The sequence below is a fragment of the Pseudomonas jinjuensis genome (genome assembly GCF_900103845.1).
Lineage (GTDB): Bacteria > Pseudomonadota > Gammaproteobacteria > Pseudomonadales > Pseudomonadaceae > Pseudomonas > Pseudomonas jinjuensis.
This window is the reverse complement of record NZ_FNIJ01000009.1, coordinates 51,927-109,597: the sequence shown is the minus strand read 5'-3', so window position 1 is coordinate 109,597 and position 57,671 is coordinate 51,927. Positions and strand designations below refer to the sequence as shown.

Below are 57,671 nucleotides of genomic sequence, written 5' to 3'. Positions count from 1 at the left end.
AGCCATCCTCCGCAGTTCGCTCCTCCGCCGGGCGGCAAGGGCCGCTGGGACGCCAGCCTGGGCGTCTACGTGATCCAGGGCGCCAACGAGCTGTACTACCGCCAGCGCACCTACTACCACTGGAACCACGGCTGGTTCTGGAGCGTCAGCCCGCAGGGGCCGTGGACGGCGACCGACAGCAGCGGTATCCCGCCGGGGCTCACCCGCCGGCATGCGGCGGACTGATCCCGGGGCGTAGGGGCGTAGGGGCGTAGGGGTGGATGAGGTTTTTTTCATCCACCATTGCGGGACCGCGTGCGCGGCCATGGTGGATCGATGAAGCGTGATCCACCCTACGTCAGCCCCACATCCATCATGCACACCACACGTTAACGCCCCCCATCACCGATCAGTCGCATTGCCCGCAAGCCATGCGGCGGGCATAGTCCGTCTCCTGCAACCTTGAAGGAGCCGAGGAAATGAGCGAAAGGGTTCTGCGACTGGCGGCCGACGCCGGTCTGGATGCCGAGCGCGCCGCGCTGGATGAGGTGTTCGGCGGGCGCAGCGATGGCCGCCTGCTGTTCTGGCGCCCGGAATGCCGGGCCCTGGTGATGCCGCGCCGCCTCAGCCGGCTGGAAGGCTTCGCCGAGGCCGAGCGGCTGTGCCGTGACAAGGGCTGGCCGATCGCCCTGCGCGATACCGGCGGCGAGCCGGTGCCGCAGTCCCCGGCGGTGCTCAACGTGGCGCTGGCCTACGCCATTCCTGTCAGCGACAACGAACAGACGCGCATCGAGACCGCCTACCTGCGCCTCTGCCAGCCGATCTGCGACTGGCTGGCGGCGCTCGGCCTGGAGTCCGGCCTCGGCGAAGTGGACGGGGCCTTTTGCGATGGCCGCTACAACGTCAACATCGGCGGCCGCAAGCTGGTCGGCACCGCCCAGCGCTGGCGCCGGCGACAGGGCGACGGGCGCTATGTGGTGCTGGCCCACGGCGCGATCCTGATGGAGAACCAGCGCGACGAAATGGTCGAGGTGGTCAATGCTTTCTACCAGGCCTGCGCGCTGGACGACCGCTGCCGCCCGGGTAGCCACGTGGCGCTGGAAGAGCATCACGCGCGGCCCTGGGAACAGGTCGACGCGCTGGCCGGACATTTCCAGCGGCATCTGCTGAACCAGGGGATTTCCCTTGCGGTCTGAGCCCGCTTCCTCCACCAGCCAAGGAAGACCGATGAGTCGAATCCTCCCCGACATCCGCATCGCCACGCCGACCCAGGGGGGACGCTGAGCATGGAACATGGAGCCAGCTACCTGACTTCGGCGGTGGTGTTCCTGCTCGCCGCGGTGTTCATGGTGCCCCTCGCCAAGCGCCTGCAACTGGGCGCGGTGCTCGGCTACCTGCTGGCCGGCGTGCTGATCGGCCCGTCGGTGCTGCGCCTGGTCGAGGACCCGGAAAGCGTCTCCCGGCTTTCCGAACTGGGCGTGGTGCTGCTGCTGTTCATCATCGGCCTGGAGCTGTCGCCGAAACGCCTGTGGGTGATGCGCAAGTCGGTGTTCGGCGTCGGCATGCTGCAGGTGCTGCTGACCGCCCTGGTGATCGGCGCGGTGTCGCTGCTCTTCGGCCAGTCCGGGAAGATCGCCATCGTCCTTGGCGGCGGCCTGGCGCTGTCGTCCACGGCCTTCGGCCTGCAGATCCTCGCCGAGCGCAAGCAGCTGACCGCCCCTCACGGCCGCCTGGCCTTCGCCATCCTGCTGTTCCAGGACATCGCGGCGATTCCGCTGATCGCCATGATTCCGCTGCTTGGCGCCCACGCCAACGAGGAGGCTCCCGGCGGCGATCTGGCCCATCTCTTCGAGATCGTCGGCAGCATCGCCGTGGTGGTGGTCGGCGGACGCTTCCTGTTGCGCCCGGTGTTTCGCACCGTGGCGAAGACCGGCCAGACCGACCTCTCCACCGCCACCGCGCTGCTGGTGGTGGTAGGGACCGCCTGGCTGATGGAGCAGGCCGGCGTGTCCCCGGGGCTTGGCGCCTTCCTCGCCGGCCTGCTGCTGGCCGATTCGGAGTACCGCCACGAGCTGGAATCGCAGATCGAGCCGTTCAAGGGGCTGCTGCTCGGGCTGTTCTTCATCGGCGTGGGCATGAGCGCCGACCTCGGCCTGCTGCTCAGTTCACCGTTCAGCGTGATCGGCCTGACCCTGCTGCTGTTGCTGATCAAGCTGCCGCTGCTGTACTGGATCGGCCGTATTGCCGGCGGGCTGGACAAGGGCGGCGCGGTGCGCCTCGGGCTGGTGCTGGCGGCGGGCGGCGAATTCGCCTTCGTGGTGTTCAAGCTGGCGCTGGCCGAGGCCATCCTGGATGCCGACCTGCACGGCAAGCTGGTGCTGTGCATCACCTTGTCTATGGCGCTGACACCGCTGATGGTGGTGGCCTTCGCGCGGATGGCGAAGAACGCGCCGGCGCCGGCCCAGCCGGAACCGACCACCGACTTCCAGTACGTCGAGGTCGACGAGCCGCGCGTGGTGATCGCCGGCATGGGCCGCATGGGGCAGGTCATCGCGCGGATACTGCGCGCCCAGGGCGTGCCCTTCGTCGCCCTCGACACCTCGGTGGACGCCATCGAGCTGACCCGCAGCTACGGCAACCTGCCGATCTTCTACGGCAATCCGCTGCGTCCGGAAATCCTGCGCGCGGTGAAGGCGGAGAAGGCCGAGTTCTTCGTGGTCGCCACCAACGACCCGGAAACCAACATGGAAACCACGCGACTGGTGCGCAAGCTCTACCCGCACCTGAAGATCATCGCCCGCGCGCGCAACCGCCAGCACGTCTACCACCTGCTGGACATGGACGCCCGGCCGGTGCGCGAGACCTTCCACTCCAGCCTGGAGATGAGCCGGATGATCCTGCAGGGCATCGGCCTCAGCGAGGGCCAGGTGCAGGCGCGCATCCGCCGCTTCATCCAGCACGACGACGAAGTGCTGATGGCCCAGTACGCGGTCTATGACGACGACCAGGCGGTGGTGCAGACCACCCGCGAGGCGCGGGCGGACCTGGAAACCCTGTTCGCCGGGGATCAGTTCAAGGAAAAGGAAAGCTAGAAGCGTTCGTTCGGCAACAGATAGCGCCATTCGCCGACCGGGAGTTTCGCCATGGAAACCCCGCCCAGGCGAATGCGCCGGATCGCCAATACCTGCAGGCCGACTGCCTGGCACATATAGGCGATCTGCCCGGGGCGGAACTGCTTGCCGGCGAAGCGCAGGCGGTTTTCGCTCTGCCAGCTGACCTTCAGCGGCGGTAACGGCCGGCCCTGCCAGACCAGACCATGACAGAGCCGGCGCAGTCCGTTCTCGGCGAGGTTGCCGGAGACTTCCACCACGTACTCGTGTTCGATCTGCGCCGCGTCCTCTATCAGCTTGCGCAGCACGCCATGGCTCTGGGTAAAGACCAGCAGGCCGCTGGCCCCGGTCTCCAGCGGGATGGTCGCCTGCAGGCGGGCGAAGTGCTTGCGCAGCGGCCGCAGCCCGGAGCGGTCCTCTGCCCAGAGATGCGCCGGGTCGAGCAGCCGCAGCGTCCCTGCTTCAGCGATATCCACCGGCTTGTGCAGGAGCAGAGTGACCGGCTCGATGGTCGTTGGCGTCGCGCCGGGCAGCAGTTCGATGCGCTGGTCGGTGACACGGTACTGCGGTTCTTCCACGCGCTTGCCGTCGACCGTGATCCAGCCGCCCTCAATGTAGAGTTCGGCCTCGCGGCGCGAGCAGGGCAGCAGTTCGGCGAGGCGTTTGGAAAGGCGGACGGGATCGGTCATGTCAGGCAGCCGGAAGAGAAGAGGGCGACCATTGTAATCGCCCTCGCAGCCTCACGGTGCCACCGGCTCGCGGTCGCGCACCCAGGACATGAACAGCTTGAAGCCGAGCGCCAGCACCACCGGACCGACGAACAGGCCGAGGATACCGTTGCTGAGCATGCCGCCCAGCGCGCCGATGAGGATCACCGGCATCGGTACCTCGACGCCGCGACCGAGCATCAGCGGCTTGAGCACGTTGTCGATCAGCCCGCCGATCGCTGTCCAGATCGTGAAGACGATGGCCAGCGGCATCGAATAGTCGGCGACGAACACGTAGATGATCGCCGGCAGGGTGATCAGCACCACCGGCAGCTGCATGATGCCCAGCAGCAGCACGCCGAGGGCCAGCAGGCCGGCGCCGGGGATGCCCATGACGATGAAGCCTACCCCCAGCAGCACGGTCTGGATGAAGGCGATGCCGACCACGCCCTGGGCCACGGCGCGGATGGTGGAGGTGCACAGGGAGGCCAGTTCCGGGCCGCGTTCGGGGCTGGAAATGCGCGTGGAAATATCCACCGCCGTGACGCTGCCGGGCTTGCCGTAGGCCATGATGACGCCGGCGATGAGGAAGGCGCCGAGGAACTGCAGCAGGCCCATGCCGACCCCGGCCACCTGCGCCAGCAGCTGCCTGGCGACGCCCTGCAGGTGTGGCGTCACCTGGTGCAGCACGCCCATGAAGTCGGTGGCGAGGCGTTCCCAGAGCTTGTGCAGCGGCTGGCCGATCAGCGGCCAGCCGAGGATGGCGTCCGGCGGCAGGGGAATCTTCAGGGTCCGGTTCTGCACCGCATGCACCGCGTCGCCCACCGATTCGGCGATGGAGGTGCCCAGCACCGCCACCGGCACCAGCAGGATCACCAGGCCGATCAGGATGATCAGCGTCGACGCGCTCACCTCGCTGCCGCCGAACCAGCGGCAGAAGATCTGCTGCAGGGGGTACAGGGTGATCGCCAGGATCACCGCCCACAGCATCAGGTCGAGGAAGGGGTGGAAGATGCGGAAGCAGAACAGTGCCAGCAGGAGGATCAGTCCGGCGCGAATCAGCACATCCAGCAGATTGCGCGACAGCAACTTTTCCGAAGGGGGCAGCATGCGGAGTCTCCTTGTTCGCCATGCGGTAAGCCAGTCCTAACTATCGGCGGACTCTGCGCGAGTGCAAGGAATCGAAGCAACTTTCGTGGTGCTTCCAGGGGATAAAGAGGGGGAGGAGGGGAAAAAACGGAAGCCTGCCGGGAGTCGGCAGGCTCGAATCCACGCAGAGGGCGTGGAGTGCGGATTACTTCTTGCTGATCACGATGTGACGGCTTACCGCGCCCTGCTGCTGGCCGCTGACACCCTTGGCGATCTGCTGAATCTCTCCACCGGAGTTGAGGAAGGCTGCGACCTGAGCCTCCAGCGATTCACGGGTTTCGACGGCGGGAGCCGGCTTCGGGGCAGATTTCTGGCGGGTGACGACGGGTTTGGAACGCATGACTGCCATGATTTTCTCCTTCGGACGGCCGACCATTGTACACGAAACGAGCAGCCTCCGGGCCGGAAAAGGAATGGGCGGTCATGTCGTGGATCAATGCCGGGCGATTCGGCCGTCCGCGTGGCAGGTGCTACTCTCGCCGCAACAGCCGTTTCCCCGCGAGCCTTCCATGGTCTTCCTGTCGCCCCGCCTGCGCACCGCCCTGCGCCTGGCCCGCACCTTTCTCGCTCCCTACCGCTGGCGGGCGCTGGGTGCGCTGGTCGCCCTGCTGTTCACCGCCGCCATCACCCTGTCGCTGGGGCAGGGCATCCGCCTGCTGGTCGACCAGGGCCTGCTGACCCAGTCGGCGGACCTGCTCAACCATTCGATCCTGCTGTTCTTCGTGCTGGTGCTGGGCCTCGCCGTCGGCACCTTCTGCCGCTTCTACCTGGTGTCGTGGATCGGCGAGCGCTGCGTGGCGGATATCCGCAAGCGCGTGTTCGACCACCTGATCGAGCTGCATCCCGGCTTCTACGAGGACAACCGCAGCTCGGAAATCCAGTCGCGCCTGACCGCCGACACCACCCTGCTGCAGACGGTGATCGGCTCGTCGCTGTCGATGGCGCTGCGTAACGCGCTGATGCTGGTGGGCGGGGTGATCCTGATGTTCGTCACCAATCCCAAGCTGAGCAGCATCGTCATCGCCGCGCTGCCGCTGGTGATCGCGCCGATCCTGCTGTTCGGCCGGCGCGTGCGCAGCCTGTCGCGGCAGAGTCAGGACCGCATCGCCGACGTCGGCAGCTATGTCGGCGAATCGCTGGGCCAGATCAAGACGGTGCAGGCCTACAACCACCAGGCGCAGGACCGCGAACGCTTCGCCCTGACCGTGGAAGGCGCCTTCGCCGTCGCCTGCCGGCGCATCGCCCAGCGCGCCTGGCTGGTCAGCGTGGTGATCCTGCTGGTGCTCGGCGCGGTGGGGGTGATGCTCTGGGTCGGCGGCCTGGACGTGATCGCCGGGCGCATCAGCGGCGGCGAGCTGGCGGCCTTCGTGTTCTACAGCCTGATCGTCGGCATGGCATTCGGCACTCTCAGCGAGGTGATCGGCGAACTGCAGCGCGCCGCCGGCGCCGGCGAGCGCATCGCCGAGCTGCTGCGGGCGCGCAACCTCATCCATGCCCCGCACGGGGACCTGCTGCGGCTGCCGGCGCAGGTTCGCGGGCGGATCGAGATGCACGGCCTGCGCTTCGCCTATCCGTCGCGGCCGGAACACTGGGCCATCGATGGCATCGACCTGGTCGTCGAACCCGGCGAGACGGTCGCGCTGGTGGGGCCGTCCGGCGCCGGCAAGTCGACGCTGTTCGACCTGCTGCTGCGCTTCTTCGACCCGCAGCAGGGCGGCATCCGCATCGACGGCCTGCCCATCGAGCGCCTCGACCCGCGCGACCTGCGCCGCTGCTTCGCGCTGGTGGCGCAGAACCCGGCGCTGTTCTTCGGCACGGTGGAGGAAAACATCCGCTACGGCCGCCCCGGGGCGAGCGACGCCGAAGTCGAGGCGGCGGCCCGCGCGGCGCATGCCCACGAATTCATCCTGCGGCTGCCGCAGGGCTATCGCACGCATATCGGCGAAAGCGGCCTCGGCCTGTCCGGCGGGCAGCGCCAGCGCCTGGCCATCGCCCGCGCCCTGCTGGTGGACGCGCCGATCCTGCTGCTCGACGAGGCCACCAGCGCGCTGGATGCGGAAAGCGAACACCTGATCCAGCAGGCCCTGCCGGGATTGATGAGCGGCCGCACCACGCTGGTCATCGCCCACCGCCTGGCCACGGTGCTGAACGCCGACCGCATCGCGGTGATCGACCACGGCCGGCTGGTGGCGCAGGGTACCCACGCCGAGCTGGTGCGCAGCAGCCCGCTGTATGCGCGGCTGGCGGAGCTGCAGTTCGGGCAGGCGGTGGCGGGGTGAAACTGGCGGGGTGCCATGTGCCTTGGTCGCGGGCATGGCCCGCTCCTACAGGTCCGTGCGCATCATCGTTCTCACATTCCAGCGTCCAGGCAGAAAAGCGTCATCCAGGCTGCGCAATGGCATGACGCTTTTGTAGGGCCATGCCCGCGACATGGCGGCCGGTCGCGGGCATGACAGGACTAGCCTGTCGCCGTAACGGGCGCAACGTCGCCGCAAGGAGTAGAATCCCCGCCCTCTTCAACGAGGTAGACGAACATGGCGGTCATCGGGCGTTTCAATTCACTGCAGGTGGTCAAGCACACCGACTTCGGGCTGTACCTGGACGGCGGTCCGCACGGCGAGATTCTCCTGCCCAAGCGCTACGTGCCCAAGGACGAGCCGACGGAAGAGGGCGACTGGCTGAACGTCTTCGTCTACCTCGACAGCGAGGACCGGGTGATCGCCACCACCCAGAAGCCCAGGGTGCAGGTCGGCGGTTTCGCCAGCCTGAAGGTGGTCGAGGTCAACCGCGTCGGCCTGTTCCTCGACTGGGGCCTGCCCAAGGACCTGCTGCTGCCGCACTCGGAAGAGAAGCGCCCGCTGCAGGTCGGCGACTACTGCGTGGTCTACGTCTACCTCGACGAACGCACCCGCCGCATCACCGCCACCGCGCGCCTCGACCGCTACCTCGACAACACCCCGGCGAACTACCGCAGCGGCGAGGAAGTCGACCTGCTGGTGGTGGAGCGCACCGACCTCGGCTTCAAGGCCATCATCGACGGCAAGCACTGGGGCCTGATCCACAAGAACGAGATGTTCAAGTTCCTGCGCGGCGGCATGCGCGAGAAGGGCTACATCAAGGAAGTGCGCGCGGACGGCAAGATCAGCCTGAGCCTGCAGCCGGTCGGCCAGGCCGCGCGCGACGACCTCTCCGAGAAGATCCTCGCCGAACTGCGCGCCGCCGGCGGCAGCCTGGCGATCAGCGACAAGAGCCCGCCGGAGCAGATCAGCCAGCAGTTCGGCGTCAGCAAGGGCAACTTCAAGAAGGCCATCGGCGGGTTGTACAAGCAGGGCCTGATCACCATCCTCGACGACCGCATCGAACTGCGCTGAAGCACTTGCGCGGCGGCATGCGCTGAACCAGCATTCCAGCTCCAACCCAGCAGCGAAGAGGCCGGCATGATCCGCGAAATCCTGAAGATGGGCGATGAACGCCTGCTGCGCATCGCACCGCCGGTGCCCCGCGAAATGTTCGGCAGCGCCGAACTGCAGGCGCTGATCGACGACATGTTCGACACCATGCGCCACGCCGGCGGCGTCGGCCTGGCCGCGCCGCAGATCGGCGTCGACCTGCAGCTGGTGATCTTCGGCTTCGAGCACAGCGAGCGCTACCCGGATGCCCCGGCGGTGCCGCGGACGATCCTGCTCAATCCGCTGATCACGCCGCTCGGCGAGGAACTGGAGGAGGGCTGGGAAGGCTGCCTGTCGGTGCCCGGCCTGCGCGGTGCGGTGAACCGCTACCGGCGCATCCGCTACCAGGGTTTCGATCCGCAGGGCCAGCCGATCGACCGCCAGGCCGAGGGCTTCCATGCGCGGGTGGTGCAGCACGAGTGCGATCACCTGATCGGCCGGCTCTACCCGTCGCGCATCAGCGATTTCGGCAAGTTCGGTTTTACCGAGGTGCTGTTCCCGGGGCTCGATCCAGCGGCGGATGACTGACGAGAGGAGCGGATAACCCGGGCCGGGTTATCCGCTGGGTGGATGGCTTAGGTCGAATGACTGCCGAGCAGCGCCGCGCCGGTTTTCTTCTGGCGTTTCGCCATGCGTTTTTCCTGGGCGGTCTTCAGCGGCTTTTTCTTCGCCTCTTTGTGCGAGTCCTGACTCTTGCTCATGATCGTGACCTCGAATGCGGGTGGATGGATGCGGCATCCCTGCGCGCCAGGGTTTTCTGCGCCATTCCCACCTCCCGAGCTGCGCCAGCTCCACGTTGCATGGCTTACAGCATAGTTCCGGATGCGCCGTTCAGCGTGACGAGAGCTGCTCCAGCTCCCGCCGCACCATCGCCGCGTATTCCGGCGGGCCGAGCCGGTACAGCTCGCCGGCCACCCACTGCAGCCAGCGTCCGCCCATGGCCTCGCGCGGCGCCAGCAGGCGTTCCGCCTCGGCACGGGCCCGGGCGGCATGCTGGCGGTGATAATCGGCGCGGCTCATCGAAGCGGCTCAGCCCCGGCAGCGCAGGGTCTGCGGGTCGATGTCGACCTTGGCCAGCAGCTTGCCGTCGTTGCCGGTGTACTGGTGGCTGATGCGCACGCGGTAGCGGCGGAAGCGCTCCAGCAGTTCCTGCTGCTGGCAGGTGGAAGCCACCAGGCGCGAGCGCAGGCCGTCCTCCAGCTTGGCCTTGCCGGCGGCGTCGAGCTGCGTCGAGCTTACGCTGGAGATCGCGTAGCGGTAGTACAGCGTCCTGTCGTCCAGGCTCAGCTGCACGCTCTTCAGCGTGGTCACCTTGTCCACCTGCTGGGGCAGGTGGTCGCGGGTCTGCTGGTCGAAGTACTCTGCCGATTGCCTGAGGAAGGTGTCCGGATCGGTCGACTGCCCGGCCCGCGCCGAGTAGAGATAGCCGGCCAGGGCCACCGGAAGCGCCAGGCCGGCGAAGATGAGGATGCGTTTGGGCGTGATCTTCCTGGGCGTCGCGTCGCTCGGCATGGAGGTGTCCTATGGCTGGAGGGATACGGTCATGCCTGCGGTAATGGCGGGCTTTTCGGATATATAGGCCAATCCGCGTCTCTGCGCTGCCCCCATACCGCTTTAAGCTAGGGTTTTTCTGCAACTTCGGCGTTACTGGCCTGGTCCCAAGCTGTGGGCGATCGCAGCCGTTGATGGAGGAAGTCGGGAATGCGTTTCATGGATATGCGGGGGCTGAGCCTGGGGCCCTGGACACTGCTGAAGCTCACGGTGAAGGAATTCTTCGACGACGAGATGCCCACCTACGCCGCCGCGCTGGCCTACCAGGGGCTGTTCTCGCTGTTTCCCTTCCTGCTGTTCCTCATCGCCCTGCTGGGTTTCCTGCACCTGCCGGAATTCTTCGACTGGCTGCGCGAGCAGGCCAGCTACGCGCTGCCGGCGCAGGCGCTGGACCAGGTGAACCCGGTGATCGACCAGCTGCAGCAGCGCCAGGGCGGCCTGCTTTCCATCGGTATCATCGTCGCCCTGTGGTCGGCGTCCGGCGCCGTGCGCTCGCTGATGAGCGCGCTGAACGCCGCCTACGACGTGCGCGAGGCGCGCCCGGTGTGGAAGCGCATGCCGCTGTCGGTGTTCTACATGCTGTGCATCGTCGGCATGCTGCTGCTCGCCGCCGCGCTGATGGTGATGGGGCCGCAGGTGATGGGCTGGCTGGCCGGGCAGTTCGGGCTGGAGCGCTACGTGGTGATCGTCTGGGCCTGGCTGCGCTGGCCGGTGGCGATCCTGCTGCTGATGATGACCATCGCCGTGACCTACTACGTCACTCCCGACGTGCAGCAGAAATTCTGCTTCATCACCCCCGGCTCGGTGCTCGCCGGCGGAGCCTGGGTCGGCGCGTCGCTGGCGTTCGGCTACTACGTGAAGAACTTCGCCGACTACAACGCCATGTACGGCAGCGTCGGGGCGATCATCGTCCTGCTGCTGTACTTCTACCTGTCATCCGCCGTGCTGCTGCTCGGCGCCGAGATGAACGCGGTGATCGAGCACCACCTGCCGCACGGCAAGGATGCCGGGCAGAAGACCTTCGCCGGCGCGAAGCAGGCGCCGCCCGACAACGCCTGAACCGTCAGCGGCCGGCCGACGAACTGTCCATCGCCGGCTGCCCGGCGAGCAGGCCGTCGACCAGGGTGCGGGCCTTGTCGAAGGAGGGATAGCCGCTGATCGCCACGGGCAGCTGGGCGTAGGCCATGCGATAGCGTTCCGCCCTGTTGCGGTCGGCATGCGGGATCAGGTAGGGCTCGCTGTAGATCCTGAACAGCAGCACGGTGGCGTAAGGCTGGCCGGCCTTGGCGGAGCGCTCCAGCAGGTCCAGCACCTCGTCCGTCGGCCCGCCCTGCCGGATCAGCAGCAGCGCCTTGTAGAAGGATGCCTCGCCGCGCCGGTCGAGGGGCATGGCGCGATCCAGCAGGGCATTGGCGAGGTCGAAGTTCTCCTGCTGGCCGGAGGAGATCAGCATCCGCGCCTGCAGCATGTCGTTCTGGTACAGCAGGCGCTGCGCCTGGCAGCGCTCGCTGGGGGAATCGCAGTTGCTGGACGTGGCGCAGCCGGCCAGCAGGAGAGGCAGGCTCAGTGCGATCAGGGTACTCAGGCGGTGGATGCCCATAAACTTCCTCGATGACGGGTTGCGCGCCAGGCTTCTCGCAGTCGGTTGGCGCCGTTGAGTGGGGCGAAGCATAACCGGGATCACAGCGATGCAGGCAACTGGCCATGACATTCAATTGTCACGCAACATCTTCAACTCCGCATCCGACGCGACCGAACCGTGTTCCAGCTTGATCTTCAGGCTCAGGTCGGTGCGCGAATCGGCGAATTTCAGTGCGTCGGCGAGGGCGACACGGCCGCTTTCGAACAGCGAGAACAGGCTCTGGTCGAAACTCTGCATGCCCTGTTCCAGCGCCCGTTCGGTCGCGCCCTTGATCTCCCCCAGTTCGTCGCGCTGGATCAGCCCGCGGATGTGCGGCGTGCCCAGGACCACTTCGACCGCGACCACGCGCTTTTGTGCCGTGCCCGGCACCAGCCGCTGGCCGATCACCGCCAGGATGTTCTGCGCCAGGTCGGCGAGCACCTGGTGGCGCGCTTCGTCGGGGAAGAAGCGGGCGGCGCGCTCGATGGCGTGGCGGGTGCTGGTGCCGTGCAGGGTGGCGATGCACAGGTGCCCGGTTTCCGCATAGTGCAGGGCGTGCTGCATGGTTTCCAGGTCGCGGATCTCGCCGAGCATGATCACGTCCGGCGCCTCGCGCAGCACGTTGCGCAGGGCGTCGGAAAAGCTGTGGGTGTCCAGGCCGACTTCGCGCTGATCGATGATCGAGCGCTTGTGCCCGTGGAGGAACTCGATCGGGTCCTCGACGCAGACGATGTGTCCGCTGCGCCGGCGGTTGCGGTAGTCGAGCATCGCCGCCAGGGTGGTCGACTTGCCGGAGCCGGCCGCGCCCACCACCAGCACCAGGCCGCGGTCCTGCAGCGCCAGCTTCTCCAGCACCCTGGGCAGGCCGAGGGTGGCGAAGTCGGGAATCACGTGCTTGATCAGGCGCGCCACCATCGCCACTTCGCCGCGCTGGTAATAGATGTTGATCCGGTAGCGCCCGCTGTCCGGCACGCTGATCGCCAGGTTCATCTCCAGGTCGCGCTCGAACTCGCCGATCTGCTTCTCGGTCATCAGCTGGTAGGCCAGGCGCTTGGCCTCGGCGGAAGTCAGCGCATGCTCGCCGACCTGCTGGTTGTGGCCTTCGACCTTGATCAGCGGCGTCGCGCCGACGCTGAAGAACATGTCGGAACCGCCGTGCTGGTGCAGCAGTTTCAGGTAGGCGAAAACGTCTGCGGGGTGTTCCTGGGGGGAGTCGTTCATGCTGCCTCCGCGGGCTGTCGGGCAAAGCCTAGCAGTCCTTTCCATGGGATGTGAAAGGGCCAGCAGGCAGCGGCTGACAGACTATTCTTAAGGCGGATTCCTGTGAGGTCATCGGACGTTGTGCAACCACGTGGCGGGCGCCGCCGGCAAGGAGAGATCATGAAGCTGATTCTGGGATTGCTGAGCCCGCTGCTGCTCGTCGGTTGCGCCTCGGTGAGCGATGTCTGGCCGGTGGAGAACGGCATGTACGTGGTGTCCGCGGCGGCGCTGCCGGTCATCGGCGGGGCACCCAAGGCCGGCGAGTACGCGCTGCACAAGGCCCAGTGGTTCTGCGCCAAGCGCAACAGCCGGGTACTGCTGGTCAACCCCGACTACCAGGACCTGACCCAGATGTCGCTCAGCGGTTCCTTCTACCGCGTCGGCAAGTCCTACACCGACGACATGTTCAAGCACCAGCGCGACAGCCTGGTGTTCAAGTGCGGGCCGATTCCTTCCCAGTCGCCGGGCCTCACCGGCGAATCGCCGCCGGCCACCACCTGAGGGGCATCGTCATTCCCGTCGAAGGGGCGTGAATATCTAGTCGCGCAGGGTCTTGCGGCAGTGCAGCAGGGCTTCCTGGATCATGAAATTCACCAGCGTCGGCGAGACGCCCAGCGACTCGGCGATGTCCTTCTGCTTCATGCCGTGGATGCGGCACATCTCGAACACATAGCGGGTGCGCTCCGGCAGTTCGGCCAGCGCACCGGCGATGCGCTCCAGCTGCTGCTGGTCGGAAACCTGCTCCTCCGGCGTGCCGGTGGCGCTGACGGTGGCCTCGGCGCTTTCCTCTTCCTCGCACATCAGCCGCTGCTCCAGCGAGCGACGACGGTAATGGTCGATCGACAGGTTGCGCACCACGCGGGTCAGGTAGGACGCCTGCGAGCGGATGGTGCTGGAAAGGCTCGATACGTCGAGCTTCAGGTAGGCATCGTGCACGATGTCTTCGGCATGGCTACGGCATCCGGTGATCCGGGTGGCGAGGCTGATCAGGCGGTGGCGCTGGTCGAAGAACACATCAAGCAATGGGGAACCACCCCCGGCTGCTCCGAGCTTTTGCATGAGGCACCTGACTTGTGAGTGGGAAGTAGTACCGGCTGGAGGTGGGAATTTATTTTAATTAAGAATCATTTTCAATGATGTCGCGGTGAAGCTTTTGCGAAGGGGGGGAGTGGAGGTCGTTTTCAGACATGTAGGGCTCATCCGGACGCAGGGCGGCGGGGTGCTGCTCTTCGTAGGAGCCAGCTTGCTGGCGATCGATGTGCCAAGCGGCTGCTTGGGTGGTGCCGGTAACTTCCGGATCGCGAGCAAGGACTGGGCGTCCCCCTCGCTCCTACAGGTTCGGCGGGGGCATTTCCGTAGGGCGCATGAGACGCCAGCGTCATCCGCCGCTGACTGGATGCAGGTGAGTGGGAGCGGTAAAAGAGCGTCGCGGGCATGGCCCGCTCCTACAATCGTCAAACCTGGCCCCGACCTGTAGGAGCGAGCTTGCTCGCGAACAAAATGCGTTGAGATACCAAGACAGTTGCTCCTACAGGTTCGGCAGGGCGTTTTCGTAGGGCGCATGACGCGCCAGCGTCATCCGCCGCTATCGATGAAGCCCGCGAACCCCGCGCCCTTGAGCCCCCTCGGCGGTATCCTCCGCCAATCTTCGTGCTAAAGAAAAATCATTCCCATTCGTCGATTACTAGCAATACGACAAGGCCGCCACACGGCCATGACAGATCGGCAATGGAGACTGAGCAAATGGCGTTCGACCGCGAAGATGCGAATTTCAAGGTTCTGGTAAACGACGAAGAGCAGTACTCGCTCTGGCCGGACTACAAGGAAGTCCCCGCCGGCTGGCGCGAAGCCGGCAAGAGCGGCTCCAAGCAGGAATGCCTGGCCTTCGTCGAGGAAGTCTGGACCGACATGCGCCCGCTGAGCCTGCGCAAGCACATGGAAGGGCAGGCCAGCCATTGAGCATGCAGCCGCTGACCCTGTTCTGCCTGCCCTACGCCGGCGCCAGCGCCATGTGCTATGCGCGCTGGCGGCGCAGGGTGCCGGGCTGGCTGGAGGTGCGTCCGCTGGAACTCCCCGGGCGCGGCAGCCGCAGCGGTGAACCGCTGGCCGGCGATCTGGTCGGGCTGGCCGCGCAGCTGGCCCACGAGCTGCGCGGGTCGCTGCATCGCCCCTACGCGCTGTTCGGCCACAGCATGGGTTCGCTGCTTGCCTACGAGCTGGCTTGCGCCATCCGCGCGCGCGGGCTGCCGGGGCCGCGCGCGCTGCTGGTGTCCGGCGGCTCCGCGCCGGGTCAGCGCGACTACCTGCGTTTCCGCGAACCGCGCAGCGACGAACAGCTGCTCGCCGAACTGCGCGACCTGCAGGGCACCCCGGCGGCGGTGCTGGAAGACGCCGAGCTGATGCGCCTGACCCTGCCCATCCTGCGCGCCGACTTCCTCCTCTGCGGCCGCTACCGCCCGCAGCCCAGCGCGCCGCTGGATTGCCCGCTGCACGTCTTCGCCGGCACCGGCGACCGCGCCAGCCGCGAGCAGCTGCTGGCCTGGCGCGAGCACGCGGCGGCGGAGTTCAGCCTGGAGATGTTCCCCGGCGACCACTTCTTCATCCATTCCTGCGAGAGCGCGCTGCTGGAGCGCATGGCCGCCTGCCTGAGCGCGACTTCCGCCCGGCCGGTCGCCCGCGTCGGCTGAGCGCCCACGGACCCCAACCATTCCATGCAAGGTGCGAGATGACCTATTCCCATGCCTCCCTGGTCGACGCCCTGATCGCGCGGGCGGCCAGCCACGGCGAACGCCCCGCCGTGCGTTTCCTGGTCGACGGCGAGCAGCAGTGCGAAACCCTCGACTACGCCGAACTGGATCGCCGCGCCCGCGGCCTGGCGGTGGTGCTGGCGCGCCACGCCGAGCCGGGCGAGCGCGCGCTGCTGCTGTTGCACAGCGGCCTGGAGTACGTGGTCGGCTTCTACGCCTGCCTCTACGCCGGGATCATCGCCGTGCCGGCGCTGCCGCCCGAATCGCTGCGCCCGCAGGAATTGAACCGCGTGCGCGCCATCCTCGGCGACGCGCAGCCGGCGCTGATCCTCACCGATTCGCAGCTGGCCGGCTCGCTGCCGGAGGCTTTCGAGGTCGCGCTGCCGACCATCCTCGCCGTCGACGAGCAGGACCTGTCTGGTGACGGTGAATGGCACGGCCGCCGCCCGGAAGCGGAATCCGTGGCCTTCCTGCAGTACACCTCCGGCTCCACCGCCACGCCCAAGGGCGTGCAGGTCAGCCACCGCAACCTGGTGGCCAACGAGGAAATGATGCTGACCGGCTTCGATCTGCACGAACGCGAGGTGTTCGTCAGCTGGCTGCCGCTCTACCACGACATGGGCCTGATCGGCTGCCTGCTGCAGGCCATCTACGCCGGCGCAACGCTGATCCTGATGTCGCCGCGCAGCTTCATCGAACGCCCGGCGCGCTGGATGGAGGCGGTGAGCCGCTACCGCGCCAGCCACACCGGCGGCCCGGACTTCGCCTTCCGCCTGGCCGCCGAACGCACCGGCGACGCGGCGCTGGCGAACCTCGACCTGAGCTGCCTGCGCGTCATCTACTCCGGCTCCGAGCCGATCCGCCACGACAGCCTGGCGGCCTTCGAGCAGCGCTTCGCCCCCGCCGGCTTCCAGCGGCGCATGCTCATGCCGTGCTACGGGCTGGCCGAGGCCACCCTGTTCGTCACCGGCACGCCCGCCGCCGAGCCCTTCGTCGCCGCCAGCTTCGACAGCCACGCCCTCGGCGAGAACCTCGCGCAACCAGGCACCGGCAGCCTGCTGGTGAGCAGCGGCATCGAGCAGGACGGCATGCTCCTGCGGGTGGTCGACCCGGTCACCGGCATGATCCAGCCGGACAACCGCATCGGCGAGATCTGGACCAGCGGCGACAGCGTCGCCCAGGGCTACTGGCGCAATCCCGAAGCCACCGCGAAAGCCTTCGTCCAGCGCGACGGCCGCACCTGGCTGCGCACCGGCGACCTCGGCTTCCTCAGCGAGCGCCGCCTGTTCATCACCGGCCGGCTGAAGGACGTGATCATCGTCCGCGGCCAGAACCTCTATCCGCAGGACCTCGAACGCGCCGTCGAATACTCGGTGGAAGGCGCGCGCAAGGGCCGGGTGATCGCCTTCGCCGTCGAGCACCAGGGCGCCGAGGGCATCGGCATCGCCGTGGAAATCGGCCGCGCCACGCACAAGAAGATCGACGCCGCCCAGCTCTGCGCGGAAATCGATCGCGTCGTGTTCGACACCTGCCAGCAGGGCACCGCCTGGATCGCCCTGCTCGAACCCGGCGAACTGCCGCGCACCTCCAGCGGCAAGCTGCAGCGCTCGGCCTGCCGCATCCTGCTGGAGCGCGGCGAACTGGCCTGCTTCCACCTGCAGCGTGCCGGCGAACTGGCCACGCGCAGCGGCGAGCTCCCGCGCGACGACACCGAGCAACTGGTCGCGCAGACCTGGAGCGAAGTGCTGGGCATCGCCGGGCTGTACCGCGAAGACCGTTTCTTCGCCCTCGGCGGCAACTCCATCGGCGCGGTGCAGGTGCTCGCCCGCCTGCGCGAACGGCTCGGTGTGTCGCTGTCGCTGGCCGCGCTGTTCGAGGCGGCCGACCTGGCCGGCTTCGCCGCGGCGGTGCGCGAGGCAATGCAGCAGCCGGCGCGCAACCTGCCGCTGGCCGCCGATCCGCAGGCCGAGCCCGTGCTGTCCCACGCCCAGCAGCGCCTCTGGTTCGCCTGGCAGCTCGACCCGCAGGGCGCGGTGTACAACGTGCCGCTGGCGGTGCGCCTGCGCGGCCCGCTGGACATCGCCGCGTTGCGCGGCGCCTTCGCCGATCTGCAGGCGCGCCACGCGGTGCTGCGCACCAGCTTCCGCCAGGATGCGGACGCCGTGCGCCCGGTGGTGCACCAGGACATGGCGCTGGACTTCGCCGTCGCCGAACTCACCGACCTGCCCATCGAGCAGCGCGAAGCCGCCGCCCGCGAGCAGGCCGCCGTCGAGGCGCGGCTGCCGTTCGACCTGCAGCACGGACCGCTGCAGCGCGTGCGCCTGCTGCGCCTGGACGAGCGCGAGCACATCCTGCTGCTGACCATCCACCACATCGCCGTGGACGGCTGGTCGATGAACATCCTCCTCGGCGAGCTGGAGCGCCGCTACGTCGCGCGCCTGTCCGGGCAGGACCAGCCGCTGCCGGCGCTGGAAGTCGGCTATGGCGACTTCGCCCGCTGGCAGCGCCAGTTGCTCGCCGCCGACCAGCAGCGCCAGCTCGACTACTGGCGCGACGCCCTGGCCGGCGAGCAGGCCTGGTTCGAACTGCACCCGCAGCGCCCCCGTGCGCACGGCGCGCTGGCGCAGTGCGCGACCTTCGACTTCCCCGCCGCGCAGACCACCGCGCTGCGCGCCTTCGCCGCCGAACAGGGGGCCACGCCGTTCATGCTGCTGCTCGGCGCCTTCGCCGTGGTCCTCGCCGAGCACAGCGGGCAGAAGCGCATCCGCCTCGGCAGCGACATCGCCAACCGCACCCATCCGCTGGCCGAATCCCTGGTCGGCTTCTTCATCAACCAACTGGTGCTGCAGGTGGAACTGCGCGCGGAGGAGGGCGCCGACGCGCTGCTCGACCAGTGCCGGCGCGTGGTGATCGACGCCGCCGACCACCAGGACCTGCCGTTCGACCGGCTGGTGGAGGAACTGCGCCCGCCGCGCCGCGCCGGCCGCTCGCCGTTCTTCAGCATCAAGCTCAACTACCAGGAAGGCGAGCCGCCGCTGCCGCGCCTGCGCGACCTGCGCGCCGAGCATTTCGACGGTGCCCGGCAGGTCGCCGAGATGGACCTGATCCTCGGCTTCTACAACAGCGCCGGGCGCCTGCAGGCGCGCTTCGAGACGCCCCAGGGGCTGTTCCAGCCGGGCGAGATCACCCAGCTGTTCGCCCAGCTGCAGGCGGTGCTGGCGCGCTGGCTGGCCGCGCCCCGGGGCAGTCAGGCCGAACTGATCGCCGCGGCGGCGCAGGTCCGCCGCGAAGCCGAGGCCGAAGCCAACCGCCAGCGCCAGGCGCAGCTCGCCGGCCAGCGGCCGATGCGCCGCCGTGGCACCGATTCGCAAAGCATGCAGGGGGTCCAATGAGCCAATCGAGCAACAGCCTGCCCACCCTCGGGCGGGCCCGCAGGGGTGTCGCCGGCGGCAGCGCCGAGCGGGTTTCCATGCAGCCGCTGTTCGACGGTCAGAGTCTGCCGCTGATCTGCCGGGCGCGCCTGCCCGGCGTCGACCTGATCGAATGGGCCACGGCCAACCGCGAGCTGATCGAGGCGCGCCTGCTGGAACACGGCGCCATCCTCTTCCGCGGTTTCGAGGCGGCCGGCATCGACGGCTTCGACCGCTGCGTGCAGGCGATCTCCGGCGGCGCGCTGGAATACCTGTTCCGCGCCTCGCCGCGCACCCAGGTCACCCGCCAGTTCAACATCTACAGCTCCACCGACTACCCCAGCGACGAGCGCATCTTCCCGCACAACGAGCACTCCTATTCGCCGGTGTTCCCGCTGCACCTGTACTTCTATTGCGACACCCCGTCGCCGACCGGCGGCGAGACCCCGCTGGGCGACACCCGCGAGCTGCTGCGCCGGATCGACCCGGCAGTGCGCGAGGAATTCCGCCGGCGCAGGATCATGTACGTGCGCAACTACGGCGACGGCATGGGCCTGCCCTGGCAGACGGTGTTCCAGAGCGAGGACCGCGCCGAGGTCGAGGCCTACTGCGCGAGGATCGGCATCCAGCCGCAATGGAAGCCCGGCAACCGCCTGCGTACCCGCCAGATCGGCCCGGCCATCGTCCGCCACCTGCGCACCGGCGAGGAGGTGTGGTTCAACCACGGCACCTTCTTCAACGCCCTGACCCTGCCGGAAACCCTGCGCGCCGCGCTGATCGCCGAATTCGCCCCTGAAGACCTGCCGCAGAACACCTTCTACGGCGACGGCGAGCCGATCCCCGCCGAAGTGATCGGCCACCTGCAGCAGGCCTACCGGGACGTGATGGTCGAGTTCCCCTGGCAGCGCGGCGACGTCGTGCTGCTCGACAACATCCTCGCGCTGCACGCGCGCAACGCATTCACCGGCCCGCGCAGGATTCTCACCGCGATGGCGATCGCCCAGAAAAGCGCCGACCTGGCACTCGATTGAGGTTCATGCCCATGCAACTGTCCGCCCACCAGGAAGCCTTCCCCCTCTCCGCGCAGCAGGCCGCCGTGCTCGCCCTGCAGGAATCCCTCGGCCGGCCGCTGGCCGCCATCGCCCGCATCGCCATCGCCGGCCGGCTGGACGAGGCGCGCCTGCGCCGCATCCTCGACGGCCTGCTGGCGCGCAACGAAGTGCTGCGCACCCGCTACCTGCGGCTGGACGGCCTGCACCGGCCGGTGCAGGTGGTCGGCGATGCGCCGGCGGCGCTCAGCGTGGCGGGCGAAGAGGGCGGCGAACAGCGCCTGCGCGACGCTCTTGCACAACCGGACGCCGCGCCGCTGCAGGCGGTCGCCATCGACCGGGGCGAGTCCTTCGTCGTCCTCCTCGGCGCACCGCTGGCGAGCCTCGACGGCGTGGCGCTGGCGCGGCTGGCCAGCGACCTGCGCGACGGCTACGACCACGTGCTGCCGGCGCTGGACGAGGACGTGCTGCAGTACATCGACTACGCCTCCTGGCAGGGCGAACTGCGCGCCGAAGACCTCGGTGTGCGCGGCGCCGACTACTGGCGCGCGCAGGTGAGCAGCATGCCGCCGCGCCAGCGCCTGCCGTTCGAACGCGCCGGCGAGGGCGCCGCGGAACCGGCCAGCCTGTCCGTGGAAAACGGCGAACTGCTGGCGCAACTCGACGCACAGGACGTGCCGGCCGGGCAACTGCTGGCCTTCCTCTGGGGCGCCTTCCTCACCCGCATCGCCGACCAGCCGCGCATCGCCCTCGGCGTCTGGGTGGATGGCCGCAGCGAACAGGTGCAGGGCATCCTCGGCCGCTTCCAGCGCTGCCTGCCGCTGAACCTGGACATCGCCGCCGACGCCAGCCTGCGCCAGTCGCTGGACAGCTTCCGCGCCCGCTTCGACGAGGCGCGCTCCTGGCTGGAATGCCTGGACGAAGCCGAGCTGGCCGGCGCCAGCGGAGTGGTCGCCGACTACGCCTGCGCCGTGGAACCCCAAGCCGACGCCGACTGGCTGGAACTGCGCCTGGACCCCGCCGGCCTGCCGCTGCTGCAACTGACCCGCGAGGGCGCCGAGCGCCTGCGCCTCGACTGGCGCGCCGAGCGCATCGACGCCGGGTGCGCGGCGCTGTGGCTGGAGCAGTTCCAGGTGTTCGCCGGCAACGCCCTGGCCGATCTCGACCAGCCCCCGGCCCGCATCGGCATGCTGGGCGAGGCCGAACGCGCGCGCATCGCCGCCTTCGAGCAGGGCGCGGAGCTGCCGCTGCCGGCCGCGCCGCGCCTGCAGCAGCTGTTCGAAGCGCAGGTCGCCGCTGGCGCCGAGCGCATCGCCGTGCGCCAGGGCGAGGTGGCCTGGAGCTACGCGGAACTGGAGCGCCGCGCCAACCGGATCGCCAACGCACTGCGCAGCCAGGGCGTCGGTCGCGACCAGCCGGTCGGCGTGTATGCCGAGCGTTCGCCCCAGGCGCTGGCGGCCATCGTCGGCATCCTCAAGGCCGGCGGCGCCTACCTGCCGCTGGATCCGGCCTATCCCGCCGACCGCCTCGGTTTCATGCTCGCCGATGCCGGCGTGCGCTGCCTGCTGACCCTGCGCCAGCCGGACGCCGCGCTGGTCATTCCGCATGGCGTGGCGCAACTGTCGCTGGCCGAGGACTCGCCGCTCTGGCAGGGCGCCGCCGAGGCGCCGACGGTCGAGCAGCACGGCAGCGATCTCGCCTACCTCATCTATACCTCCGGCTCCACCGGCCAGCCCAAGGGGGTCGGTGTCAGCCACGCCAACGCGGTGGCCTCGACCCTGGCGCGCCACGCCCATTACCGCGCGCCGGTGCGCGGCTTCCTGCTGCTGTCGTCGCTGTCCTTCGACAGCTCGGTGGCCGGGCTGTTCTGGACCCTCGGCCAGGGCGGCTGCCTGCAGCTGCCGTCGGAAGAGCAGGCGAAAGACCCGCGCGCCATCGCCGAACTGATCGGCGCGGCGGACATCTCCCACTACCTCGCGCTGCCCGGCCTGCATGCGGAAGTGCTGGAACAGCTCGGCGACCAGCGCCTCGACTGCGTGGTGGTGGCCGGCGAAGCCTGCCAGCCGGCGCTGCTGGCGCACCACGCCGAGCGCCTGCCCGGCGTGCTGCTGAGCAACGAGTACGGCCCCACCGAAGGCAGCGTCTGGTGCAGCGCCTGGAACGCCGACGGCGGCCCGGTGAGCATCGGCCGCCCGGCGCCGGGCATGCGCGTGCGCCTGCTGGACGGCGAACTGCAGCCGGTCGCCAGCGGCGCTGAGGGCGAGCTGTACGTCGCCGGCCCCGGCATCGCCCGCGGCTATCTCGGCCGTCCCGGGCTGACCGCCGAACGCTTCCTCGCCGCCGCCGATGGCGAGCGCATCTACCGCACCGGCGACCTGGCGCGCTGGCGTCCGGACGGCCTGCTGGAATTCATCGGCCGCGCCGATTCCCAGGTGAAGATCCGTGGCTTCCGCATCGAGCCGGGCGAGGTCGAGGCCGCGCTGCTGGAATGCGCGGGCGTGATCGAGGCGGCGGTGGTGGTGCGCGAAGGCGCCGCCGGCAGCCAACTGGTGGCCTTCGTCGTTGCGGCGGAAGAGGAGGGGCTGGAGGCCCGTCTGCAGGCGCAGCTCGCCCAGCGCCTGCCGGTGCACATGCTGCCGTCTGCGCTGCGCCGCCTGGTGCGCCTGCCGCTGATGCCCAACGGCAAGGTCGACCGCCGCGCGCTGGCCGGCGAGGCGCTGGCCGGCGAGGCGCTGGCCGAGCGCGCCTACGTTGCGCCGCGCAGCGAGCTGGAACGCACCCTGGCGCAGGTCTGGCAGGAGGCCCTCGGCGTCGAACGGGTCGGCCTGCAGGACAACTTCTTCGAACTCGGCGGCCACTCGCTGCTCGCCACCCGCCTGCGCGCCAGCCTGCAGGAACGCCTCGGCCTCGACCTGCCGCTGCGGCTGTTCTTCGAGGGCGAGACGCTGGAGCGCTTCGCCGAAAAGGTCGCCGAACTGCAAGGACAGAGCAGCGGCGCCAGCCTCGATTCCCTGGAAAACCTGTTCGCCGAGGTGGAAGCCCAATGACCGCTCAGGACCGCCTGCTCGCCCTGGCCCGCCGTTTCGCCGAACTCGATCCCGCCGCGCGCCGCCTGCTCGGCGACAAGCTCAAGGCCCAGGGGCTGTCCCTGGAAAGCCTGCCGATCCCGCCGCGCCCGGAAGGGCAGACTCGTGTCGCCGCCTCCCATGCCCAGCGCCGCCTGTGGGCGCTGTGGCAGCTCGACCGCGACAGCTGCGCCTACAACCAGACCGGCGCGCTGCGTCTCGACGGCGAGCTGGACCGGTCCGCCCTGCGCGGCGCCTTGGAAGACCTGGTGGCGCGTCACGAGTCGCTGCGCACCCGCTTCGTCGAACAGGACGGTGAGCTGCTGCAGGAAATCCAGGCGCCGGCGCCGCTGCCCTGGACCAGCCTGGACCTGAGCCAGGCCGACGATCCGCAGCTGTTCCTGCAGGCCGAGCTGGACGCCGCCGCGCGCCAGCCGTTCGACCTGCATGAAGGTTCGCTGTTGCGCATGCGCCTGCTGCGCCTCGGCCGCCAGCGTCATGCGCTGCTGCTGGCGCTACACCACATCGTCTCGGACGGCTGGTCGATGCAGGTGCTGCTCGGCGAGCTGGCGCAGTTCTACGCCGCGCGCGTCGAGCGCCGCCAGCCGGAACTGCCGCCGTTGCCGGTGCAGTACGCCGACTACGCGCTGTGGCAGCGCAACTGGCTGGAGGCCGGGGAGGGCGAGCGGCAGCTGGCCTACTGGCGCAGCGCCCTCGGCGACAGCCCGGCGCTGCTGGAGCTGCCCGCCGACCGCCCGCGTCCGGCGGAAATGAGCTTCCGCGGCGCCAGTCTCGGCTTCGAACTTTCGCCCGAGCTGGCCGCGCGCCTGCGCACAGTCGCCGCCGAATCCGGCGCCAGCCTGTTCATGCTGCTGCTGGCGGCTTTCAAGGCGCTGCTGCATCGCTACAGCGGCCAGGCCGAACTGCTGGTCGGCGTGCCGGTCGCCAACCGCCAGCGCCGCGAGGTGCAGGGGCTGATCGGCTTCTTCGTCAACACCCAGGTGCTGCGCAGCGAAGTCGACGGCCGCCTGCCGTTCCGCGCGCTGCTGGAGCAGGTGCGCCGCGCGTCGGTGGCGGCGCAGGATTGCCAGGACCTGCCGTTCGACGAACTGGTCGACGCCCTCGGCATCGAGCGCAGCCTGAGCCGCAACCCGCTGTTCCAGGTGATGTTCAACCACGAATGGCGCGGCCCGGCGCAGCTCGACGGCATGCCCGGCCTGCAGGCCGAACTGCTGGTGGCGCCGGCTGCTGTCGCCAAGTTCGACCTGTCGCTGGACACCGAGGAAGACGAAGAGGGCCGCCTGCGCGGCGCCTTCACCTACGCCACCGACCTGTTCGACGGCGAACGCATCCAGCGCCTGCGCGCGCATTTCCTCGCCCTGCTGGCCGATTGCGCCGAGCGCCCGGATGCCCCCATCGGCGACCTGGCGCTGCTCGGCGCCGAAGAATTCCTGCAGGTGGTGCACGGCTGGAACGCCACCGCCACCGCTTATGACGGCCCGCGCTGCATGCACCAGCTGATCGAGGCGCAGGCCGCCGCGACGCCCGATGCGCCGGCGCTGGTCTGCGCCGGCCAGACCCTCGGCTATGCCGAATTGAATGCCGAGGCCAACCGCCTGGCGCGCTACCTGCGCAGTCTTGGCGTCGGTCCGGAATCCCTGGTCGGCGTGCTCGCCGAGCGCTCGCGGGAAATGGTCGTGGCCCTGCTGGCGGTGCTCAAGGCCGGCGGCGCCTACGTGCCGCTCGACCCGGACCACCCCGGCCAGCGCCTGGCCTACATGCTGGAGGACTGCGGCGCGCGCCTGCTGCTGACCCAGCAGCACCTGCTCGGCCATATCGAAGGCAGCGAGGTGCCGGTGCTCTGCCTGGACCGCGACGCCGCGCGCTTCGCCGAGGAAGACGCGTCCGATCTGATCAATCTCAGCCAGCCGGACAACCTCGCCTACTGCATCTACACCTCCGGCACCACCGGCCGGCCGAAGGGCGCCGGCAACAGCCACGCCGCGCTGTGCAACCGCCTGCAGTGGATGCAGGCGCAGTTCCGCATCGACGGCAGCGACCGCGTGCTGCAGAAGACCCCGTTCGGTTTCGACGTCTCGGTGTGGGAGTTCTTCTGGCCGCTGATGACCGGCGCCACCCTGGTGATGGCCGCGCCCGGCGCCCATCGCAATCCGGCGCAGCTGAAGGCGATCCTCTGTGAAGAGCGCATCAGCGTGCTGCACTTCGTGCCCTCCATGCTGCAGGCCTTCATCGCCGCCGAGAGCTTCGCCGACTGCCCGGCGCTGCGCCTGGTGATGTGCAGCGGCGAGGCGCTGCCGGTGGACCTGCAGCGGCGCTTCCTCGAACAGAGCGGTGCCGGCCTGCACAACCTCTACGGCCCCACCGAGGCGGCCATCGACGTCAGCCACTGGGCGTGCGTAGACCAGCCGGGGCTCAGCAGCGTGCCCATCGGCCGGCCCATCGCCAACCTGCGGCTGTACGTGCTGGACGCCCAGCTGCAGCCGGTCGCCCAGGGCCTGCCGGGCGAGCTGTACATCGGTGGCGTCGGCCTGGCGCGCGGCTATCTCGGCCGGCCGGGGCTGACCGCCGAGCGCTTCGTCGCCGATCCCTTCGGCCAAGGCGGGCGCCTGTATCGCACCGGCGACCTGGCGCGCTGGCGGAATGACGGCTCCATCGAATACCTCGGCCGCATCGACCACCAGGTGAAGATTCGCGGCCTGCGCATCGAACTGGGCGAGATCGAGGCGCGCCTGCTGGAACAGCCGGAAGTCGGCGAAGCGGTGGTGGTGGTTGGCACCACATCCAGCGGCGCCCAGCAACTGCTGGCCTATGTGGTAGCAGCAGACGACGCCGAGTTGCCGGCGCGCCTGCGCGCGGCCCTGGCGGCGGACCTGCCGGAGTACATGGTGCCGGCGCAGATCGTCGTGCTCGAACGCATGCCGCTGAACGCCAACGGCAAGCTCGACCGCAAGGCGCTGCCGCAGCCGGCCCAGGCGCCGCGCAGCCACGTGACGCCGAGCGGTGCCGTGGAAGAAAGCCTGGCGCGCATCTGGAGCGAGGTGCTGGGCATCGCCGAAATCGGCGCCGACGACAACTTCTTCGAGCTGGGCGGCGATTCCATCATCGCCATCCAGGTCGCCAGCCGCGCCCGCCAGGCCGGCCTGCAGATCGGCCCGCGCGACCTGTTCCGCCAGCAGACCCTGCGCGAGCTGGCCGCCGTCGCCAAGACCGCTGCCGTACAGGACGAACGCGGCCCGGCCCAGGGCGAAATGGCGCTGACGCCGTTCCAGCGGCGCTTCTTCGCCAGCGAAATCCCGCAGCGCCAGCACTGGAACCAGGCGCTGCTGCTGCAACCGACCGAGACGCTGGACATGGACCTGCTGGCCCGCGCGCTGAACACCGTGGCCGAGCATCACGACGCCCTGCGCCTGCGCTTCAGCCAGGACGCTGCCGGCCAGTGGCATGCCCTGTATGGCGAGGTGCAGGCCATCGAACCCCGGCATTTCCGCGCGGCCAATGCGCAGGAGCTGGAGGTGATAGTCGACGACGCGCAGCGCGGCCTCGACCTCGCCAACGGCCCGCTGCTCTGCGCCGCGCTGGTGGACATGGCCGACGGCAGCCAGCGCCTGCTGCTGGCGATCCATCACCTGGTGGTGGACGGCGTGTCCTGGCGCGTGCTGCTGGAAGATCTGCAACGCGCCCTGCGTGATGAGGCACTGCCGGCGCGCAGCGCATCCTTCGCCGAGTGGACCGCCTTCCTCGAACGCCACGCGCAGACCGACGAACTGACCGCGCAACTGCCCTGGTGGCGCACCCAGCTCGGCGAGCGCGAGGCCGAATTCCCCGGCGCGCGGATCGACTGCCCGGCGCTGGCCGGCGATGCCATCACCCTCGACCTGCAGCTGGATGCCGACAGCACCCGCCAGCTGCTGCGCGAGGCGCCGGCGGCCTACCGCACCCAGGTCAACGACCTGCTGCTCTGTGCCCTGGCCCGCGCCTGGAAGCGCTGGAGCGGCCAGGCGGAACTGCTGGTGGAACTGGAAGGCCACGGCCGCGAGGAACAGCTCGCCGGCCTCGACCTCAGCCGCAGCATGGGCTGGTTCACCAGCGTCTATCCGCTGCGCCTCAGCGCCGCCGGCGACTCCGGCGCGGCGCTGTGCAGCGTCAAGGAACAGCTGCGCCAGGTGCCGGACAACGGCCTCGGCTTCGGCCTGCTGCGCCACCTCGCGCCGCAAGCCATCCAGGTCGAACTGGCGGCGCTGCCCGCGCCGCGCATCACCTTCAACTACCTCGGCCAGTTCGACCGCAGCTTCGCCGGAGCCCTGTTCCAGCGCGCCAGCGAATCCGCCGGCGCCAGCTGCGATGCCGCCGCGCCGCTGAACAACTGGCTGTGCATCGACGGCATGGTCGAGGACGGCTGCCTGCATCTCGGCTGGACCTTCAGCGCGAAGCAGCTCGACGCCGGGCGCCTGCAGCGACTGGTCGACTGCTATCGCGACGAACTGCTGGCGCTGGTCACCCATTGCCTCGCCGCCGAAGGCAGCGCCACGCCGTCCGACTTCCCCCTGGCGCGCCTCGACCAGGCCCGACTCGATGCGCTGGGATTGCCGCTGGCGCAGATCGCCGATCTCTACCCGCTGTCGCCGATGCAGCAGGGCATGCTGTTCCACAGCCTCTACCAGCCGGACGACGGCAGCTACATCAACCAGGTGCGCATGGATGTCGAAGATCTCGACGTCGAGCGCTTCCGCGCCGCCTGGCAGGCCGCGCTGGAACGCCATGCGGCGCTGCGCAGCGTGTTCCTCTCTCCGGCCGGCGGCGTGCCGCTGCAGGCCGTGCTGCGCAAGGCGACGCTGGAGCTGCGCGAATGCGCTGGCGACGATCTCGACGCCCTGGCTGCCGCCGAGCGCCGGCCGTTCGATCTGAGCGAGGCGCCGCTGCTGCGCCTGCTGCTGGTGCGCACTGCCGCCGGCCACCATCTGGTCTGGACCTGCCACCACCTGCTGCTGGACGGCTGGAGCCAGGCGCAGCTGTTCGCCGAGGTGCTGCAGCACTATTCCGGCCGCGCCGTGCCGGCCAGCGCCGGCAGCTACCGCGACTACATCGCCTGGCTGCAGGCCCGTGACCAGGCTGCCAGCGAGACATTCTGGCGCCGCCACCTGGCCGACCTGCAGCAGCCGACCCGCCTGGCCGACGCCATCGCCCTGGAGCAACCGGGCAGCGGCCATGCCGAGCAGCGCAGCAGCCTGCCGCTGGCCGTCAGCGCGCAACTGCGCAGCTTCGCCCGCGCCCGCAAGCTGACCCTCAGCAGCCTGCTGCAGGCGGCCTGGCTGCTCCTGCTGCAGCGCTACACCGGCCAGCGCTGCGTGGCCTTCGGCGCCACCGTCGCCGGGCGCCCGGCGGAACTGCCGGGCATCGAAAGCCAGCTCGGCCTGTTCATCAACACCATCCCGCTGGCCGCCAGCCCGCGTCCGGAGCAGAGTGTCGGCGACTGGCTGGACGAGGTGCAGGCCACCGGCCTCGCCGTGCGCGAGCACGAACACACCGCGCTGTACGACATCCAGCGCTGGAACGGGCAGGGCGGCCAGTCGCTGTTCGACCAGATCCTCGTCTTCGAGAACTACCCGATGGAAGCCGGCCTGCTGCAGGGCGAGGCGGGTGGCCCGCGCTTCTCCAACCTGCACAGCCGCGAGCAGGGCAACTATGCGCTGATGCTGCTGGTCAACCAGGGCGAGGCGCTGGAGTTCTGCTACAGCTACGACCACTCGCGCTTCGACGCGGCGGCCATCGCCCGCCTGGACGGCCACCTGCAACGCCTGCTGCTGGCGCTGGCGGAAGACCCGGCACGGCGCCTCGGCGAACTGCCGCTGCTCGGCGCCGAGGAGCGTGCCGCGCAACTTGAAGCGGGCGCCGCGCGTGGCGGTGACGAGGCCAGCCTCGATCTGGTCAGCCGCTTCGAGGAACTGGCGCGGCTGAATCCGCAGTCGGTAGCTTTGCGCCAGGAAGCCGTGACCGTCAGCTATGCCGAACTGAATGCTGCAGCCAACCGCCTTGCTCATCGCTTGCGCGCAGCCGGCGTCGGGCCGGATGCGCTGGTCGGCGTGTGCCTGGAGCGCACGCCGCAACTCATGGTCGCTCTGCTCGCCGTATTGAAAGCCGGCGGCGCCTACGTGCCGCTGGACCCGGAATTCCCCGCCGAACGCCTGCGCCACATGCTGCAGGACAGCGGCGCGCGGCTGCTGCTCAGCCAGTCCTCGCTGCGTGAAGAGCTGGCCGAACTGGGCGCCACCGCCGAACTCTGGTGCCTCGACGAACTGGCGCTGGATACCCCGGAAACCGATCCGCAACCGCTGGCCGGCGGCGAGCATCTGGCCTACGTCATCTATACCTCCGGCTCCACCGGCCGTCCCAAGGGCGTGGCGGTGCGCCGTGCCGGTCTCGGCAACTTCCTCGCCAGCATGGCGCAGGCACCGGGCATCGGCGCCGAAGGTCGTTTGCTGGCGGTGACTTCGCTGTCCTTCGATATCGCCGCGCTGGAGCTGTACCTGCCGCTGATCTCGGGGGCCAGCGTGGTGCTGGTGGACCGCGATACCGCGCGTGATCCGCAGCGCCTGTGGGCGCAGATCGAAGCCCAGCAGGTCAGCGCGATCCAGGCGACCCCATCCACCTGGCGCATGCTCGCAAGCCATCCGCGTCTGCCGGCGCTGGCTGGAAGACAGGTCCTGTGCGGTGGCGAAGCGCTGCCTGCCGATCTGGCGCAAACGCTGATCGAGGTCGCCGGGCATGTCTGGAACCTCTACGGCCCCACCGAAACCACGGTGTGGTCGGCGCGTTATCGCCTCGATGGCGAGCAGCCGCTGTTGGCAAATTGGACGAACAGCTGGAACCGCTGCCGGCCGGTGTCGCCGGTGAGCTGTATATCGGCGGCGAAGGTCTGGCGCGCGGCTACCACGGCCGTCCCGAGCTGACCGCCGAGCGCTTCGTCGCCGATCCGTTCGGCGGCGGTGGGCGGCTGTATCGCACCGGCGATCTGGTCCGTCGGCGCGCCGATGGCGCGCTGGAATATCTCGGCCGCATCGACCAGCAGGTGAAGATTCGTGGCTTCCGTATCGAGCTGGGCGAGATCGAATCCTGCCTGCTGGAAGACGATGCCGTGCGCGAGGCGGCGGTGGTCGCCCGGCGCAACCAGCTGGTCGGCTATGTGGTGGCGGACGGTGGCGAGGAACTGCTGCCGCGCCTGCGCGAAAGGCTCAAGGCGAAATTGCCGGACTATATGGTTCCGGCGCTGATCATGCGTCTGGAGAAAATGCCGCAGACGCCGAACCGCAAGCTGGACCGCAAGGCACTGCCGGAACCGGAGCTGGCCGAGCGAGCGTTCGTCGCGCCGCAGGGCGAGACGGAAACGCTGCTGGCCGGTATCTGGCAGGACGTGCTGGGTATCGAACGGGTCAGCGTCGAGGACAACTTCTTCGAGCTGGGCGGCGACTCCATCGTCTCCGTGCAGGTGGTCGCCCGCGCCCGCCAGGCGGGGCTGGAGATCAGCCCGCGGGATATCTTCGAGCAGCAGGATGTGCGCCGCCTGGCGAAAGTCGTGCGACAGCCTCAGCACATCCAGCAAGCCGAGATATTCCAGCTCGATGCCGAGAAGTGGGACCGCCTGCCGGCACCGCGCGAGGCCATCGAGGATGTCTACCCGCTGTCGCCGATGCAGGAGGGCCTGCTCTATCACGGCCTGAATGCCGGGCAGGACGGCGTCTACGTCAACCAGCTGGCCTTCGACCTCGACGATCTCGACCCGCAGCGCCTGCGCGGCGCCTGGGAACGCCTCATCGCCCGCCATGCCATCCTGCGCACCGGCTTTGCCTGGGAAGGTCTGGAGGCGCCGCTGCAACTGGTCTACCGCCAACTGCCGCTGGCCTGGGAAGAACAGGACTGGCGCGAGCGCGATAGCGCCGGGCTGCAGGCCTTCGCCGATGCCCAGCGCAACGCGCCGTTCCTGCTCGACTGCCCGCCGCTGCAGCGCGTGGCCCTGCTGCGCCTCGGCGAGCGCAAGTACCGGCTGGTCTGGACCTGGCACCACCTGCTGCTGGACGGCTGGAGCAGTTCGCGGCTGATCGAGGAATGGCTCGCACTCTATGTCGGCGAGGAGCCGACGCAAGCCGCCGGCCGCTATGGCGACTACATCGCCTGGCTGCGCCGGCAGGACCCGGCGCAGGGCGAGGCGTTCTGGAAAGCGCGTCTGGCCGAACTGGACGCGCCGACCTACCTCGCAACCGAGCGCAATACCGAAGGAGAAGGGCAGGAGCTGGTCGAAATCGCCCTCGACGCGACCGCCACCCGCCGCCTGCAGGACTTCGCCCGCGCCCAGCGCCTGACCCTCAACACCCTGGTGCAGGGCGCCTGGCTGCTGCTCCTGCAGCGCCACAGCGGACAGCGCACGGTCTGCTGCGGCGCGACCATGGCCGGCCGCCCGGCGGACCTGCCCGGCAGCGCCGGCATGCTCGGCCTGTCCATCAATACCCTGCCGCTGATTTCCGCGCCGGCGCCGCACCAGCCGCTCGGCGACTGGCTGCGCGGCCTGCAGGGCGAGACCCTGGCGCTGCAGGAGCAGGCCCACGTGCCGCTCTACGATGTGCAGCGCTGGGCCGGCAGCGCCGGGCAGGCGCTGTTCGACAGCCTGCTGGTGTTCGAGAACTACCCGGTGGATGCCGCCCTGCGCCATCGCGCCATCGCCGAGCTGCGCATCGACGCGGTGCGCCAGGTCGAGGCCACGCACTATCCGCTGACCCTCACCGTGCACCCGGGCGAATCCCTGCAGCTGGCGCTCGCCGGCCGCCGCGATGCGTTCGAAAAAGAGGCGCTGCAGGCCCTTGGCGGACAACTGTGCACGCTGCTCGCCGGCATGGCCGGCGATCCGGCGCGGCGTCTCGGCGAGCTGCCGTTGCTGAGCGAAATCCAGCGCGACGAGGCACTGGTCCACGGCCGCCAGTCCGCGACCCTGGGCGAAGGCTCGACCCTGCCGGCGCTGTTCGCCGAGCAGGTCCGCCGCACGCCGCAGGCCATCGCGGTGATCGATGGCGAAGGCAGCTACGCCTACGCCGAACTGGATGCCCGTTCCGAGCAACTGGCCCGGCGCCTGCGCGCCGCCGGGGTCGGTGCGGACGTGCTGGTGGCGGTGTGCCTGGAGCGCGACCGCAACCTGCCGGTGGCCCTGCTGGCGGTGCTCAAGGCCGGCGGCGCCTATGTGCCGCTGGACCCGGAATTCCCCGCCGAGCGCCTGCGCCACATGCTGGAGGACAGCCGCGCGCCGCTGCTGCTGACCCACAGCGCGCTGCTGGAACAGCTGCCGCCGGCCCGCGAGGGCGAGCAGCGCTGGTGCCTGGATCACCTGCCGGCAGACCTGCCGACCAGCGAGGCGCTGCCGCCGCTCGATCCGGAGCAGTTGGCCTATGTCATCTACACCTCCGGCTCCACCGGCCGGCCCAAGGGCGTCGCGGTGCGGCACGCGGCGCTGGCCAACTTCCTCCTGAGCATGGCCGGGGCGCCCGGCATCGAGGCCGGCCGGCGCATGCTGGCGCTGACCTCGCTGTCCTTCGATATCGCCGCGCTGGAGCTGTACCTGCCGCTGATCTCGGGCGCCAGCGTGGTGCTGGTGGACCGCACCACTGCCCGCGATTCCGGCCGCCTGCTGGAGTGCATCGCCGAACGCGAAGTCGACAGCGTGCAGGCCACCCCGTCCACCTGGCGCATGCTTGCCGAGCATCCGCGCTTCGCCGGGCTGCGCGGTGTGCGTGCGTTGTGCGGCGGCGAGGCGCTGGCGGCCGATCTCGCCGCGCGCCTGCTGGAAGTGGCCGGCGAGCTGTGGAACCTCTACGGCCCCACGGAAACCACCATCTGGTCGGCACGCCAGCGCCTGCAGGCCGGGCAACCGCGCGTGTCGCTCGGCGAGGCGCTGGCCGGCACATCGCTGCACGTGCTCGACGAGAGCCTGCAGCCGCTGCCGGATGGCGTCGCCGGCGAGCTGTACATCGGTGGCGTCGGTCTGGCGCGCGGCTACTACGGCCGTCCCGAGCTGACCGCCGAGCGCTTCGTCGCCGATCCGTTCGGCAGCGGCGGCCGGCTGTATCGCACGGGTGACCTGGTGCGCCGCCGTGGTGCCGAACTGGAGTACATCGGTCGCATCGACCAGCAGGTGAAGATCCGCGGCTACCGCATCGAACTGGGCGAGATCGAAGCCTGCCTGCGCCGCTGCGACGGCGTGCGCGAAGCGGCCGTGGTCGCGCGTCCGGGGCCGGCCGGGCCGGTGCTGGTCGGCTATGCCGAGGCGGATGCCGTGGACGGTCTGGAGCAGCAACTGCGCCAGGCGCTGCAGGCGAGCCTGCCGGACTACATGGTGCCGGCGCAGATCGTGGTGTTGGCGCGCATGCCGCAGACCCCCAACGGCAAGCTCGACCGCAAGGCGCTGCCGGCGCCGGACTGGCAGGCGCGCGCCCATGTCGAACCCTCCACCGACAGCGAACGCAGGCTGGCCGCGCTGTGGAGCGAGGTGCTGGGTGTCGAGCGGGTCGGCGCGACCGACGACTTCTTCGAACTGGGCGGCCATTCGCTGCTGCTGACCCGGCTGGCTTCGCGCATCCGCGACGAGTTCGCCGTCGACCTGCCGCTGCGCAGCCTCTTCGAGCACCCGAGCGTCGCCGCGCTCGCCGCCCAGCTGGATGGCGCGAAGCAGCCGGCGGGCGACGAGGCGCTGGAACTGGATTTCATGAACGACCTTTTGCAAGAACTGGAGCAGGCTGAATGAATAGCGTCCTCGATCCCCAGGCACCGGCGCAGGCGCGCGAACTGCAGGCCATCGGCGCGCGGCTGGCGCAACTGCCGGAGGACAAGCAGCGGCTGTTCCTCGCCAAGCTGGCCGAGGCCGGGGTCAACCTGCGCCGCCTGCCGGTGCCGCGCCTGCCGCGCGGCGAACGCCTGCAACCCTCGGCGGCGCAGCGCCGCCAGTGGTTCATCTGGAAGCTCGACCCAGAGTCCAGCGCCTACAACCTGCAGCGCGCCGTGCGCCTGACCGGCGCGCTGGATCGCGATGCCCTCCGGCGCGCCTTCCGCGACATCCTCGCGCGCCACGAGAACCTGCGCTGCCGCTATGAGGAAAGCGACGGCCAGCCGTATCTGCTGATCGACGAGTCGGCCGAACTCACGGTCGCGTTCGAGGATATCTCCGGGTTGCCTGAAGCCGAACGCGAGGCAATTTCCCGCCAGCGACAGATCGAGGCGGCCACCACGCCCTTCGATCTCGCCGCCGGCCCGCTGCTGCGCGTGTCGCTGCTGCGTCTGGCTGACGACGAGCACCTGCTGCTGCTCGGCCTGCACCACATCGCCGCCGATGGCTGGTCGATGAACCTGCTGGTCGGAGAATTCAACCGCCTCTACGCGGCGCACTGCCGTGGCGTAGAGGCGCAGCTGGAGCCACTGCCGGCGCAGTACGTCGACTGCGCCGCCTGGCAGGAAAAGCTGCTGGCGGCCGGGGAGGGCGAGCGCCAGCTGGAATACTGGCTGCGCCAGCTCGGCGGCGACATGCCGTCGCTGGAACTGCCGCTGGACCGCCCGCGTCCGGTGCGCCCGAGCGGGCGTGGCGCGGTGCTCGGCTTCGAGATCGACGCTGCACTGGCCGCGCGCCTGCGCCAGGTCGCCCAAGCCCACGGCGCCACGCTGTTCATGCTGCTGCTGGCGGCCTTCAAGGTGCAGCTGTACCGCTACACCGGCCAGCGCGACCTGCGCGTCGGCGTACCGGTGGCCGGTCGCGGAAATGCCGAGAGCGAGCGGCTGATCGGCTTCTTCGTCAACACCCAGGTGCTGCGCAGCGAGATCGACGGTCGCCAGCGCTTCGCCGACCTGCTCGCCGCCGTGCGCCAGACCGCGCTGGCCGCCCAGTCCAACCCGGAGCTGCCCTTCGAACGGCTGGTGGAGGCGCTGGCCCCGGCGCGCAGCCTCGGCCACAACCCGCTGTTCCAGGTGATCTACAACCACCAGTGGTACGACAGCGCCGCGCTGCAGGCCCTCGACGGCCTGCGCATGGAATCCCTGCCGCCGCTGGTGCGCGCGGTGGACTGCGACCTCGCCCTGGACACCGCCGAGGACTCCGCCGGCCGCCTGTTCTGCGAGATCAGCTACGCCAGCGAACTGTTCGACGACGCCAGCATCCGCCGCTGGCGCGCGCACTTCGAGGCGCTGCTGGCGTGCATCGGCGCGGCGCCGCAGACGCGCATCTGCGATTTCGACCTGCTCGAACCCTCCGCCTGGAACCAGCTGCGCGAATGGAACGCGCTGCCCACCGAGCCCGTGGCGGAACTGACCGTGCAGCAGCGCATCGCCCAGTGGGCGGTGGAAACGCCGGACGCCCCGGCGCTGTTCTGTGGTGACGAGGTGCTGAGCTTCGCCGGGCTGGACGAGCGCGCCAACCGTCTCGCCCAGCACCTGGCGAAACTCGGCGTCGGCCCGGAAAGCCGCGTCGGCGTGGCCCTGCCGCGTTCGCCCGACTTGCTGGTGTCGCTGCTGGCGGTGCTCAAGGCCGGTGGCGCCTACGTGCCGCTGGACCTCGACTATCCCGCCGAACGCCTGCGCTACCAGATGCAGGACGCCGGCCTCGCCTGGCTGCTCTGCGACAGCCGCGACGCGCGCCGGCCGCAGCTGCCGGAAGGCGTGCAGGCCATCGAGCCGGATCGCCTCGACCTCGCTGCCGAACCAGCCGTGGCGCCGGATGTGGCGCTGCATGCGCACAACCTCGCCTACCTGATCTACACCTCCGGCTCCACCGGCCTGCCCAAGGGCGTCGCCGTGGCGCACGGGCCGCTGGCGATGCACTGCCGCGAGATCGGCGCGCGCTACGAGATGGAGCCGGCCGACCGCGAGCTGCACTTCATGTCCTTCGCCTTCGACGGCGCCCACGAACGCTGGCTGACCGCGCTGACCCACGGCGCCAGCCTGGTGCTGCGCGACGACGCCCTGTGGACCCCGGAACAGACCTTCGCCGCGCTGCAGCACTACGGCGTCACCGTGGCGGCGTTCCCGCCGGCCTATCTGCAGCAGATCGCCGAGCACGCCGAAGGGCAGGCCGGCGCCGCGCCGCTGCGGGTCATCTGCTTCGGCGGCGATGCCGTGCCGCAGGCCAGCTTCGAGCACGTGCGCCGGGTGCTGCGCCCGCGCTACATCATCAACGGCTATGGCCCGACCGAGACCGTGGTCACGCCGATGATCTGGAAGGCCGCCGCCGAGGACTGCTGCGGCGCGGCCTATGCGCCCATCGGCTCGCGGGTCGGCGCGCGCAGCACCTGGGTGCTGGATGGCGACCTGAACCCGGTGCCGACCGGCGTCTGCGGCGAGCTGTATCTCGGCGGCGAAGGGCTGGCGCGTGGCTATCTGGGCCGGCCGGGACTGAGCGCCGAGCGCTTCGTCGCCGATCCGTTCGGCACGCCGGGCGGGCGCCTGTACCGCACCGGCGACCTGGTGCGCCAGCGCGCCGACGGCACCATCGACTACCTCGGGCGCATCGACCATCAGGTCAAGGTGCGCGGCTTCCGCATCGAGCTGGGCGAGATCGAGGCGCGCTTGCGTGCCGATGCGCGGGTGCGCGAGGCGCTGGTGGTGGCGCGCGAGACCGCCACCGGCAAGCAGCTGGTCGGCTACGTCGCCGGCGACGATCCGCGGCTCGACGAGGAACTGCGCGAAACCCTGCGCCAGCAGTTGCCGGACTACATGGTGCCGGCGCGCATCGTGGTGCTCGCCCAGTTGCCGCGCAACGCCAACGGCAAGCTCGACCGCGCGCAGCTGCCGGAACCGCTCTGGCAGGCCGGCGCCTTCGAGGAACCGGCCAGCGCCAGCGAACGCCTGCTGGCGGAAATCTGGAGCGAGGTGCTCGGCCTGCCGCAGGTGAGCGCGCAGGAACACTTCTTCGAGGCCGGCGGCCATTCGCTGCTGGCGGTGCAGGTGGTGGCGCGGGTGAAGAAGCGCCTCGGCGTCGAACTGCCGGTGCGCCAGCTGTTCGATACGCCGCGCCTGCGCGAACTGGCGGCGGCGATCGACGCCCTGGAACGCCGCGCCGGCCTGCCCGAGCTGCGCGCCGGCGAGCATGCCGATGGCGCGCCGCTGTCCTACAACCAGCAGCGCCTGTGGTTCCTCTGGAAGCTGGCGCCGGACAGCGCCGCCTACAACATCTCCGGCGCCCTGCGCCTGCATGGCGCGCTGGACCGCAGCGCCCTGCGTCGCGCCTTCGAGCAACTGCAGCAGCGCCATGCCTCGCTGCGCACGCAGTTCGAGGACGACGGCGAAACGGTGCGCCAGCGCATCCTGGCGTCCCTGCCGCTGGCGCTGGAGGAACAGCGCCTCGACCATCTGCCGGCCGCCGAGCGGGAAGCGCGCCTCGGCGAATGCCTGGCGCAGGAAGCGGCGCGGCCGTTCGACCTGGCATCCGCTCCGCTGCTGCGCGTCCGTCTGATCCAGCTCGGCGAGAATGAACACGCGCTGGCGCTGACCCTGCACCACATAGTCGGCGACGGCGCCTCGCTGAAGCTGCTGCTCGACGAGTTCGCCATCTGCTACCGCGCCTGGCTCGGCGGCGTTCCGGCCGAATTGCCGGCGCTGCCGATCCAGTACGCCGACTTCGCCATCTGGCAGCGCCAGTGGCTGGAAAGCGGCGAGGGCGAGCGCCAGCTGGGCTACTGGAAGGCGCATCTCGGCAGCGAGCATCCGCTGCTGGAACTGCCCGCCGACCGCCCGCGTCCGGCGCAGCAGAGCTTCCGTGGCGACAGCCTGGAATTCGCCGTACCGGCGCCGCTCGCCGCCGAGCTGCGGGAGATCGCCCGCGCTTCCGGCTGCTCGCTGTACATGCTGCTGCTCGCCGCCTTCGGCGCCTTGCTCTACCGCTGCAGCGGCCAGCGCGACCTGCGCATCGGCGTGCCCATCGCCGGCCGCCAGCAGCAGGAAACCGAGAGCCTGATCGGCTTCTTCGTCAACACCCAGGTGCTGCGCAGCGAGATCGACGGACGCCTGCCGTTCGCCGCGCTGCTCGCCGCCACCCGCGAAAGCCTGCTGGACGCCCAGGCCAACCAGGACCTGCCGTTCGAACAGCTGGTGGAAGCCCTGCAGCCGCAGCGCAGCCTCAGCCACAACCCGCTGTTCCAGGTGCTGTTCAACCATGATCGCGGCGACGACCTGAGCGCGCTGGACCTGCCGGGCCTGCGCGTCGAGACGCTGCCCGCCGGCCGCCGCAGCAGCCAGTTCGACCTGACGCTGGACACCTGCGACTGCGCCGACGGCCGCCTGCTCGGCGCCTTCGGCTACGCCACCGACCTGTTCGAGCGCGCCAGCGTCGAGCGCCTGGGCGGAATGTTCCTGCGCCTGCTGCAGTCGCTGGTCGACTCGCCGGAGCAGGCGCTGGACCAGTTGCCATTGCTGGAAGCCGAACAGCGCCAACAACTGCTCGACGGCTGGAACGCCACCGCCCGGGACTACTCGCACCTGCCGCCACTGCCCGAGCTGATCCGCCGCCAGGCCGCGCGCACCCCGGACGCCCTGGCGCTGGCCCATGGCGAACGGCGCTTCAGCTATGCCGAACTGGAGGCGCGGGCCAACCGCCTGGCGCACTGGCTGCGCGGGCAGGGCGTCGGCTGCGACGTGCGCGTCGGCGTGTTCGCCGAGCGTTCGGCGGAGCTGGCCATCGCCCTGCTGGCGATCCTCAAGGCCGGCGGCGCCTACCTGCCGCTGGACCCGGACTACCCGGCCGAGCGCCTCGCCTTCATGCTGGAAGACAGCGAGGTGCCGCTGCTGCTGACCCAGCAGGCGCTGCTCGATCGCCTGCCGCAAGGCAGCGCCAAGGTCTGGTGCCTGGACCGCGACTGGAGCGACACCGACGCCCAGCCGGACGGCGCGCCGGCCATCGACTACCCGCCGCAGAGCCTCGCCTACTGCATCTACACCTCCGGCTCCACCGGCCGGCCCAAGGGCGTCGGCAACAGCCACGCCGGCCTGCTCAACCGCCTGCAGTGGATGCAGGATGCCTATCTGCTGGATGGCAGCGACCGCGTGCTGCAGAAGACCCCGTTCAGCTTCGACGTCTCGGTGTGGGAGTTCTTCTGGCCGCTGATGACCGGCGCCGCGCTGGTCATGGCCGAGCCCGGCGCGCACCGCGATCCGGCGCGCCTGCGCGAGACCATCATCGAGCAGGGCATCACCACCCTGCATTTCGTGCCATCGATGCTGCAGGCGTTCATCGCCGCCGGCGAGCTGCCGGCCTGCGCCAGCCTGCGCCGCGTGCTGTGCAGCGGCGAGGCGCTGCCCCATGAGCTGCAGCAGCAGTTCCTCCAGCAGCATCCCGCTGCGCTGTACAACCTCTATGGCCCCACCGAGGCGGCCATCGACGTCAGCCACTGGACCTGCGTCGACGAGCCGGGCCGGCATGCGGTGCCCATCGGCCGGCCGATCGCCAACACCCGCCTGCTGATCCTCGACGGCGAGCTGCAGCCGGTGCCGGTGGGCGTGGCCGGCGAGCTGTACATCGCCGGGATCAACCTGGCGCGCGGCTACCTCGGCCGTCCCGGACTGACCGCCGAGCGCTTCGTCGCCGATCCGTTCGGCGCGCCGGGCGAGCGCATGTACCGCACCGGCGACCTGGCGCGCTGGCGTGCCGACGGGGTGATCGACTACGCCGGACGCATCGACCATCAGGTGAAATTGCGCGGCCTGCGCATCGAGCTGGGCGAGATCGAGGCGCGTCTTCTCGAGCAGCCGCAGGTGCGCGAAGCGGTGGTGGTGGCGCTGGCGTCGCCGACCGGCGCGCAACTGGTCGGCTATGTCACCGCGAACGAAGCGGTGGCCGACCCGCGCGGCTGGTGCGACGAGTTGCGCGAAACCCTGCGCGGCCAGTTGCCGGACTACATGGTGCCGGCGCGACTGATTCATCTGGAGCGCATGCCGCTCAGCCCCAACGGCAAGCTGGAGCGCAAGGCGCTGCCGGCGCCGGACTGGCAGGGCCGCGAATACAGCGCGCCGGTCGGCGCGGTGGAAACCCGCCTGGCGGCGATCTGGGCCGAGGTGCTGGGCGCCGAACGGGTAGGGCGCGACGACGATTTCTTCGAGATCGGCGGGCATTCGCTGCTGGCCGTGCGCATCGTCGCGCGGGTGCGTCAGGCGTTCGCCGTGGAGCTGCCGCTGCGCGCGCTGTTCGATGCGCCGAGCGTGGCCGGCCTGGCCGCCGCCATCGGCCGCGCGACTGCGGTCGAAAAAACCGGGCCGCAGCGCCGCGAACGCCCGGCACGGCTGCCGCTGTCGCCGGCGCAGAAGCGCCTGTGGTTCCTCTGGCAACTGCAGCCGGAGAGCATCGCCTACAACATGCCGGTGGCCCTGCAACTGGACGGCCGCCTCGACCAGTTGGCGCTGGAAAACGCCTTCGCCCGCCTGCTGCAGCGTCACGAGGCGCTGCGCACCTGCTTCCCGCTGCAGGATGGCGAATCGGTGCAGGTGATCCAGCCGGCGCAAGGCTTCGGCCTGCCGCTGACCGACCTGCGCGGCGAGGCCGATCCGCAGGCGCTGGCGGAAGTCCTGCGCCGCGAGGAAGCCTGCACGCCGTTCGACCTGGCCCGCGGCCCGCTGCTGCGCGCCCGCCTGCTGCGTCTGGAAGACGAGCGCCATCTGCTGCTGGTGACGCTGCACCATATCGTCAGCGACGGCTGGTCGATGGAAATCCTCATCCGCGAGCTGGGCCGCTTCTACGCCGGTGCATTCCATCCCGGTGATGAGGCGCCGGCGGAACTGCCGATCCAGTTCGCCGACTACGCCCTCTGGCAGCACGAATGGCTGGCCGGCGGCGAGGGCGAGCGGCAACTGCAGTTCTGGCGCGACCAGCTCGGCGATGCCCCGCGCATTCTCGAACTGCCCACCGACCGCCCGCGTCCGGCGCAGCAGAGCCAGCGTGGCGCCAACCTCGGCTTCGCCATTCCGGCGCCGCTGGCCGAGTCGCTGGGGCAACTGGCGCAGGCCCGGCAGGCCACGCCGTTCATGCTGCTGCTGGCGGCCTTCAACCTGCTGCTGCAGCGCTACAGCCGCCAGGACGACCTCTGTGTCGGCGTGCCGGTCGCCAACCGCCAGCGCGGCGAGTGCGAGGGGCTGATCGGCCTGTTCGTCAACACCCAGGTGCTGCGCACGCGCATCGATACCCGCCAGTCCTTCACTGCACTGCTGCAACAGGTACGGGAAACCGTGCTGGCCGCCCAGGCGCACCAGGACCTGCCGTTCGAACAACTGGTGGAAGCCCTGCAGCCGGAACGCAGCCTCAGCCACAACCCGCTGTTCCAGGTGCTGTTCAGCCTGCAGCGGCACTCCGTGGCGCTGCACGAGCAACTGCCGGGGCTGACCCTGCAGAGCCTCGCCGACAGCCGCGACAGCGCGCAGGTCGACCTCGGCCTGTTCGTCGACCAGCGCGCCGATGGCCGCCTCGACTGCACCTTCAACTACGCCAGCGACCTGTTCGACGGCGCCACCATCCAGCGCATGGCCGGGCATTTCCTCAACCTGCTGCAGGCTTTGGTTGCCGAGCCGATGCGTGCTGTGGGCGAGCTGGCGCTGCTCGACGCCGAGGAACGCTCTGCGCAACTGGAAGCCGGCGCCGCTCGCGGTGGCGACGAAGCCAGCCTCGATCTGGTCGGCCGTTTCGAGGAACTGGCGCGGCTGAATCCGCAGGCGATCGCCCTGCGCCAGGATGCCGTTTCCGTCACCTACGCCGAGCTGAACGCCCGGGCCAACCGTCTCGCCCATCGCCTGCGTGAAGTCGGAGTAGGGCCGGATGCGCTGGTCGGCGTCTGCCTGGAGCGCACGCCGCAGCTGATGATCGCGCTGCTCGCGGTGCTCAAGGCCGGTGGCGCCTATGTGCCGCTGGACCCGGAATTCCCCGCCGAACGCCTGCGCCACATGCTGCAGGACAGCGGCGCGCGGCTGCTGCTCAGCCAGTCCTCGCTGCGTGAAGAACTGGCCGAACTGGGCGCCACCGCCGAACTCTGGTGCCTCGACGAACTGGCGCTGGATACGCCGGAAACCGATCCGCAGCCGCTGGCCGGCGGCGAGCATCTGGCCTACGTCATCTATACCTCCGGCTCCACCGGCCGGCCGAAAGGCGTGGCGGTGCGTCGTGCCGGCCTCGGCAACTTCCTCGCCAGCATGGCGCAGGCGCCGGGGATCGCGGCCGAGGGCCGTCTGCTGGCGCTGACGTCGCTGTCCTTCGATATCGCCGCGCTGGAGCTGTACCTGCCGCTGATTTCCGGGGCCAGCGTGGTGCTGGTGGATCGCGATACCGCGCGCGATCCGCAACGCCTGTGGGCGCAGATCGAAACCCAGCAGGTCAGCGCGATCCAGGCGACTCCCTCGACCTGGCGCATGCTCGCCGGCCATCCGCGCCTGCCGGCGCTGGCTGGAAGACAGGTCCTGTGTGGCGGTGAAGCGCTGCCTGGCGATCTGGCGCAGACGCTGATCGATGTCGCCGGGCATGTGTGGAACCTCTACGGCCCCACCGAAACCACGGTGTGGTCGGCGCGTTATCGCCTCGATGGCGAGCAGCCGCAGGTGCTGCTCGGCGAGGCGCTGGCGAACACCTCGCTGCATGTGCTGGACGAACAGCTGGAGCCGCTGCCGGCCGGTGTCGCCGGCGAGCTGTATATCGGCGGCGAAGGTCTGGCGCGCGGCTACCACGGCCGTCCGGAGCTGACCGCCGAGCGCTTCGTCGCCGATCCCTTCGGCAGCGGCGGGCGGCTGTATCGCACCGGCGATCTGGTGCGTCGGCGTGCCGATGGCGCGCTGGAGTATCTCGGCCGCATCGACCAGCAGGTGAAGATTCGTGGCTTCCGCATCGAGCTGGGCGAGATCGAGTCCTGCCTGCTGGAAGACGACGCGGTGCGCGAGGCGGCGGTGGTCGCGCGGCGCAACCAGCTGGTCGGCTATGTGGTGGCGGATGGCGGCGAGGAACTGCTGCCGCGCCTGCGGGAAAAACTGAAGGCGAAATTGCCGGACTATATGGTCCCGGCGCTGATCATGCGTCTGGAACGGATGCCGCAGACGCCGAACCGCAAGCTGGACCGCAAGGCGCTGCCGGAGCCGGAGCTGGCCGAGCGCGCCTTCGTCGCGCCGCAGGGCGAGACCGAAACGCTGCTGGCCGGCATCTGGCAGGAGGTGCTGGGTGTCGAACAGGTCAGCGTCGAGGACAACTTCTTCGAGCTGGGCGGCGATTCCATCGTCTCGGTGCAGGTGGTGGCGAAGGCGCGGGATGCCGGGCTGGGACTCAGCCCACGCGACCTGTTCCTGCACCAGAGCGTGCGCGCCCTGGCCGCCCATGCGCAGCCGCTGGAAGCGGAAAGCGGCAAGGGCGTGGTCGCCGCCATCGATCTGGCTACTCTCGATGCGGCGGCACTGGCCGCGCTGCCGGTGCCGGTGGAGCAGGTCGAGGCGATCCTGCCGCTGTCGCCGATGCAGCAGGGCATGCTGTTCCACTCGCTGGACGCGCCGGGCAGCGACCTCTACGTCAACCAGCTGGATGTGCTGGCGGACGGCCTGGATGCCGAGCGCTTCCTCGCTGCCTGGGCGGAGGTCAGCGCGCGCCACGACAGCCTGCGCAGCGCCTTCGTCTGGCAGGGCTTCGCCGATGCCATGCAGGTGATCCAGCGCGACGCCGAAGTGCCGATGCAGATTCTCGACTGGCGCGAGCGCGAGGCCGACGGCGAGGCGTTCCAGGCGCTGGCCGCCGAGCAGCGCCAATTGCCCTTCGACCTCGCCCGCGCCCCCCTGCAGCGCCTGCTGCTGGTGCGTCTCGGCGAGCGCCGCTACCGCGTGCTGTGGACCTACCACCACCTGCTGCTGGACGGCTGGAGCCTGTCGCTGCTGATCGGCCAGGTGCTGCGCCGCTACCTCGGCCAGGCGCTGCCGGCGGCGGGGCGCTACCGCGACTACATCGACTGGCTGCAGTCCCGCGATCCGCTGGTCAGCGAACGCTTCTGGCGCGAGAAGCTGGCGCCGCTGGAAGAGCCGACGCTGCTCGCCCAGGCGCTGCCGGGCAAGCGCAGCGACAGCGGCCACCAGGCCATCTACACGCAGCTCGACCGCGCCGCCACCGCGCGCCTGAAGGACTTCGCCCGTGGTCAGCGGGTGACCCTGAACACCGTGGTGCAGGCCGCCTGGCTGCTCCTGCTGCAGCGCTATACCGGCCAGCGCAGCGTGGCCTTCGGCGCCACGGTTTCCGGCCGGCCGGCGTCGCTGCCGGGGGCGCAGGAAACCCTCGGGCTGTTCATCAACACCCTGCCGATCGTGCAGGCGCCGCGCCCGGAGCAGGCGCTCGGCGACTGGCTGCGCGAGCTGCAGGACTACAACCTCGCCGCCCGCGAGCACGAGCACACGCCGCTCAGCCAGATCCAGCGCTGGGCCGGACGCGGCGGGCAGGCGCTGTTCGACAGCATCATCGTGTTCGAGAACGCGCCGGTGGACCGCCTGCTGGCCGACTGGCAGGACGGCGAGCTGCGCTTCGAGGCGGCGAAGGGCCACGGCGTGACCAACTTCGCCATGGACCTGATGGTCACCCTCGGCGACGGCCTGGAAATCGAATACATGTTCCTCCGCGAGTTCTTCGGCCTGGCCGAGGTGGAGGCGATCCGCGCGCATCTGGAGCATCTGCTGGACAGCTTCTGCGCCGGCGCCGCACGCCCGCTGGGGCAGATCGGCATGCACGACGGCGAGGCGCTGCGCGTTCGCGCCGAGGCCAACCGCCTGCCGCCGCGCCAGTCGCTGCCGCCGGTGCATGAAGGCATCGCCCGCTGGGCGCGGCAGACGCCGGAAAAGGTCGCCGTGCTCAGCGGCGGACGCAGCCTGAGCTTCGCCGAGCTGGACGCCCGCGCCGAACGCCTGGCGCGCCTGCTGGTCGCCCAGGGCGCCGGTCCGGAAAAGGTGGTCGGCGTGGCGCTGCCGCGTTCGCTGGACTGGCCGGTGGCGCTGCTGGCGGTGCTCAAGTCCGGCGCCGCCTACCTGCCGCTGGACGTGGCGCATCCCGCCGAGCGCCTGGAATTCATCATGCGCGACTCGGGCATGGCGCTGCTGCTCGGGCATTCCAGCCTGGCCGAACGCCTGCCGGCGGTGGAGGGCGTCACCCGCCTGGAGCTGGATCGCCTCGACCCGTCGTCCGCCGATGCGGCGCTGCCCCGGCCGCATGCCGACAGCCTGGCCTACCTGATCTACACCTCCGGTTCCACCGGCCAGCCGAAGGCGGTCGCGGTGTCCCACGGGCCGCTGGCGATGCACTGCCAGGCCATCGGCGAGCGCTATGAAATGACGCCGGCCGACCGCGAGCTGCACTTCATGTCGTTCGCCTTCGACGGTGCCCACGAGCGCTGGCTGACGCCGCTGCTGTTCGGCGGCAGCCTGCTGATCCGCGATGACGAACTGTGGACGCCGCAGCAGACGCTGGAGGCGATGCACGAACATGGAGTCACCGTGGCCGCCTTCCCGCCGGTGTACCTGCAGGCGCTGGCGACCCAGGCCGAGGCCGACGGTGCTGCGCCGGCGGTGCGTGTGTACTGCTTCGGCGGCGACGCGGTGGCCGATGCGGCCTTCGAGCGGGTCCGCGCGGCGCTGCGGCCGCGCTGCATCATCAACGGCTACGGGCCGACCGAAACCGTGATCACCCCGCTGCTGTGGAAGGCCGAGGGCGACACCGCCTGCGGCGCCGCCTACGCGCCCATCGGTTCACGGGTCGGCGCGCGCACCACGCATGTGCTGGACGCCGACCTGCAGCCGGTGCCGGATGGCGTGGCCGGCGAGCTGTATATCGGCGGCGAGGGCCTGGCGCGCGGCTACCACGGCCGCGCGGGGCTGACCGCTGAGCGCTTCGTCGCCGATCCGTTCGGCAGCGGCGGGCGCCTGTATCGCACCGGCGACCTGGTGCGCCGGCGCGCCGACGGCACCTTCGACTACCTCGGCCGACTGGACCATCAGGTCAAGGTGCGCGGCTTCCGCATCGAGCTGGGCGAGATCGAGGCGCGCCTGCGCGAGCAGCCGGAAGTGCGTGGCGCGGTGGTGGTGGCCCATGACGGGCCGTCCGGGCGCCAGTTGCTCGGCTATGTCGCCGCCGATGCCGATGATGGACTTGGCGAATCCCTGCGCCAGCGGCTCAAGGCGCTGCTGCCGGACTACATGGTGCCGGCGCGGGTGCTGGTGCTGGACGAGCTGCCGCTGAACGCCAACGGCAAGATCGACCGCCGCGCGCTGCCGGAGCCGGACGCCCGCGACGATTCCGACTACGTCGCGCCGCGCACCGACGAGGAACGCCTGCTGGCGGAAATCTGGCAGGACGTGCTCGGCATCGAGCGGGTCGGCGTGCAGGACAACTTCTTCGAGCTGGGCGGCGATTCGATCCTCAGCCTGCAGGTGGTGTCGCGCCTGCGCAATCAGCCGGCGCTGCGCCGCGAAATCCGCCTGCGCGACCTGCTGCGCCGGCCGACCATCGCCGAGCTGCTGGGCGAGGCCGGGGAGGTCGTCGAGGACGCGCTGGTGGTGCCGCTGGCGGGCGCGGGCGGCGAGACCTTCAATCTGCTGCCGATCCAGCAATGGCTGTTCGACGTGCCGATGGACGAGCGCCACCACTTCAACCAGGCGCTGCTGCTCGACGTGCTGCAGCCGCTGCAGGCCGACGCCCTGGAGCGCGCCGTGCAGGCCCTGCTGGCCAGCCACGATGCGCTGCGCCTGCGCTTCGTGCCGGGTGCGAGCGGCTGGACCCAGCGCTACGCCAGCCTGGAAGAAGCGGCGCAGACGCCGGTGCTGTGGCAGGAAGAAGTCGCCGACAGCGCCGCCGTGGAAGACGCCATCCAGCGCGCCCAGCGCAGCCTCGACCTGCAGCGTGGCCCGCTGCTGCGGGTGCTGCATTGCCGGTTGGCTTCCGGCGGCGAACGCCTGCTGCTGGTGATCCACCACCTGGCGGTGGACGGGGTGTCCTGGCGCGTGCTGCTGGAGGACCTGGCCGCCGCCTATGCCGCCGAGGTACGCGGCGAGAGCGCGCAACTGGCGCCGGCCGGCAGCAGCTACCGCGACTGGGCCGAGCGCCTGCAGGCCTTCGCCCGCAGCGAGGCGGGCGAGTCCGAGCTGGCCTACTGGCTGGCGCAGCTGGACGGCGCGGCTCCGGCCGAACCGCCGCTGGACAACCCGCGCGGGCGCAATCTGGTCAATGTTGCCGGCGAGGCGGGCATGAGCCTGGATGCGGCGCGCACCACGCGCCTGCTGAAGGAGCTGCCGGGCCTGTTGCAGGCGCAGATCAACGACCTGCTGCTGGCGGCGTTGGCCCGCGTGGTGTGCCGCTGGACCGGCGACGAATCGGCGCTGATCCAGCTGGAAGGCCACGGCCGCGAGGACCTGTTCGCCGACCTCGACCTGAGCCGCACGGTGGGCTGGTTCACCAGCATGTTCCCGGTGCGCCTCGTACCGGGCGCGGGCAATGCCGCCGACTCGGTGCGTGCGGTGCGCGGGCAGTTGGCGCGGATTCCGCGTAACGGCCTGGGCTTCGGCGTGCTGCGCCATCTCGGCCGGCCGGAGATTCGCCAGCAACTGGCCGCGCTGCCGCAACCGCGCATCACCTTCAACTACCTCGGCCAGTTCGACCAGGCCGCCAACGGCCAGTCGATGTTCGGCGCGGCGTCGGAAAGCCTCGGCGACTTCCACAGCCCGTCGGCGCCGCTGGCGAACTGGCTGGAGATCATCGGCCAGGTGCAGGACGGCCGGCTGTCGATGCGCTGCGTGTTCAGCCGCAAGCGCTATCGCCCGCAGACCGTGCAGGACCTGATGGATGCCTTCCAGGCCGAACTGGAGCAGCTGATCGATGCCGTATGAGACCATTTCAAGGAAATCCGCCATGTCTTTGCACCCTGAACTGACCGCCTTCCTCGACCTGGTGGACGCCGGCCGCGAGTCCGGGCGCAAGGCGCTGCACGAACTCGCCCCGGCCGCCGCCCGCGCCGACTTCGAGCAGGCCTCGGCCGGCCTGCGCTGGCCCTGGCCGCAGCAGGTGGAGCGCCGCGACCTGAGCTTCCGCGCCCGCGATGGCGCGGAGGTCGGAGCGCGCCTGTACCTGCCGCGCAGCGCCGAGGCGCCGCGGCAGTGGCCGCTGCTGGTGTACTTCCACGGCGGCGGCTTCGTCGTCGGCAGCCTGGACTCCCACGACGGCGTCTGCGCCGAACTGGCCTGGCGCACGCCCTGCGCGGTGCTCTCGGTGGACTACCGGCTGGCGCCGCAGCATCGCTTCCCCACCGCGCTGGAGGACGCCGAGGACGCGCTGGCCTGGCTGCGCGAGGAGGGCGCCGCGCTGGGGCTGGATACCGAGCGCGTGGCCTTCGGTGGCGACAGCGCCGGGGCGACCATCGCCACGGTGCTGGCGATCCAGGCGGCGCGTGCGGAATGTCCGGCGATCCGGCCAAGGCTGCAGCTGCTCTGCTATCCGATCACCGATGCCTCGCGGGTGAGCGGTTCGGCGGAGTTGTTCGACGAGGGCTATCTGCTGGAGGCGGAGACGCTGGAGTGGTTCTACAGCCAGTACCAGCGCGGCGTGGAGGATCGCCGGGACTGGCGGTTTTCGCCGTTGCTGTGCGATGAGCTGAGCGGTTGTGCGCCGGCCTTTGTGGGATTGGCGCAGTTCGATCCGTTGCTCGACGAGGGCAGGGCGTATGCCGGTCGGTTGCGCGAGGCAGGTGTGGCGGTGACGCTGCGGGAGTATGCGGGGACCACCCATGACTTCCTGCGCATGGCGACGGTGATGCCGGGGATCGGCGAGATCCACGGGGAGATCGCGGCGCAGCTGGCGGCGGCGCTTTACCCGTAGGGTGGATAACGCGAAGCGTTATCCACCGTGGGCACCATTGGCGTGGCCGTACGTATGGAAACGTAGGATGGGTTGAGCGCAGCGATACCCATCGGGGCCAGGTTTGATGGGTATCGCAAGCTCAACCCATCCTACGAAACTACAAAAGCATGCAGTCCGCTGCGTGAGGTTTGCGTAGGAGCGGGCCATGCCCGCGAATCGCGCGCATGGCGCGCGGAGGATAAATGAGGGATGACGTGGCAGGGAGTTTCCCGTAGGGCGAATAACGCGAAGCGTTATCCGCCGTGGACGCGGGAGCGTCCGGGAACCATGGGGGAGGATGTGGCGCGCCCGCGTGAGGCGCGCCACGGGGGACGTCACCAGTTGTAGGTAACGGTCCCGAACACGGTGCGCTGCTGGCCGTACTGGCAGCCCATGTTGCTGAAGCAGCCGGCGACGTATTCCTCGTCGAACAGGTTGCTGGCGTTCAGCGCCACTTCCACGCCGTCCAGCGAGGAGTCGAGGCGGCCGAGCTGGTAGCTGACCAGGGCGTCGACCACGGTGTAGCTGTCCACCTTGAAGCTGTTCGCCGAGTCGCCGTAGGTGCTGCCGACGTAGCGGGCGCCGCCGCCGATGCGCAGGCCTTCGAGGGCACCGCCCTGGACCAGGTAGTCGGCCCACAGCGAAGCCATGTGCTCAGGCACGCGGAACGGGGTGTTGCCTTCGGTGCCGGTGTTCGACTCGGTGACCTCGACGTCGTTCCAGGTGTAGCTGCCGATCAGGTTGAGACCCTGGAGCACTTCGGCCCTGGCTTCCAGCTCGATGCCCTTGGAACGCACTTCGCCGTCCTGGCGCACGCCGCCGAGGGGAAGGAACTCGACGAGGTTTTCCCGGGTCAGGTCGAATGCGGCGATGGTGTACATGGCGTTGTAGTCGTTCGGCTCGTACTTCAGGCCGACCTCGTACTGCTTGCCGATGGTCGGATCCAGCTGCGAACCGTCGGGGGTGTTGCCGATGGTCGGCAGGAACGACTCGCTGTAGCTGGCATAGGGCGCCAGGCCGTTCTCGAACAGGTAGACCACGCCGGCGCGGCCGCTGAACTTCTCGTCCTTCTGCGTCTGCGGGGTGCGGTCGTCGCGCTGGTCGCTGGTCCAGTCGTAACGGCCGCCGAGTACGAATACCCAGTTGTCGATCTTCATCTGGTCCTGTGCATAGACGCCGGTCTGGCTGAGCTTCTGCTCGTAGTCGGCAGTCGAGAAGGGGAGGAAGGTCAGCGGCTGGCCATAGACCGGCCGGAAGATGTCGAACGGCTCGGCGACGATATCCAGCGCCTGCTGCTGGTCGAACTTGCCGTTGTTGTAGTCGAAGCCGACGAGCGCCGTGTGCTGAATGTCCCAGGTGGCGAAGTCGGCCTGCGCCTGGGTGTCGACGGTGAACAGCCGGCCGTCGCCTTCGCGTTGGTCGAAGTAGCGCATGTACTGGGACGGGTCGAGGAAGTGCGGGCTCAGCACCGCGAGTTCGGAACTGTCCTGCCGGTAGTAGCTGTAGCGCAGGTTCTGGCGCACGGTCCAGATGTCGTCGAAGCGGTGCTCGAAGACGTAGCCCAGCGAGGTCTTCTCGTTGGTCATGTGGTCGTAGCGGGTGTCGCCGACGTAGGTGTCGCGGTCCAGGCGGCCGCGCGGGTCGCGGAACACTGTGCCGGAAGCGGGCAGGGGGTTGGCGAAGTTGCCGGTCTGCTTCTGGTATTCGGCGAGCACGGTGAACTCGGTGTCGTTGCTCGGGCGAAAGCTGATCGCCGGGGCGATGTACTGGCGGCGGTTGGTGATGTGGTCGGTCTGCGCGTCGCCCTCGCGGAATACGCCGGTCACGCGGTAGCTCCAGATGCCTTCCTCATCCAGCGCGTCGCTGAGGTCGAAGGCGCCCTGCTTGTAGTCGAGGTTGCCGGCCTGCAGCTGCACCTCGTGCAGCGGCGTGGTGGTCGGGCGCTTGCTCACCAGGTTGATCTGGCCGCCCGGGTCGGATACGCCGTAGAGCACCGAGCTGGCGCCGCGCAGCACTTCGATGCGCTCCAGGCCGTAGGGCTCGGGGGCGTCCCAGCCGAGGAAGTCGGGCAGGAAGGTACGCGTGCCGTCGCGCAGCATGCGTCCGGTGCCCATCTGGAAGCCGCGGATGGTCAGCTGGTCGGTGACGAACTGCGGGCCGGCCAGTTCGGCGTTGACGCCGGGGGTGTAGCGCAGCGCCTGGGCGACGGTCTTCGGCTGCTGGGCCTCGATCTGGTCGCGGGTCACCACGGAGACCGAGGTGGGCGTCTCGATCAGCGCGGCGTCGGTCTTGGAGCCGACGCTGGCGCGCTTGGCGACGTAGCCGTCCATCGGGCTGGCGGAGCTGTAGGCCTGGCCGACGATGGTGGCGGCTTCCATCTCCAGCGCGGCGTCGTTGCCGGCGCTGGTCAGGGTGACGTTGTTGCCGTCCAGCTCGTACTGGATGTTGGTGCCTTCGAGCAGGCGGCGCAGCGCCTCTTCCGGCTCCATCGTGCCGGATACCCCGTGGCTCCTGATCCCCTTGACGGTGTCCTGGCCGTAGATGATCTGCAGGTTGGCCTGGCTGCCCAGCGCGCTCAGGGCCGAGGCCAGCGGCTGCGCGGGGATGTTCAGCTGCACCGGCTCGGCCTGGGCGGGCAGGGCGGCGGTCAGGGTGATGCCCAGCGCGGCGGCGGCGATGCAGCGCCGCAGGCGCAGCCTGGAGGTGTCGGGGTGATGCTTGTTCATGATGCTCCTGATGGTCATGTCCATGGGTCGGTTAGGTTCCTGGGACGTTCACGGCAGGGCCGCGACGTCCTCTTGTGGGGAGGCGCGCCGTTCGCCCAGCGGGCAGACGGCGCACCTCGGCAGCTCCAGGCGGTCGCGCAGGCAGCACACCTTGCGTGTCTGCGCGACGCCTGCCGAGTTTCTCTTCAATGCGGCCTGCAGCGGACGGCACAGGCCGCGGCTGTCGGCCAGGTAGGCGCGGGCCTCGCCGATGCTGCGGCTGGATCGGCCGCCGGCGGCCAGTTCCAGCGCCCAGTCCAGGCACAGCGCGGCGTTGCCCCAGAGCAGCCGCGGCGCCAGGCCGATGAGTTCGGCGTAGCGGCTGACGAAGGGCAGCAGCAGTTGTTCGAACAGGCCGTCGAGGCGCTGCGTGCCATCTTCCTGGGCGGGTAGCGCGCGGCCTTCGCCGCAGAAATGGAATTCCGCCGGGGTACCGTCGCGCTGCACGGTCATGCGCAGGGCGTGCAGGTCGGCGGGCAGGGCGCGGTCCAGCAGCAGGCGGTCGAGCAAGAGCGGCGGCAGCAGCGTGACGAAGCATTCCTGGTGCCACATCGACGCCACGGCGTAGCGGTCGCCGTCCGGCCAGGCCGCCGCCGTGTAGCGCCGCAGCAGGGCGCCGAGGCGGCGCGGCTGCAGCCACTGGGCGAGCGACGGCGCCGGGCTGTCCGGGCGCACGTGCAGGCGCTCGCCCATGGGGCGCAGCTCGGCGGGCAGGACGGCGAGCCGTGCGATCACGCGTGCTCCACCTCGTGTCGCTGCACGTGGCGGACCAGGCGGCCGTTGTCGATGCGCACCAGGGTGTCGGCGGCGTCGAAGTAGCGGTCGTCGTGGGAGATCACCACGATGGTCTTGCCGAGGCGGCGCAGGTCGGGCAGCAGCTCGGTATAGAAGATGCGGCGGAAGGCCGGGTCCTGGTCGGCGGCCCATTCGTCGAACACCAGCACCGGGCGCTTCTCGGTCCACGCCTGCAACAGCGCCAGGCGCTTGCGCTGGCCGGTGGAGAGGTCGGTGGTGGAGAAGCGGCCGTCGTCGATGCTGACCTTGTGGGCGATCTCCAGGCGCTGCAGGTAGGCCATGGCGTCCACCGGGATTTCGTCGGCAGCCTGCAGCAGGTCGTCGAACAGGAAGTAGTCGGAGAACACCGTGGTGAACAGCTGGCGGTAGTCGTCGCGCTGTTCGGCGCCGACCTCGCGGCCGTCGAGCAGCAGGCTGCCGCCCTGCGGCGCGTAGAGGCCGAGCAGCAGCTTGATCAGGGTGGTCTTGCCGGCGCCGTTCTCGCCGACGATGAAGAGGATCTCGCCCTGGCGCAGGGTCAGGTTCAGCGGGCCGAGGCCGAAGCCGGGAGCGCCGCCCTCGCCGGGATAGCTGAAGCGCAGGTCGCGCAGCTCGATGCTGGCGATGCTGCGCGGCGCCGGTTCCGGCCGCTGCTGCAGCAGGTTCGGTTCGGGCGAGGAGAACTGCGCCGACAGCTCGGCGATGCGGCGGAAGGCGACCTGCGCGCGGCTGACGATGGGCAGGGTGCCGAGCAGGTGCTCCAGCGGGCCCTTCATGTACAGCAGGACCAGGATGAAGCCGCTGAGGGTGGCGGTGCTGGTGGCCGGCCACAGCGCCTGGTAGCCGAGGGCGACGCCGATGACGATGAAGAACAGGGTGGAGCCGAAGCCCTTGGCGATGACGAACTGGTTGATCGAGCGGACCTGCTTGGCGCAGATGGCCTCGGCGGTGCCTTCGATGCACTCGCGATGCAGGAGCTGGCGGCGCGGGCGGTTGATGCGCAGTTCCTTGGCGCCCTCGGAGATCGAGCGGTAGTGCCCCTGCAGTTCGTCCTCCAGGTCGCGCGCCTCGAAGAAGCCCTTGATGCCGCGGGCGCGGGCCAGGTACTGCACCACCGAGCCGATGAGAATGGCGACGGTGGTGGTGAGGAACATCGGCAGCGACAGCTGGATCATGTAGCCGAGGCAGCCGAGGGTGACGCTGAGCGACACCGCCAGCGGCGCGAAGGCGAAGGCGAAGTCGCTGATGGTGTCGACGTCGTGGGTCAGCACCGGGATCAGCCGGTGGCTGCGGTAGCGCTCCAGCTGGTCGATCGGCGCGGCGAGGATCTTCGCCCCCAGCTCCTTGCGCAGGCGGGCGATGACGTGCTGGCCGACGTGGTTGGTGCCGATGTCGGAGAGGATCGAGCCGAGCAACGCCACCAGGCACAGCCCGGCGAAGGCCAGCAGCAGGCCCTGGCTGGTGCCGCCTTCGGCGTGCAGCGCGTGGTTGATGGTGGCCAGCAGGCCGGTGATGCTCAGGCCCCCCAGCACGCCGAGAACGGTGGAGACCAGCAGGAGCGGCCAGAACGGGCGGAGGACCTGAAGCAGGTCGCGGAGGGTACTGCGGGGTGCGCTCATCGTCGTGTCTTCCGGGCTCGGCGGCGACCGCGAGACCCGCCAGGGCCCCGACGGCCGCACGGCGCGTTGAGTGTGTTCCCTACAAGGACGAATGAAGACGCGAATTATTAAGGGCTGCAGCGAAAATAATTTCAGATTGCCATCGGGGTGGCATTGGGAACGATAAGACGCGGAGGTTTTGCCGGAACCGTAGGAGCGGGCCATGCCCGCGACCGGTCGCGCCCAGGTGCGCTCCTACAGGAGCGTAGGATGGGTTGAGCGAAGCGATACCCATGCAGTTGCGATGATGGGTATCGCAAGCTCAACCCATCCTACAAGTCTCGCGCAGGAGCCGGATTATGACTTCCGCTCTACCGGCTCGACAGCAGGATCACATCCCCCTGCCGCTGCAGGGTCACCGGCAGGATGCGCGGCAGGGCGGTGACCAGGTGTTCGATCTTCGCCGTGTCGTAGATGCCGCCGATGCGCAGTTCTGCCGCCTCGTCGTCGGCCAGTTGCAGCGGCAGGGTGAGGTAGCGGTTTATCAGCGGCAGGGCGTCGCGCAGGCTGATGTCTTCGAGCATCAGCTTGCCGTTGCGCCAGGCGGTGATGCCGGTGGTGTCGACCTGGCTGAGCTGCATCGCCCTGCCGGGGGCGAATACCGCCTGCATGCCCGGGGTGAGCTGGGTGGCCTGGTTGGCGATGGCGTTCGACGGCAGCGGCGAGACCAGCACCGAGCCCTGGGTGACGGTGACGGCGGTGCGCTGCGGTTCGGTCCAGATGTTGAAGTGGGTGCCGGTGACGCGCACTTCGTTGTTGTCGGTGCGGATCACGAAGGGCCGGTGAACGTTGCGCTGCACGTCGAAGTACGCCTCGCCGTAGGTGAGGCTGACGCTGCGGCGGTCGGTGTAGCCGAGGTAGAACAGCGCGGTGCGCCGGTTCAGCTCGACCTGGCTGTCGTCCGGCAGGGTCACCTGGCGGCGTTCCGGCTGGGCGGCGTAGTAGCGGATGCTGCCGGGCACCAGGCCGGCGGACCAGCTCAGGGTCCACAGGCTGCCGATGGCGAGGATCGCCACCGCGGCGCGGGCCATGAGCTGCCTGCCGCGACGGCGGCGCAGCTGGCGCGGTGCCGGTGCCGGGGTGGGCGTGCTCGCCGGCAACTGGGCGCTGAGCTGCCAAATCCTGCACATCGCCGCGTACTCCTCGGCGTGCGCCGGATCGGCGTCGTGCCAGCGGCGGAATTCCCGGCGTTCGGCTTCGGAGCAGTCGTCGGAATGCAGGCGCGCGCACCAGTAGGCGGCGGTGTCGCTCAACGAGTCATCGGCGGGAAAACGGCTGGGCATCATGGCAGACCGGCAGTACGAATTTGCCAAGCTTACTGCAAGCGCGGGCGGTTGCGCTTGACCTCCGGCGTTTTTTCCTCATCGCGGCGGGTTGGCTAAATATCCCGCGCGCTGCTTCGTCATCGCTTTATGAATTCCCCGGACCGCACACCGGATCGCGGCGAGGGGAAACCATTCCCAGCAGAGGACAAGCCAATGAACCAGCGTCTCCCCTCGGACCAGCCGCTCGACCTGATCGGCGTGGGCTTCGGCCCCTCCAACCTCGCCCTGGCCATCGCCCTGCAGGAGCAGGGCGAAGCACGCGGCAGCATGCTCGACTGCCTGTTCCTCGACCGCCAGGCCGACTACCGCTGGCACGGCGACACGCTGGTGGCGCAGAGCGAGCTGCAGATTTCCTTCCTCAAGGACCTGGTGTCGCTGCGCAATCCGCAGAGCCCCTACAGCTTCGTCAACTACCTGCACCATCACGGCCGCCTGGTGGACTTCGTCAACCTCGGCACCTTCTACCCCTGCCGCATGGAGTACAACGACTACCTGCGCTGGGTCGCCCGCCACTTCGCCGAACGCTGCGCCTACGGCGAGCAGGTGCAGCGCGTGGAGCCGGTGCGCAATGCCGACGGCAGCGTCGACCTGCTGGAAGTGATTTCCCTCGATGCCCGCGGCCAGGAGCAGCGCCGCCGCACCCGCTCGGTGGTGGTCAGCACCGGCGGCACGCCGCGCATTCCGCAGGCGTTCCAGGCGCTGCGCGACGACCCGCGGGTGTTCCACCACGCCAACTACCTGCGCCGCATCGCCCAGCACAAGTGCGCGCAGGGCGAGCCGATGCGCATCGCCCTGGTCGGCGGCGGGCAGAGCGCGGCGGAAGCCTTCATCGACCTCAACGACAGCTTCCCCTCGGTGCAGGTCGACATGATCCTGCGCAGCGCCGTGCTCAAGCCGGCGGACGACAGCCCCTTCGTCAACCAGATCTTCTCCCCCGAATACACCGACCTGGTCTTCGACCAGCCGGAAACCGAGCGCGAACGGCTGATCCGCGAGTACCACAACACCAACTACTCGGTGGTCGACCTCGACCTGATCGAGCGCATCTACGGCATCTTCTACCGGCAGAAGGTTTCCGCCCGCGAGCGCCATGCGTTCCGCTGCCGGACCATGGTGGAGGGCGCCGTCGCCCAGGAGGACGGCGTGCAGCTGACCCTGCGCGACATCGCCAGCGGCCGCACCGAGCAGCAGCGCTACGACGCGGTGATCCTCGCCACCGGCTACGAGCGCAAGTCCCATCGCACCCTGCTGGAGCCGCTGGCCGAGTATCTCGGCGATTACCAGGTCGAGCGCAGCTACCGCCTGAAGTCCGACCCGCGCCTGAACGCCGGGGTGTTCGTGCAGGGCTTCTCGCAGTCGACCCACGGCCTCAGCGACACCCTGCTGTCGGTGCTGCCGGTGCGCGCCGGCGAGATCAGCGACGCACTGCACGAGCTGATCGACGGCGTGCAGCCGCTGAACATTCCTTCATACAGCGCCGCCATGTCCGCGCCCGCCTGAGGATTCCGTCATGAACGCCGTTATCCAACCCACTCCCGTCGCGCTGCCGGCCAAGCCGCGCGGCGAGGTCTACCGTCACCGCGACCCGGCGCTGGGGCTGACCTTCTCCCTGCGCACCCTGGACATCGACGCCGACCTGGAGCGCTTCAACCGTTGGCAGAACAACCCGCGCGTGGCGCACTTCTGGCAGGAGCAGGGCGACCTCGACGCGCACCGCGAGTACCTGCGCAGGATCAAGGACGACCCGCACGTCTTCAGCCTGCTCGGCTGCTTCGACGGCGAGCCGTTCGCCTACTACGAGGTGTACTGGGCGCTGGCCGACCGCATCGCGCCTTTCTATGAAGTGGGCCAGTTCGACCGCGGCATCCACATGCTGGTGGGCGAGGAGCACCACCGCGGCCCGGCCAAGGTGCAGTGCTGGCTGCGCTCGCTGGTCAGCTACCTGCTGCTGGACGAACCGCGCACCAGCACCGTGGTCGCCGAACCGCGCGCGGACAACGCCAGGATGATCGGCTACATGGAGTCGGTGGGCTTCCGCAAGGAGAAGGAATTCGACTTCCCGCACAAGCGCGCGGCGCTGATGCGGCTGGAGCGGGAAGGCTTCCAGATCGTCGGGGCCTGATCAGAGGTGAATGACCCTGTAGGAGCG

At 69.6% G+C, this 57,671-nt stretch carries 31 protein-coding genes and 2 pseudogenes (1 of these 33 only partly in view); 20 read left to right on the top strand and 13 right to left on the bottom strand.

Annotated features, from left to right (window positions below):
* The 3 genes from BLR75_RS14365 to BLR75_RS14355 all read left to right on the top strand — a co-directional run.
* A protein-coding gene (locus BLR75_RS14365) for a hypothetical protein (RefSeq protein ID WP_084311299.1) crosses the window boundary here: on the top strand, positions 1-225 show its 3' portion. 183 nt of this gene lie to the left of the window's left edge; only the last 225 of its 408 coding nucleotides appear in the window; the start codon falls outside the window, past its left edge; it ends in the stop codon at positions 223-225.
* Between the two features lie 233 nt (positions 226-458).
* Positions 459-1,175 (top strand): lipoate--protein ligase family protein, encoded by a 717-nt coding sequence (locus BLR75_RS14360; protein WP_084311298.1) that lies wholly within the window; start codon positions 459-461, stop codon positions 1,173-1,175.
* Between the two features lie 90 nt (positions 1,176-1,265).
* The gene (locus BLR75_RS14355; protein ID WP_084311297.1) at positions 1,266-3,071 is read left to right on the top strand and encodes a monovalent cation:proton antiporter-2 (CPA2) family protein; all 1,806 of its coding nucleotides are present in this window, start codon (positions 1,266-1,268) and stop codon (positions 3,069-3,071) included.
* Here BLR75_RS14355 and BLR75_RS14350 read toward each other — a convergent pair.
* The 3 genes from BLR75_RS14350 to BLR75_RS14340 all read right to left on the bottom strand — a co-directional run bounded on the left by BLR75_RS14350 (position 3,068) and on the right by BLR75_RS14340 (position 5,285).
* Positions 3,068-3,778, bottom strand: coding sequence for an rRNA pseudouridine synthase (locus tag BLR75_RS14350; protein WP_084311296.1), 711 nt, complete (start codon positions 3,776-3,778; stop codon positions 3,068-3,070). The two genes, BLR75_RS14355 and BLR75_RS14350, sit on opposite strands and share 4 nt — an antisense overlap.
* Positions 3,779-3,829: 51 nt before the next feature.
* Positions 3,830-4,906, bottom strand: coding sequence for an AI-2E family transporter (locus tag BLR75_RS14345; RefSeq protein WP_084311295.1), 1,077 nt, complete (start codon positions 4,904-4,906; stop codon positions 3,830-3,832).
* Between the two features lie 184 nt (positions 4,907-5,090).
* Positions 5,091-5,285 (bottom strand): hypothetical protein, encoded by a 195-nt coding sequence (locus tag BLR75_RS14340; protein ID WP_371858118.1) that lies wholly within the window; start codon positions 5,283-5,285, stop codon positions 5,091-5,093.
* Between the two features lie 169 nt (positions 5,286-5,454).
* Between BLR75_RS14340 and BLR75_RS14335 the strand changes: the two genes are divergently transcribed.
* From BLR75_RS14335 to def, 3 genes are all read left to right on the top strand, one after another.
* Positions 5,455-7,224 carry an ABC transporter transmembrane domain-containing protein gene (locus BLR75_RS14335; RefSeq protein ID WP_084311294.1) on the top strand — a complete coding sequence of 590 codons (1,770 nt, stop codon included), beginning with the start codon at positions 5,455-5,457 and terminating at the stop codon, positions 7,222-7,224.
* A gap of 255 nt (positions 7,225-7,479) precedes the next feature.
* On the top strand, positions 7,480-8,316 hold the full coding sequence (locus tag BLR75_RS14330) for a CvfB family protein (RefSeq protein ID WP_084311293.1): 837 nt from the start codon (positions 7,480-7,482) through the stop codon (positions 8,314-8,316).
* Positions 8,317-8,382: 66 nt separating this feature from the next.
* Complete coding sequence (gene def / locus BLR75_RS14325; RefSeq protein WP_084311292.1) at positions 8,383-8,922, top strand: peptide deformylase; 540 nt, start codon at positions 8,383-8,385, stop codon at positions 8,920-8,922.
* Between the two features lie 47 nt (positions 8,923-8,969).
* On the opposite strand, the gene BLR75_RS27200 is transcribed toward def, so the two are convergent.
* The 3 genes from BLR75_RS27200 to BLR75_RS14315 form a co-directional block, all read right to left on the bottom strand.
* Positions 8,970-9,095, bottom strand: a complete 126-nt coding sequence (locus tag BLR75_RS27200; protein ID WP_255312778.1) for a hypothetical protein — start codon at positions 9,093-9,095, stop codon at positions 8,970-8,972.
* A 130-nt stretch (positions 9,096-9,225) separates the two neighbouring features.
* The gene (locus BLR75_RS14320; RefSeq protein ID WP_084311291.1) at positions 9,226-9,414 is read right to left on the bottom strand and encodes a hypothetical protein; all 189 of its coding nucleotides are present in this window, start codon (positions 9,412-9,414) and stop codon (positions 9,226-9,228) included.
* 9 nt (positions 9,415-9,423) lie between these two features.
* Positions 9,424-9,906, bottom strand: coding sequence for a hypothetical protein (locus BLR75_RS14315; RefSeq protein ID WP_084311290.1), 483 nt, complete (start codon positions 9,904-9,906; stop codon positions 9,424-9,426).
* Between the two features lie 189 nt (positions 9,907-10,095).
* Between BLR75_RS14315 and BLR75_RS14310 the strand changes: the two genes are divergently transcribed.
* A complete protein-coding gene (locus BLR75_RS14310) occupies positions 10,096-11,004 on the top strand; it encodes a YihY/virulence factor BrkB family protein (RefSeq protein ID WP_084311289.1) in 909 nt (302 codons plus the stop codon).
* A gap of 4 nt (positions 11,005-11,008) precedes the next feature.
* Here the strand turns inward: BLR75_RS14310 and BLR75_RS14305 are convergent, their stop codons facing one another.
* Together BLR75_RS14305 and BLR75_RS14300 are read right to left on the bottom strand one after the other, a co-directional pair.
* Complete coding sequence (locus tag BLR75_RS14305) at positions 11,009-11,545, bottom strand: gluzincin family metallopeptidase (protein ID WP_084311288.1); 537 nt, start codon at positions 11,543-11,545, stop codon at positions 11,009-11,011.
* A 111-nt stretch (positions 11,546-11,656) separates the two neighbouring features.
* Positions 11,657-12,787, bottom strand: a complete 1,131-nt coding sequence (locus BLR75_RS14300; RefSeq protein WP_084311287.1) for a PilT/PilU family type 4a pilus ATPase — start codon at positions 12,785-12,787, stop codon at positions 11,657-11,659.
* 159 nt (positions 12,788-12,946) lie between these two features.
* Here BLR75_RS14300 and BLR75_RS14295 point away from each other — a divergent pair, with 159 nt between their 5' ends.
* A complete protein-coding gene (locus tag BLR75_RS14295; RefSeq protein WP_084311286.1) occupies positions 12,947-13,327 on the top strand; it encodes a hypothetical protein in 381 nt (126 codons plus the stop codon).
* A gap of 36 nt (positions 13,328-13,363) precedes the next feature.
* On the opposite strand, the gene BLR75_RS14290 is transcribed toward BLR75_RS14295, so the two are convergent.
* Entirely contained in the window at positions 13,364-13,885 is a 522-nt protein-coding gene (locus BLR75_RS14290; protein ID WP_084311285.1) for an RNA polymerase factor sigma-70, read from the bottom strand.
* A 684-nt stretch (positions 13,886-14,569) separates the two neighbouring features.
* On the opposite strand from BLR75_RS14290, the gene BLR75_RS14285 reads away from it, so the two are divergent.
* The 10 genes and pseudogenes from BLR75_RS14285 to BLR75_RS14250 all read left to right on the top strand — a co-directional run bounded on the left by BLR75_RS14285 (position 14,570) and on the right by BLR75_RS14250 (position 48,979).
* On the top strand, positions 14,570-14,785 hold the full coding sequence (locus BLR75_RS14285; RefSeq protein WP_084311284.1) for an MbtH family protein: 216 nt from the start codon (positions 14,570-14,572) through the stop codon (positions 14,783-14,785).
* A gap of 2 nt (positions 14,786-14,787) precedes the next feature.
* Positions 14,788-15,513: a thioesterase II family protein gene (locus tag BLR75_RS14280; protein ID WP_084311283.1), complete on the top strand. Its 726-nt coding sequence runs from the start codon at positions 14,788-14,790 to the stop codon at positions 15,511-15,513.
* Between the two features lie 38 nt (positions 15,514-15,551).
* The gene (locus BLR75_RS14275) at positions 15,552-18,965 is read left to right on the top strand and encodes a condensation domain-containing protein (RefSeq protein ID WP_084311282.1); all 3,414 of its coding nucleotides are present in this window, start codon (positions 15,552-15,554) and stop codon (positions 18,963-18,965) included.
* Complete coding sequence (locus BLR75_RS14270) at positions 18,962-20,014, top strand: TauD/TfdA family dioxygenase (RefSeq protein ID WP_084311281.1); 1,053 nt, start codon at positions 18,962-18,964, stop codon at positions 20,012-20,014. Before BLR75_RS14275 ends, BLR75_RS14270 begins: the two co-directional genes overlap by 4 nt.
* An 11-nt stretch (positions 20,015-20,025) precedes the next feature.
* Complete coding sequence (locus tag BLR75_RS14265; protein WP_084311280.1) at positions 20,026-23,079, top strand: non-ribosomal peptide synthetase; 3,054 nt, start codon at positions 20,026-20,028, stop codon at positions 23,077-23,079.
* The gene (locus BLR75_RS14260) at positions 23,076-30,065 is read left to right on the top strand and encodes an amino acid adenylation domain-containing protein (protein ID WP_342741701.1); all 6,990 of its coding nucleotides are present in this window, start codon (positions 23,076-23,078) and stop codon (positions 30,063-30,065) included. The genes BLR75_RS14265 and BLR75_RS14260 overlap by 4 nt, the downstream gene beginning before the upstream one ends.
* Positions 29,966-30,688: pseudogene (locus BLR75_RS27355) on the top strand (phosphopantetheine-binding protein); the annotation flags it as partial. The gene BLR75_RS14260 and the pseudogene BLR75_RS27355, both read left to right, overlap by 100 nt.
* Positions 30,668-33,898, top strand: coding sequence for an amino acid adenylation domain-containing protein (locus tag BLR75_RS27065; protein WP_425439011.1), 3,231 nt, complete (start codon positions 30,668-30,670; stop codon positions 33,896-33,898). The pseudogene BLR75_RS27355 and the gene BLR75_RS27065, both read left to right, overlap by 21 nt.
* The gene (locus tag BLR75_RS14255) at positions 33,895-47,994 is read left to right on the top strand and encodes a non-ribosomal peptide synthetase (protein ID WP_084311278.1); all 14,100 of its coding nucleotides are present in this window, start codon (positions 33,895-33,897) and stop codon (positions 47,992-47,994) included. The genes BLR75_RS27065 and BLR75_RS14255 overlap by 4 nt, the downstream gene beginning before the upstream one ends.
* 22 nt (positions 47,995-48,016) lie before the next feature.
* Positions 48,017-48,979, top strand: a complete 963-nt coding sequence (locus tag BLR75_RS14250) for an alpha/beta hydrolase (protein WP_084311277.1) — start codon at positions 48,017-48,019, stop codon at positions 48,977-48,979.
* Positions 48,980-49,335: 356 nt separating this feature from the next.
* Here BLR75_RS14250 and BLR75_RS14245 read toward each other — a convergent pair whose 3' ends face one another.
* The 4 genes from BLR75_RS14245 to BLR75_RS14230 all read right to left on the bottom strand — a co-directional run bounded on the left by BLR75_RS14245 (position 49,336) and on the right by BLR75_RS14230 (position 55,480).
* Positions 49,336-51,726 (bottom strand): TonB-dependent siderophore receptor, encoded by a 2,391-nt coding sequence (locus tag BLR75_RS14245; protein ID WP_084311429.1) that lies wholly within the window; start codon positions 51,724-51,726, stop codon positions 49,336-49,338.
* 48 nt (positions 51,727-51,774) lie between these two features.
* Positions 51,775-52,500 (bottom strand): siderophore-iron reductase FhuF, encoded by a 726-nt coding sequence (fhuF, locus tag BLR75_RS14240; RefSeq protein WP_169720235.1) that lies wholly within the window; start codon positions 52,498-52,500, stop codon positions 51,775-51,777.
* On the bottom strand, positions 52,497-54,158 hold the full coding sequence (locus BLR75_RS14235) for a cyclic peptide export ABC transporter (RefSeq protein WP_084311276.1): 1,662 nt from the start codon (positions 54,156-54,158) through the stop codon (positions 52,497-52,499). The genes fhuF and BLR75_RS14235 overlap by 4 nt, the downstream gene beginning before the upstream one ends.
* Positions 54,159-54,508: 350 nt before the next feature.
* Positions 54,509-55,480, bottom strand: coding sequence for a FecR family protein (locus tag BLR75_RS14230; protein ID WP_084311427.1), 972 nt, complete (start codon positions 55,478-55,480; stop codon positions 54,509-54,511).
* Positions 55,481-55,675: 195 nt separating this feature from the next.
* Here BLR75_RS14230 and BLR75_RS14225 point away from each other — a divergent pair, with 195 nt between their 5' ends.
* Complete coding sequence (locus BLR75_RS14225) at positions 55,676-57,022, top strand: lysine N(6)-hydroxylase/L-ornithine N(5)-oxygenase family protein (protein ID WP_084311275.1); 1,347 nt, start codon at positions 55,676-55,678, stop codon at positions 57,020-57,022.
* A gap of 46 nt (positions 57,023-57,068) precedes the next feature.
* A pseudogene (locus BLR75_RS14220) lies at positions 57,069-57,644 on the top strand (GNAT family N-acetyltransferase); the annotation flags it as partial.
* Between the last annotated feature and the right edge of the window lie 27 nt (positions 57,645-57,671).

Bases quoted from the DNA above. Each gene is read 5' to 3' on its own strand.
- BLR75_RS14310 (WP_084311289.1), top strand. From the start codon at position 10,096: ATGCGTTTCATGGATATGCGGGGGCTGAGCCTGGGGCCCTGGACACTG.
- BLR75_RS14265 (WP_084311280.1), top strand. From the start codon at position 20,026: ATGCAACTGTCCGCCCACCAGGAAGCCTTCCCCCTCTCCGCGCAGCAG.
- BLR75_RS14320 (WP_084311291.1), bottom strand. From the start codon at position 9,414: ATGAGCCGCGCCGATTATCACCGCCAGCATGCCGCCCGGGCCCGTGCC.
- BLR75_RS14285 (WP_084311284.1), top strand. From the start codon at position 14,570: ATGGCGTTCGACCGCGAAGATGCGAATTTCAAGGTTCTGGTAAACGAC.
- BLR75_RS14355 (WP_084311297.1), top strand. From the start codon at position 1,266: ATGGAACATGGAGCCAGCTACCTGACTTCGGCGGTGGTGTTCCTGCTC.
- BLR75_RS14260 (WP_342741701.1), top strand. From the start codon at position 23,076: ATGACCGCTCAGGACCGCCTGCTCGCCCTGGCCCGCCGTTTCGCCGAA.
- BLR75_RS14360 (WP_084311298.1), top strand. From the start codon at position 459: ATGAGCGAAAGGGTTCTGCGACTGGCGGCCGACGCCGGTCTGGATGCC.
- BLR75_RS14235 (WP_084311276.1), bottom strand. From the start codon at position 54,158: ATGAGCGCACCCCGCAGTACCCTCCGCGACCTGCTTCAGGTCCTCCGC.
- BLR75_RS14300 (WP_084311287.1), bottom strand. From the start codon at position 12,787: ATGAACGACTCCCCCCAGGAACACCCCGCAGACGTTTTCGCCTACCTG.
- BLR75_RS14290 (WP_084311285.1), bottom strand. From the start codon at position 13,885: ATGCAAAAGCTCGGAGCAGCCGGGGGTGGTTCCCCATTGCTTGATGTG.
- BLR75_RS14250 (WP_084311277.1), top strand. From the start codon at position 48,017: ATGTCTTTGCACCCTGAACTGACCGCCTTCCTCGACCTGGTGGACGCC.
- BLR75_RS14295 (WP_084311286.1), top strand. From the start codon at position 12,947: ATGAAGCTGATTCTGGGATTGCTGAGCCCGCTGCTGCTCGTCGGTTGC.
- BLR75_RS14330 (WP_084311293.1), top strand. From the start codon at position 7,480: ATGGCGGTCATCGGGCGTTTCAATTCACTGCAGGTGGTCAAGCACACC.
- BLR75_RS14305 (WP_084311288.1), bottom strand. From the start codon at position 11,545: ATGGGCATCCACCGCCTGAGTACCCTGATCGCACTGAGCCTGCCTCTC.
- BLR75_RS14280 (WP_084311283.1), top strand. From the start codon at position 14,788: ATGCAGCCGCTGACCCTGTTCTGCCTGCCCTACGCCGGCGCCAGCGCC.
- def (WP_084311292.1), top strand. From the start codon at position 8,383: ATGATCCGCGAAATCCTGAAGATGGGCGATGAACGCCTGCTGCGCATC.
- BLR75_RS14335 (WP_084311294.1), top strand. From the start codon at position 5,455: ATGGTCTTCCTGTCGCCCCGCCTGCGCACCGCCCTGCGCCTGGCCCGC.
- BLR75_RS14340 (WP_371858118.1), bottom strand. From the start codon at position 5,285: ATGCGTTCCAAACCCGTCGTCACCCGCCAGAAATCTGCCCCGAAGCCG.
- BLR75_RS14230 (WP_084311427.1), bottom strand. From the start codon at position 55,480: ATGCCCAGCCGTTTTCCCGCCGATGACTCGTTGAGCGACACCGCCGCC.
- BLR75_RS14275 (WP_084311282.1), top strand. From the start codon at position 15,552: ATGACCTATTCCCATGCCTCCCTGGTCGACGCCCTGATCGCGCGGGCG.
- BLR75_RS27200 (WP_255312778.1), bottom strand. From the start codon at position 9,095: ATGAGCAAGAGTCAGGACTCGCACAAAGAGGCGAAGAAAAAGCCGCTG.
- BLR75_RS14225 (WP_084311275.1), top strand. From the start codon at position 55,676: ATGAACCAGCGTCTCCCCTCGGACCAGCCGCTCGACCTGATCGGCGTG.
- BLR75_RS14345 (WP_084311295.1), bottom strand. From the start codon at position 4,906: ATGCTGCCCCCTTCGGAAAAGTTGCTGTCGCGCAATCTGCTGGATGTG.
- BLR75_RS14350 (WP_084311296.1), bottom strand. From the start codon at position 3,778: ATGACCGATCCCGTCCGCCTTTCCAAACGCCTCGCCGAACTGCTGCCC.
- BLR75_RS14245 (WP_084311429.1), bottom strand. From the start codon at position 51,726: ATGAACAAGCATCACCCCGACACCTCCAGGCTGCGCCTGCGGCGCTGC.
- BLR75_RS14315 (WP_084311290.1), bottom strand. From the start codon at position 9,906: ATGCCGAGCGACGCGACGCCCAGGAAGATCACGCCCAAACGCATCCTC.
- BLR75_RS14270 (WP_084311281.1), top strand. From the start codon at position 18,962: ATGAGCCAATCGAGCAACAGCCTGCCCACCCTCGGGCGGGCCCGCAGG.
- BLR75_RS14255 (WP_084311278.1), top strand. From the start codon at position 33,895: ATGAATAGCGTCCTCGATCCCCAGGCACCGGCGCAGGCGCGCGAACTG.